Source organism: Kitasatospora sp. NPDC059973, from assembly GCF_042737525.1.
Lineage (GTDB): Bacteria > Actinomycetota > Actinomycetes > Streptomycetales > Streptomycetaceae > Kitasatospora.
In genome coordinates, this window is the sequence record NZ_JBHWUI010000014.1 from 1 (window position 1) to 57,671 (window position 57,671).

The 57,671-nt window shown below is 72.8% G+C and carries 43 protein-coding genes and 4 pseudogenes (1 of these 47 running past the window's edge); 30 read left to right on the forward strand and 17 right to left on the reverse strand.

Annotated elements, in window-relative coordinates:
* From ACFWA9_RS06360 to ACFWA9_RS06375, 4 genes are all read left to right on the forward strand, one after another.
* Nucleotides 1-759 (forward strand): IS701 family transposase (locus ACFWA9_RS06360; protein ID WP_380383645.1); only part of this gene is annotated, 759 nt, incomplete at its 5' end.
* 295 nt (nt 760-1,054) lie between these two features.
* Nucleotides 1,055-1,606 (forward strand): SMI1/KNR4 family protein, encoded by a 552-nt coding sequence (locus ACFWA9_RS06365; RefSeq protein ID WP_380383648.1) that lies wholly within the window; start codon nt 1,055-1,057, stop codon nt 1,604-1,606.
* Between the two features lie 464 nt (nt 1,607-2,070).
* Nucleotides 2,071-2,385, forward strand: a complete 315-nt coding sequence (locus ACFWA9_RS06370) for a transposase (RefSeq protein ID WP_380383651.1) — start codon at nt 2,071-2,073, stop codon at nt 2,383-2,385.
* A gap of 104 nt (nt 2,386-2,489) precedes the next feature.
* Complete coding sequence (locus tag ACFWA9_RS06375) at nt 2,490-2,687, forward strand: DUF6191 domain-containing protein (protein WP_380383654.1); 198 nt, start codon at nt 2,490-2,492, stop codon at nt 2,685-2,687.
* 888 nt (nt 2,688-3,575) lie between these two features.
* On the opposite strand, the pseudogene ACFWA9_RS06380 reads toward ACFWA9_RS06375, so the two are convergent.
* Nucleotides 3,576-3,818, reverse strand: a pseudogene (locus ACFWA9_RS06380) (DNA mismatch repair protein MutT); the annotation flags it as partial.
* Between the two features lie 654 nt (nt 3,819-4,472).
* Between ACFWA9_RS06380 and ACFWA9_RS06385 the strand changes: the two are divergent.
* From ACFWA9_RS06385 to ACFWA9_RS06405, 5 genes are all read left to right on the forward strand, one after another.
* Nucleotides 4,473-4,670, forward strand: coding sequence for a DUF5988 family protein (locus ACFWA9_RS06385; RefSeq protein WP_352292072.1), 198 nt, complete (start codon nt 4,473-4,475; stop codon nt 4,668-4,670).
* A 28-nt stretch (nt 4,671-4,698) separates the two neighbouring features.
* The gene (locus ACFWA9_RS06390; RefSeq protein ID WP_380383657.1) at nt 4,699-10,011 is read left to right on the forward strand and encodes a type I polyketide synthase; all 5,313 of its coding nucleotides are present in this window, start codon (nt 4,699-4,701) and stop codon (nt 10,009-10,011) included.
* A gap of 105 nt (nt 10,012-10,116) precedes the next feature.
* Nucleotides 10,117-11,139 carry an SAM-dependent methyltransferase gene (locus ACFWA9_RS06395; RefSeq protein WP_380383660.1) on the forward strand — a complete coding sequence of 341 codons (1,023 nt, stop codon included), beginning with the start codon at nt 10,117-10,119 and terminating at the stop codon, nt 11,137-11,139.
* A 149-nt stretch (nt 11,140-11,288) separates the two neighbouring features.
* A complete protein-coding gene (locus ACFWA9_RS06400) occupies nt 11,289-12,167 on the forward strand; it encodes a spirocyclase AveC family protein (RefSeq protein WP_352292066.1) in 879 nt (292 codons plus the stop codon).
* A 47-nt stretch (nt 12,168-12,214) separates the two neighbouring features.
* A complete protein-coding gene (locus ACFWA9_RS06405) occupies nt 12,215-13,495 on the forward strand; it encodes an FAD-dependent oxidoreductase (protein WP_380383663.1) in 1,281 nt (426 codons plus the stop codon).
* Between the two features lie 162 nt (nt 13,496-13,657).
* On the opposite strand, the gene ACFWA9_RS06410 is transcribed toward ACFWA9_RS06405, so the two are convergent.
* A complete protein-coding gene (locus ACFWA9_RS06410; protein ID WP_380383666.1) occupies nt 13,658-15,247 on the reverse strand; it encodes an FAD-binding oxidoreductase in 1,590 nt (529 codons plus the stop codon).
* A gap of 913 nt (nt 15,248-16,160) precedes the next feature.
* On the opposite strand from ACFWA9_RS06410, the gene ACFWA9_RS06415 reads away from it, so the two are divergent.
* Entirely contained in the window at nt 16,161-20,042 is a 3,882-nt protein-coding gene (locus ACFWA9_RS06415) for a Pls/PosA family non-ribosomal peptide synthetase (protein WP_380383669.1), read from the forward strand.
* A gap of 80 nt (nt 20,043-20,122) precedes the next feature.
* Nucleotides 20,123-21,487 carry a M1 family metallopeptidase gene (locus ACFWA9_RS06420; RefSeq protein WP_380383672.1) on the forward strand — a complete coding sequence of 455 codons (1,365 nt, stop codon included), beginning with the start codon at nt 20,123-20,125 and terminating at the stop codon, nt 21,485-21,487.
* 56 nt (nt 21,488-21,543) lie between these two features.
* Here ACFWA9_RS06420 and ACFWA9_RS06425 read toward each other — a convergent pair whose 3' ends face one another.
* Nucleotides 21,544-23,217: a carbohydrate binding domain-containing protein gene (locus ACFWA9_RS06425; protein ID WP_380383675.1), complete on the reverse strand. Its 1,674-nt coding sequence runs from the start codon at nt 23,215-23,217 to the stop codon at nt 21,544-21,546.
* 583 nt (nt 23,218-23,800) lie between these two features.
* Here ACFWA9_RS06425 and ACFWA9_RS06430 point away from each other — a divergent pair.
* Nucleotides 23,801-25,180, forward strand: a complete 1,380-nt coding sequence (locus tag ACFWA9_RS06430) for a serine hydrolase domain-containing protein (protein WP_380383678.1) — start codon at nt 23,801-23,803, stop codon at nt 25,178-25,180.
* Here ACFWA9_RS06430 and ACFWA9_RS06435 read toward each other — a convergent pair.
* Nucleotides 25,107-25,676, reverse strand: coding sequence for a hypothetical protein (locus ACFWA9_RS06435; RefSeq protein WP_380383681.1), 570 nt, complete (start codon nt 25,674-25,676; stop codon nt 25,107-25,109). The two genes, ACFWA9_RS06430 and ACFWA9_RS06435, sit on opposite strands and share 74 nt — an antisense overlap.
* Before the next feature lie 226 nt (nt 25,677-25,902).
* On the opposite strand from ACFWA9_RS06435, the gene ACFWA9_RS06440 reads away from it, so the two are divergent.
* From ACFWA9_RS06440 to ACFWA9_RS06455, 4 genes are all read left to right on the forward strand, one after another.
* Nucleotides 25,903-26,931: a GNAT family N-acetyltransferase gene (locus ACFWA9_RS06440; RefSeq protein WP_380383683.1), complete on the forward strand. Its 1,029-nt coding sequence runs from the start codon at nt 25,903-25,905 to the stop codon at nt 26,929-26,931.
* Nucleotides 26,932-26,990: 59 nt separating this feature from the next.
* The gene (locus ACFWA9_RS06445) at nt 26,991-27,752 is read left to right on the forward strand and encodes a lysophospholipid acyltransferase family protein (RefSeq protein ID WP_380383685.1); all 762 of its coding nucleotides are present in this window, start codon (nt 26,991-26,993) and stop codon (nt 27,750-27,752) included.
* 329 nt (nt 27,753-28,081) lie between these two features.
* Nucleotides 28,082-29,050, forward strand: coding sequence for a prolyl aminopeptidase (gene pip / locus ACFWA9_RS06450; RefSeq protein WP_380383687.1), 969 nt, complete (start codon nt 28,082-28,084; stop codon nt 29,048-29,050).
* A gap of 195 nt (nt 29,051-29,245) precedes the next feature.
* Nucleotides 29,246-30,247 (forward strand): YdcF family protein, encoded by a 1,002-nt coding sequence (locus ACFWA9_RS06455; RefSeq protein ID WP_380383690.1) that lies wholly within the window; start codon nt 29,246-29,248, stop codon nt 30,245-30,247.
* A gap of 70 nt (nt 30,248-30,317) precedes the next feature.
* On the opposite strand, the gene ACFWA9_RS06460 is transcribed toward ACFWA9_RS06455, so the two are convergent.
* On the reverse strand, nt 30,318-30,860 hold the full coding sequence (locus ACFWA9_RS06460; protein WP_380383693.1) for a PaaI family thioesterase: 543 nt from the start codon (nt 30,858-30,860) through the stop codon (nt 30,318-30,320).
* A gap of 330 nt (nt 30,861-31,190) precedes the next feature.
* Here ACFWA9_RS06460 and ACFWA9_RS06465 point away from each other — a divergent pair, with 330 nt between their 5' ends.
* A complete protein-coding gene (locus tag ACFWA9_RS06465; RefSeq protein WP_380383696.1) occupies nt 31,191-32,750 on the forward strand; it encodes a PHB depolymerase family esterase in 1,560 nt (519 codons plus the stop codon).
* Nucleotides 32,751-32,887: 137 nt separating this feature from the next.
* On the opposite strand, the gene mca is transcribed toward ACFWA9_RS06465, so the two are convergent.
* Nucleotides 32,888-33,769 carry a mycothiol conjugate amidase Mca gene (gene mca / locus ACFWA9_RS06470; protein ID WP_352292035.1) on the reverse strand — a complete coding sequence of 294 codons (882 nt, stop codon included), beginning with the start codon at nt 33,767-33,769 and terminating at the stop codon, nt 32,888-32,890.
* Nucleotides 33,770-33,904: 135 nt separating this feature from the next.
* On the opposite strand from mca, the gene ACFWA9_RS06475 reads away from it, so the two are divergent.
* From ACFWA9_RS06475 to murQ, 3 genes are all read left to right on the forward strand, one after another.
* Nucleotides 33,905-34,549 (forward strand): TetR/AcrR family transcriptional regulator, encoded by a 645-nt coding sequence (locus ACFWA9_RS06475; protein WP_380383699.1) that lies wholly within the window; start codon nt 33,905-33,907, stop codon nt 34,547-34,549.
* A gap of 163 nt (nt 34,550-34,712) precedes the next feature.
* Nucleotides 34,713-35,393 carry a DUF6445 family protein gene (locus ACFWA9_RS06480; RefSeq protein WP_380383702.1) on the forward strand — a complete coding sequence of 227 codons (681 nt, stop codon included), beginning with the start codon at nt 34,713-34,715 and terminating at the stop codon, nt 35,391-35,393.
* Between the two features lie 141 nt (nt 35,394-35,534).
* A complete protein-coding gene (gene murQ, locus ACFWA9_RS06485; protein ID WP_380383705.1) occupies nt 35,535-36,584 on the forward strand; it encodes an N-acetylmuramic acid 6-phosphate etherase in 1,050 nt (349 codons plus the stop codon).
* A 151-nt stretch (nt 36,585-36,735) separates the two neighbouring features.
* Here murQ and ACFWA9_RS06490 read toward each other — a convergent pair.
* Nucleotides 36,736-37,030: pseudogene (locus ACFWA9_RS06490) on the reverse strand (helix-turn-helix domain-containing protein); the annotation flags it as partial.
* 54 nt (nt 37,031-37,084) lie between these two features.
* A complete protein-coding gene (locus ACFWA9_RS06495; RefSeq protein WP_329485930.1) occupies nt 37,085-37,501 on the reverse strand; it encodes a GNAT family N-acetyltransferase in 417 nt (138 codons plus the stop codon).
* Nucleotides 37,502-37,899: 398 nt separating this feature from the next.
* On the opposite strand from ACFWA9_RS06495, the gene ACFWA9_RS06500 reads away from it, so the two are divergent.
* Complete coding sequence (locus tag ACFWA9_RS06500; RefSeq protein WP_380383709.1) at nt 37,900-38,091, forward strand: hypothetical protein; 192 nt, start codon at nt 37,900-37,902, stop codon at nt 38,089-38,091.
* Between the two features lie 88 nt (nt 38,092-38,179).
* Here ACFWA9_RS06500 and ACFWA9_RS06505 read toward each other — a convergent pair whose 3' ends face one another.
* On the reverse strand, nt 38,180-39,133 hold the full coding sequence (locus ACFWA9_RS06505) for an SDR family NAD(P)-dependent oxidoreductase (protein ID WP_380383712.1): 954 nt from the start codon (nt 39,131-39,133) through the stop codon (nt 38,180-38,182).
* A gap of 52 nt (nt 39,134-39,185) precedes the next feature.
* Between ACFWA9_RS06505 and ACFWA9_RS06510 the strand changes: the two genes are divergently transcribed.
* Complete coding sequence (locus tag ACFWA9_RS06510) at nt 39,186-39,605, forward strand: MerR family transcriptional regulator (RefSeq protein WP_380383715.1); 420 nt, start codon at nt 39,186-39,188, stop codon at nt 39,603-39,605.
* 66 nt (nt 39,606-39,671) lie between these two features.
* Here ACFWA9_RS06510 and ACFWA9_RS06515 read toward each other — a convergent pair.
* Nucleotides 39,672-39,927 (reverse strand): annotated as a pseudogene (locus ACFWA9_RS06515) (hypothetical protein); the annotation flags it as partial.
* Nucleotides 39,928-40,158: 231 nt separating this feature from the next.
* Here ACFWA9_RS06515 and ACFWA9_RS06520 point away from each other — a divergent pair.
* Nucleotides 40,159-40,491, forward strand: a pseudogene (locus ACFWA9_RS06520) (transposase); the annotation flags it as partial.
* A 70-nt stretch (nt 40,492-40,561) separates the two neighbouring features.
* Here ACFWA9_RS06520 and ACFWA9_RS06525 read toward each other — a convergent pair.
* On the reverse strand, nt 40,562-40,993 hold the full coding sequence (locus ACFWA9_RS06525; protein ID WP_380383718.1) for a VOC family protein: 432 nt from the start codon (nt 40,991-40,993) through the stop codon (nt 40,562-40,564).
* Nucleotides 40,994-41,062: 69 nt separating this feature from the next.
* Between ACFWA9_RS06525 and ACFWA9_RS06530 the strand changes: the two genes are divergently transcribed.
* Entirely contained in the window at nt 41,063-41,815 is a 753-nt protein-coding gene (locus ACFWA9_RS06530; RefSeq protein WP_380383721.1) for a class I SAM-dependent methyltransferase, read from the forward strand.
* 188 nt (nt 41,816-42,003) lie between these two features.
* Here ACFWA9_RS06530 and ACFWA9_RS06535 read toward each other — a convergent pair whose 3' ends face one another.
* Complete coding sequence (locus ACFWA9_RS06535) at nt 42,004-42,516, reverse strand: isochorismatase family protein (RefSeq protein ID WP_352292018.1); 513 nt, start codon at nt 42,514-42,516, stop codon at nt 42,004-42,006.
* 653 nt (nt 42,517-43,169) lie between these two features.
* Here ACFWA9_RS06535 and ACFWA9_RS06540 point away from each other — a divergent pair.
* Nucleotides 43,170-45,008 carry a cellulase family glycosylhydrolase gene (locus ACFWA9_RS06540; RefSeq protein ID WP_380383724.1) on the forward strand — a complete coding sequence of 613 codons (1,839 nt, stop codon included), beginning with the start codon at nt 43,170-43,172 and terminating at the stop codon, nt 45,006-45,008.
* Nucleotides 45,009-45,458: 450 nt separating this feature from the next.
* Entirely contained in the window at nt 45,459-47,495 is a 2,037-nt protein-coding gene (locus ACFWA9_RS06545) for a glycoside hydrolase family 6 protein (RefSeq protein ID WP_380383727.1), read from the forward strand.
* 164 nt (nt 47,496-47,659) lie between these two features.
* Here ACFWA9_RS06545 and ACFWA9_RS06550 read toward each other — a convergent pair whose 3' ends face one another.
* A complete protein-coding gene (locus ACFWA9_RS06550; protein ID WP_359804485.1) occupies nt 47,660-48,721 on the reverse strand; it encodes a LacI family DNA-binding transcriptional regulator in 1,062 nt (353 codons plus the stop codon).
* A gap of 562 nt (nt 48,722-49,283) precedes the next feature.
* On the opposite strand from ACFWA9_RS06550, the gene ACFWA9_RS06555 reads away from it, so the two are divergent.
* The 4 genes from ACFWA9_RS06555 (at nt 49,284) to ACFWA9_RS06570 (ending at nt 54,238) form a co-directional block, all read left to right on the forward strand.
* Nucleotides 49,284-50,612, forward strand: a complete 1,329-nt coding sequence (locus tag ACFWA9_RS06555) for an ABC transporter substrate-binding protein (RefSeq protein WP_380383730.1) — start codon at nt 49,284-49,286, stop codon at nt 50,610-50,612.
* Between the two features lie 83 nt (nt 50,613-50,695).
* On the forward strand, nt 50,696-51,700 hold the full coding sequence (locus tag ACFWA9_RS06560) for a carbohydrate ABC transporter permease (RefSeq protein ID WP_380383733.1): 1,005 nt from the start codon (nt 50,696-50,698) through the stop codon (nt 51,698-51,700).
* Nucleotide 51,701: 1 nt separating this feature from the next.
* Nucleotides 51,702-52,646: a carbohydrate ABC transporter permease gene (locus ACFWA9_RS06565; protein WP_380383735.1), complete on the forward strand. Its 945-nt coding sequence runs from the start codon at nt 51,702-51,704 to the stop codon at nt 52,644-52,646.
* A gap of 86 nt (nt 52,647-52,732) precedes the next feature.
* Nucleotides 52,733-54,238 (forward strand): GH1 family beta-glucosidase, encoded by a 1,506-nt coding sequence (locus tag ACFWA9_RS06570; RefSeq protein WP_380383738.1) that lies wholly within the window; start codon nt 52,733-52,735, stop codon nt 54,236-54,238.
* Between the two features lie 24 nt (nt 54,239-54,262).
* Here ACFWA9_RS06570 and ACFWA9_RS06575 read toward each other — a convergent pair whose 3' ends face one another.
* From ACFWA9_RS06575 to ACFWA9_RS06590, 4 genes are all read right to left on the reverse strand, one after another.
* Nucleotides 54,263-55,660 carry a pyridoxal-phosphate dependent enzyme gene (locus ACFWA9_RS06575; RefSeq protein ID WP_380383740.1) on the reverse strand — a complete coding sequence of 466 codons (1,398 nt, stop codon included), beginning with the start codon at nt 55,658-55,660 and terminating at the stop codon, nt 54,263-54,265.
* 184 nt (nt 55,661-55,844) lie between these two features.
* On the reverse strand, nt 55,845-56,081 hold the full coding sequence (locus ACFWA9_RS06580) for a hypothetical protein (RefSeq protein ID WP_380383743.1): 237 nt from the start codon (nt 56,079-56,081) through the stop codon (nt 55,845-55,847).
* Nucleotides 56,082-56,280: 199 nt separating this feature from the next.
* Complete coding sequence (locus tag ACFWA9_RS06585; RefSeq protein WP_329485941.1) at nt 56,281-57,543, reverse strand: sugar ABC transporter permease; 1,263 nt, start codon at nt 57,541-57,543, stop codon at nt 56,281-56,283.
* A protein-coding gene (locus ACFWA9_RS06590) for an ATP-binding cassette domain-containing protein (protein WP_329485943.1) crosses the window boundary here: on the reverse strand, nt 57,540-57,671 show its 3' portion. The gene runs 657 nt beyond the window's last position; 132 of the gene's 789 nt are visible here — the last part of the coding sequence; its start codon lies off the right edge, out of view — the gene reads right to left on this strand; the stop codon is at nt 57,540-57,542. The genes ACFWA9_RS06585 and ACFWA9_RS06590 overlap by 4 nt, the downstream gene beginning before the upstream one ends.

Sequence of the window (57,671 nt, forward strand, 5' to 3'; positions counted from 1 at the left end):
GTCGGGGTCTTCCTCGCCTACTCGAGCAGGCTGGGCCGGACGTTGATCGACCGGGCTCTCTACCTGCCGAAGTCCTGGACGGACGACCGAGAGCGCTGTCGGGCGGCGGGGATCGGTGACGAGGTCGAGTTCGCCACCAAGGTCCAGCTCGCGAGGGCGATGGTCCGCCGTGCGATCGACGACCGGATCCCGTTCCGGTGGGTGACCGCGGATGCCGGCTACGGCTACAGCAAGGGCTGGCGCTACGAGTTGGAGCAGGCCGACGTCTTCCACGTCGTCGCCACCACCCGCCACGACACCGTCGTCACCTGGCGGGCCATGGACCACCGGCTGCACGACCTGATGGCCGACCTGCCCCGGCAGAAGTGGAAGCGCCGCTCCTGCGGCGACGGCGCGCACGGCCCCAGGGTCTACGACTGGGCGCGTGTCGAGGTCCGGCCCTGGCATCGTCCGGACCGGCGGCACTGGGTCCTGGCCCGCCGTAGCATCACCGACCCCGCAAAGATCGCCTACTACATCGCCTACGCGCCCGCCGAGGCCACACTGGGCGAGTTGATCGCCGTCGCGGGTGCCCGCTGGGCGATCGAGGAGTGCTTCCAGAGCGCGAAGGGCCAGTGCGGCTTGGACGACTACCAGGTCCGTCGCCACCAGGGCTGGTACCGGCACATCACCCTCGCCATGGCCGCCCACGCCTACCTCACTGTCATGCGGGCCCAGCAGCTCGAAAGGGGGCCGGACCTAATCGAACGCCAGACCTGATACCCCTCACTGTCCCCGAGATCCGCCGACTGATCACCCATCTCACCCGGCCTGTCCGCTGCAGCATCGACCACGTCCTGCACTGGTCCCGCTGGCGCCGCCGACGCCAACACCAGGCCCGGACCAGCCACTACAAGAGACGAGGCCACAGCCCAAGAGCTGAAGTCTCATCACGGTAAGCACCGTTGCAGTACTAATACGCCTGCCCACACGCTCATCAAAGTGATCAACCCATAGACCCTGGTCAGGCGCCCCCTTGCGAGCCGCGTCAGCGTCGTGCGGTTTACTCCCTGGCATGGAATCCGCTGAGCCCTCGTGGGCCGATGAAGTGGTGGCGCTGACCGGTTGGCGCAAGGAGCGGCGGCTGCTCGACTGGGAGTCTGTGGAGCGAGAGCTCGGCCTCCGCCTGCCTCTCGACTACAAGCAGTTGGCCGAGACCTTCGGCGCGGGCACCTTCGACGACGACCTCGACATCTGCGCGCCGGGGGCACGGCATCTGGCCCTTAATCTGATCATTGCGGACCGAGCCCAGTTCGCCAGCTCCACTCCCGTCGGTGGGCCCACGATCCGGTTCCTCCAGTGGGCCATGACCTCGGCCGGGCACTCGTTCTGCTGGCATGTCGAGGATCCGGATCCTGAGAAGTGGCCGATCTTCGCCCGCAGCGACAAGTGGGAGCCCTGGGAACGCTTCGACTCCTCCGCAGCGGAGTTCATCCACCGGATGCTGACCGACCCGAAGCACCCCTATTCCCTCGCGGAGCACTTCGAGTCCCACTGGTTCACCTCAGCCGAGCAGGTCGAGGAAGCCGAGGACGCCTTCTGGGACGAGTACCACCCATACCCGTGAAACGCCTGGCCGATGGTCAGGCCAGCACCGGCGTTCCGTTCGATCACGGCGAGACGGTTCTTCGGCCGCCGACAGCACGAAGGGCTGGACCCACGGGTCCAGCCCTTCGGCACATCCAGGGGCGAGCCCCTGGCCGCAACTTGTCAGGGAGGCGACCCGGGCCCGCGCCAACAAGCTACCGACACTCCACTCCTCAGTCCTCACGGACACTCCGCCCAGGCGCACCAGGTCACCCGATCCATACCGTTCGTCGTGGGCCGTTCCGGTCATTCGTAGGATCGGGGCACCCAGGGGTGCTGGGTATGGCTGTCACCCGACCGCCGATGATGTGGCTTCCACTGATTGGCCGCCCGGCACCCCGCGACGACTCGGCCGCTAATTGGGATACGCGAACTGAATCGCTCGTATGGATGCGTCGGCGAGGTCGTCTGCTGGGACTCAACACCACGTCGGAGGAGGATCAGGTGCCCGAATTGTGGGCCGGGACGGACGCGGGGAAGGCCGAGCACCACTGCACGGTCATCGACGCCAACGGGACGACACTGCTCCAGCGGCGCGTGCCGAACAGCGAGGCTGAACTGCTCGACCTCCTCGGTGACGTAATGGGGATAGCCGAGGGCGATCCGGTCACCTGGGCCGTCGACCTGAACGCCGGCGGGGCCTCCCTGTGGATCGCGCTGCTGGGGAGCGTCGTGCAACTGGGGGTCACGGGTCGATGGTCATGGCGTTCGCTCTCACGTTGCCCGGTTTGGCGCTGGCGGTGGTGCTGTTCGCGCTAGCCTCGACGGCGTTTCGACAGCTGGCCAGTTCGAGGCTGGTTCCGGCTCGGCTCCGACGACGGCTGAGCCGAGCCGGCGGCGCGCCTTCGGTGTTCACCGTGGCCATGGACGTCTTCACCGGCTCGGTGAACACCGGCAAGGCGACTGAGCTGGAGGAACGCTCTGCCGAGGCAATGCGCCGCGATGAGGAGGGCGACGCCGCACCGCCCCGCTCGACCATCGATCTACACTCGGGCCGCGCCGTCATCGTGCTCCCGAAGCAGCCGACTGGCACCGGCCGAAAGCCCGGCGGACGGAATTGACCGCCTCGACCCTCACGCCTTCACTCCAATGAGAGTCGTGCGAGTCGATGGTCTCCCGTGCCCGACCGGCGGCGGCCGACCGGCCAACTGCTCCCCGCGCCCGTCACAGTCCCCGCTCGCAGGTCTCGGCCGCCCAGATCGTGACCCGTCTACGGCGGCGGCTGACCCCCGCGGACGCGGGGAGGACGGCCGCATCGCGATCATCAGGCTGTGGTCGGGTTGGTTCCGGCGGTCGCGCCAGCGTTGTTCGGCGGTTCGGTCTCGAAGTGGGGCGAACAGCCATGGGGCGAGGCGGGGGACGGCAAAGCCAATGCTGCGCAGCGGGTCGGAAGGGGTCCTCCCCGCGGACATCGCCGCGGAGGCCCCGGCGCCGCCGTCCGAATGAATGGGCGCGGACCGAACGGTCCTCCCCGCGTCCGCGGGGGTCAGCCCTTCAGTAAGGAACGGACGCGGCACACGGGCGCGGCAGTGCGCGAGCTGCGTGGTCCGAACATCTTGCAGGACGAACGCGCCGCGCCGCTGCGGTCGGCAGGCCCGTACAGTCGCCCTGGGCCGGATCGAGGTCCGGGGCGGCCCGCACCCGATCCGCATACGAGCAAATCCTCGGGCTGTGAGCCACTGACCCGCTGGAAGCGTCGGTCGCCGTTCTGCCAGCTTCAGGGCTTCCGACAGCGGCGACCGACCTCCTCCACGGCCGCCGCCATTCTTCAGGCATTGCCCTCAGCCCCTTCGGGCCGCCCGCACCCCCCGGTCGAACTGGCGGGTCGGAGGTCACCGGCCGGGCGGGCCTTCACCGGAGTGCCGAGACTGAAGGTCCTGCACCGAACCGGCGGGAGCAGCCGAACTGGCAGAAGGCCTCCCCGTGTGAACCACGAACCGCTGATCCGGTCAGGCTCCGGTGCGCCAGGAATCGAGTGGGACGCTCGGGCCGCCCTGGAGGTAGCTGAGCAGGGCCGTCTGAGTGGTGGACACGAACTCACGCGGGATGAAGTCGGCGGACACCCAGGCTACCTCGGAGTGCTTTTCGGGCTCCCCGTTGCGGAGGTTGCCTGACCAGGAGTGCGCGGCAAGGACAACGGTCAGGAAGCCGTTGGGGGCCTGGACGCCTCGGGCTCCGTGGATGACGTGCACCAAACGCAGATCATCGGCCGCCCCGACCAGTCCGACGTCAAGGACCGTTGCAGTACGCCGCGGCCGAAGTCACCGCTGGTACCTCCGGCTGCTTACAGGGTTGCGGCAGCGGGTGGGATTGGTCGATCACGTCCGGGCGGCAACTGTATGCACGTTCGACTCTAGGAGACAAGGGCGCATAGGAGTGTTAGAGGGGCGGCTAGCCGCGTGGTGGGGCGCGCGGAGGGGGCACGCCCGACCGGCCTTGCGCCGGGCCTCTTGCACAATCCCTGTCCGTGCGGCTGGATGGTCCCCAATCACGCTCCTCGGTGGTGTCTCCATCGGGTCGCCGTTCCGGCCTTCGCGAAACCCCCTCTACGTCGCGCTTGTTGACTGCAGGGAGTCTCGCCGCTGGTTCTCCGTAGCGGGTTTGGCGCCGCCGTTGCCGGCGGCCTCTGCCCCGGCCTTCCGGCCGTCTCCCGTACGGACCGCTGCCCGATCAGCGTGACCGGTTGCGTCGCGGCTCGCGACGCGGTGGTCGTCCGCGCGGTTCGCGGACGCGCAATTCGAGTGTCGAGTGGTGGTGTCATGTCTGCCCACACCATGTCCGATCCGCCGGAACCGTCCGATCCCTCGGTCCTGTCTGAACCGCCGCCCCTGCCGAATCCGGCGGGGATGGTGGTCCTCCGCGGCGGCCCTCCCGGATCTCCGCCGCTGCACCGGATCCCGGAAGCCCAGCCAGCCCCCTCCCGGGTCGTCATCACCTTCTACGGGCGGCACCAGCACTTCGAGCGCACCCGCAGCACCGAGTCCGTGCACGGCGTGCAGCTACCGGTCTTCCAGTGGACCTACAGCACAGCGGTCGCGGAGTAGCGCGGCCGCGGAACGGAGGGACTGAATCATGTCGGCATCGAACGCGGAACCGATCGCGGTGATCGGAATGGGCTGCCGGTTTCCCGGCGGAGTCGAGACCCCCGGCGGGCTGTGGCGGCTCGCAGCCGAGGGCCGGGGGACGGCGGGGCCGGTCCCGCCGTCCCGGTGGGACGCCGGACGCCTGGCGGCCCAGCACGATCCGGGGCTCCGGGACCAGGCGGCCCTGGGCTGCTTCCTGGAAGGCGACGTCTGGGCGTGGGAGCCGGAGGCGCTCGCGGTGGCCCCGGCGGAACGCGCCTGGGTGGACCCGCAGTCGCGGGTGATGATGGAGGTCGCCCGGGAGTCGGTGGAGCACGCCGGCATCTCCTTGGACCGGGTACGCGGCTCGCGCACCGGTGTGTACATAGGCACCTATGCGCCGGACAATCTGTTCCGGGCGGCCCGCCCGGTGGAGGACGCGCCCAACAGCCCGTTCCTGTTCGGGAACTTCCCCGCTGGAACGGCCGGTCGGGTCGCCTTCTCGATGGACCTGCGTGGTCCGGTGATGGTGGTCAGCACTCACTGCTCGTCGGGCATGGTCGCGCTGGACACCGCCTGCGGCGCGCTGTCGTTGCGCGAGTGCGACCTCGCCCTGGCCGGTGGGGTGCTGCTCATGCTGTCACCGCTGACCCACTTGATGGAGGCACCGCTGCTGCTGTCTCCGAGCGGAGCCTGTCGGGCCTTCGACGGACGGGCGGACGGGTACGTGCGCGGCGAGGGAGCGGCAGCCGTCGTGTTGAAGCGCCTGGCGGACGCCCGCCGGGAGGGCGACCGGGTGCTCGCGGTGATCCGCGGAAGCGCGGTCAACAACGACGGACAGGCCACCCGCCTGACCGCGCCGTCCAGCGAGATGCAGCAGGAGCTGTTCCGGACGGCCGTCGGGCTGGCGGGCGTCGACCCCGGGGAGGTTGGGCTGGTGGAGGCCCATGGGCCCGGGACCGCCGTCGGCGACCCGGTTGAGTACTCCTCGATCCAGGCCGTGTACGGCCGCGACGGCCGGGGCCGGTGCGCGTTGGGCTCGGTGAAGACGAACATCGGGCACACCGAGCCGGTGTCCGGACTCGCCGGACTCATCAAGGCGGTGGAGTGCCTGCGGCGCGGCACGATCCCGCCGAACCGGGACTTCACCGGCTGGAATCCCAGCATCGACCGGGAGCAGCGATCCCGGCTCTTCGTGCCGACCGAGCTGACCCGCTGGCCCGTCCCCGGCAGGGGCCGGCTCGCCGCGGTGTGCTCCTATGGGGTCAGCGGCACCAACGGGCACGTCCTGCTGGAGGCCCCGCCCGCTCCCCGCCGGAGACCGGTCGCCACAGCGGCGGCCGAACCCGCCCCGGGCAAACGCCTGTTCCTCCTCTCCGCCGCCTCGCGGCCCGCGCTGCTGGGCTCGGCCCGACGCCTGGCCGACTGGGCCGAGGCGGAGGGCGCGTCGGTGCCGGCCGGTCACATCGCGCACACCTTGGCGCTGCGTCGCCGCCACGCGGAGTTCCGGCTGGGCATCGTCGCCGACGGAGTACGCCAAATGGCGGAGCATGCAAGGCAGTTCGCTGACGGGTTGGATGCGGCGGGAGTGGTGAGCGGCTCGCCGGTCCTGCCGCCCGGCCACCCCGGACCGGTGTTCGTGTTCACCGGCCAGGGCTCGCAGTACCCGGGCATGTGCCGGGGCCTGCTCACCGGCGAGCCGGCGTTCGCCGCCGCGATCGACGGGCTCGAACCGCTGGTGCGCGCCGAGTCCGGCCTCTCTCTGCGTGAACTCATCCTCCAACCGGAGCAGTTGAAAGGCGTGGACCGGATCCAGCCGGTGCTGTTCGGCGTGCAGGTGGCACTGGCCGCACTCTGGCGCTCCTGGGGCGTGGAACCCGCCGCGGTTATCGGGCAGTCGCTGGGTGAGGTGGCCGCCGCGGTGGTGGCCGGGGCGCTCAGCCCGCGGGACGGCGTCAAGGTGATCTGCCGCCGCTCCCGGATCCTGGCCGGCATCGCCCACGGCGCGATGGCCTCGGTCATGCTCGGCACCGCCGACACCCGCGCCGCCATCGAGGCCGCCGGTGCCGACCGGGTCGACATCGGGGTCGTCACCGCTCCGCGCACCACGGTCGTCTCCGGCGACGCCGAGCAGGTCCTCGCCCTGGTGGCCGGGTGGAACGCGTCGGGCATCCTGGCCCGCCTGGTCGACGTGGACGTTGCCTCACACTCCTACCAGGTGGACCCGGTCGTGGACGAGCTGCGAAACGCCCTGGCCGATGTGGCGGGAACCGTGCCCACGGCAGTGCGCCTCTACTCCACCGTCAGCGACGAGCCGCGCGACCCCGGTCCGCTGGACGCCTCGTACTGGGTGCGCAACCAGCGCGACACCGTCCAGTTCCTGCGCGCGGTGCGCGCCGCGCTCGCCGACGGCTACCGCCTGTTCGTCGAGTGCACCGCCCACCCGCTCGCCACCCGGCCGATCATCGAGGCGTCCACCGAGGCCGGGATCAGCGACGTGGTCGCGGTCGGCTCGCTGCGCCGCCACGCTTCCGACGACGGCGAGGAGTTCCTGACCCACCTGGCCACCGCTCATGCCGCCGGCTACGACGGCATCGACTACGCCACCCGCTACGGCGACGGCCGGCTGGCCGATGTCCCCACCACCTGCTGGAACCGCTCCCGCCACGGCGACACCACCACGCCCTACACCCTGGTCGCCCCCGGGCTCCCTGCGGCCGCACAGCACCCACTGCTCGGCACCCACGTCCACGACCCGGACCAGCCCGGCAGACATCTCTGGCAGGCGCCGATCAGCCCGGCCCGGCTGCCCTGGCTCGGCGACCACCGGGTGGCCGGGACACCGGTCCTGCCCGGGACCGGCTTCGCCGAGATGCTGCTCGCCGCCGGCTGCGAAGTCCTGCGCAGCGACCGGATCGTGATGAAAGGCCTACGGATCGAGACACCACTGGTCCTCGACCCCGAGCCCGAGGTCGTCACCCGGCTCACCGAGCAGGACGGCGTCCTGTCCGGCCAGGTGCTCACCCGTTCTGCCGACGGCGTGGTGGTCCACGCCCGCGCCACCCTCCACCCGACACCCAGCTCCGGAGCCGAGTCCGGAGCCGGACGCGAAGGCGGCCACCCGCACGCACCCGAGGCCGAGGACCGCTCCCCGTCGCTGTCGGCCGGCGGACCCACCGACGAGTGGACGGACCTAACGCCGGACGAGTTGCACCGCCACTTTCGTGAACGTCACCAGGTCTTCCACGGCCCCGCCTTCACGGCCATCGACCGCATCCGGCTGCATCCTGATCACACCCGCGCCGTCGCCGCCCTGCGCACCGCCGACAGCGCCCGGGTCTCCGCCGCCGCGCTGCGGCTCCACCCGGCCCTCGCCGACGAGTTCGTCCAGACCGCGGTCGCCACCTGGCTGGCCTACTGCGCCACCAGTCCGGGCCCCGTGGTGGTCGCCGGTTTCGAGGCCGTCCACCTGCACGGCCCCACCGGCCACGCCCGGTTCGCCGACGTCACGCTGGCGCACGCGGACGACCTCGGCTGTACCGCCTCCGGCACGCTCACCGACGCCGACGGCACGGTGGTCGCCACGATCACCGGCCTGCGGCTGGCCAACATCACCCCACGCGAACAGCGCTACGCCGACCGCCTCGCCCATCTCGCCTGGCAGCCCGAGCCCGCGCCACCGCTACCCGCCGCGACCGACCAGCAGTGGCTCGTCCTCTCCCCCGAGCGTGCCCTCTGGGGATCCCGCCTGGCCGCCATGCTCGACGAACGCGCGGGCGGCTGCCGACTACTCCGGCAGCCCGCAGCCGCGCCGGACCCCGGCGTGCTGGCACACGCCCTGGACGGGGCCCGTGAGCCGGTCACTGACGTCCTCCTCGTGCTGGATGCGCCGGACACCGACTCCACGCCGGAGGCCGCCCTCCGTGCCGTCCGGCAGGCCCTCGCCGTCCTTCGGTCGCTCGCCGCCCGCACCGCACCGCCACACCTGTGGGTGGCCTGGCGCGGCGACGAACCGCTTGCCTGCGCGGGCCTGCGCGGCCTGCTGCGCGTGGCCGCCTTCGAGCACCCCGAACTGCGCCCCAGCAGTCTGCTGCTCTCGAACGACACCCCGCTGGACCACGTCCTCGCCGACCTGCTGGCCGACGCTCCCGTGGTCGAGGTCCTCTGGCGCCGGCACCACCGCTCCGTCGCGCGGATCCGCACCGGCCCCGACCCCGTCGCAACCACCTGCGCCGAGCGGCAGGTCATCCGCACCGACGGCAGCTACCTGGTCACCGGCGGGCTGGGCGGCCTCGGCCTGCTCACCGCGCGCCGCTTCGCCGAACGCGGTGCCCGCGGGCTGGTCCTGGTCGGACGCTCCGCGCCCAGCGCTGCCACCCGGCGCGCGCTCGACGCCCTACGCGCGGCTGGTGACACCGTGATCGAGACGCTCAGGGGCGATGCCGCCGATCCGGGAACGATCCACCGGGCAGTTGAACTCGCTCACACGGCAGGCAAGTTGCGTGGGGTGGTGCACGCTGCCGGGGTGGTCGAGGACGCCGTCCTCGCCCGGATCGACGCCGCCCTCCTGGACCGCGTGTGGCGCGGCAAGGCCGAGGGCGCCTGGGCGCTGCACCGCCACCTGCGCGAGGTGGACCTGGACTTCTTCGCCGTCTACTCTTCTGTCGCCGCGCTGCTCGGATCCCCCGGCCAGGGCGCCTACGCGGCCGCCAACGCCTATGTGGACGCCCTCGTCGCCCACCGCCGAGCCCAGGGCCTGCCCGCCACGGGCATCCACTGGGGCGCCTGGTCAGAGGTCGGACGCGGACAGCACCTCGCGCGGCGCGGGTTCGTGATGATCAGTCCCCAGGACGGGATGGACGCGCTCGAACGCATCCTGGCCGAGGGCCACCACCAGGTCGCGTACTCCCCGATCGACCTGGCCCGGTGGACGGCCTCCTACCCCGCCGTACGCTCCTCCGCCCTCCTGGCCGACCTCCTCACCGGGGCGAGTGCCAATGAACCGGACGCCTCGCCCGTCCTCGACGAGCTCCGCTCGGCGGCCACCTCCTCCGGCCGCCACCGCATCCTCACCGACCTCGTCGTCCGCCAGGTCCACGAACTACTCGGCGCCACCGGCCGCCACATCGGCCCGCACACCAGTCTGGTGCTCCTCGGCCTCGACTCGCTGGGCGCAGTCCAGCTTCAACAGCGCCTCACCCGCACCCTGCACACCACGATCGCCCCCGGCGTCATCTGGACCAAGCCCACGGCGGCGTCCCTCGCCGATTGGCTGCTGGACGCCATGGCCCTCGACGACGCCCCGTCGGGCTCGACCACCTGACAGGGCCGACATCGGGGCGCACGGACGAACGCGCCCGGGCGCCCCTGAGGCCCACCCCCGTCAGCCCGCCCGAATGCCCCACCGAACGACACAGGAAGAGTTCCCATGGCCTCGCATCCCGAACGTCCACTGCCGGAGGGCTTCCTGACCCTCGAAGGGCAACAGCGCTTCCTCGACGTCTTCCTACCGGTCCGCAACCAGGTGCTCCGCGAGTTCTACCACCGGCCCCGTACCGGCAACCGATCCCCTCGGACAGCAGCCCCCGCGTGGCGGGCGGCGATCCGCCTGCTGGGAACACGCACCGACGAGACCGTCCCCGAGCTGTACCGGCTGTACTACAACCGGCTCTTCGCCGCGATCTGGCTGGCGCTGAACTGGGGACCCTACACCCCCGCGATCCGTGAGCTCCCGGACCCGCTCCAGCGCATCCACCTCTCCCAGGTCAACTCCGTGGACACCTGCTGGCGGCCCGCCGTGGTGAGCGTTCCCCCCGGCGGCCTCCTGGTCGAGGTCGGCACCGGACTCAGCGACGGCTGGGCCCGGCTCGCCCTCCTGATGCCGCAGGTCCGGATCCTGTCGATCACCATCGAACGGGACCAGGCGGAGATCGGGCGCCGCATCGCCCGCGAACTCGGTCTCGACGACCGGGTCCGGTTCAGGGTGGGCGACATCTTCTCCCCCGGGACCACTGGGGACCTGGCCGGCGAGGCCGACGCCGTCACCGCCATGGGCGTCATCCCGCACTTCCCCCCGCCCCGCAAGGCGGAAGGCCTCCATGCGATGGCTGCCATGCTCAAGCCCGGCAGCCCGCTCCTGATCTTCGACGCCTACCGGACCCGGCCGTTCTCCCCCTTCATGCGGCGAGCGCTCATCAGCTCCCTCAGCTGGTACCCGAGCGGCGCGGACTTCCGCACCGCCCTCGACGAGGCCGGCCTCCGCCCGCTGCGCTTCGACGTCCACCCGCCGGCGCACTGCCTCCCCTTCGCGGACGACACCCGCGCGACGGCCGCCCTGCGCGAGGAGTTCGGCCCCCTCATCGCCTGGCTCTTCCCGAGGATCGTCAGCGGCTTCATGAAGGGCCTGCTCAAACCGCAGGAGTCGGTCTACCTCTCGGCCGTCCGGAAGTGAGCCGCCGCAGCGTCCCCACCGTCGTGCGCAACCACAGGAGGTGTCCGACCATGGACGGATCCCGATCGGCGAGTGCGGCCGACGGACGCACCCGGGAGCATGCCTCCGCCACCGGGCGGCGGCGGTGTGCCCCGGTCACGGCGTGGGCCGTGACCGGGGCAGTGCTCCTGACCGCGGAAGCATGGGTGATGGGCCGTTGGGCCATCGGCAGTGCCCGGTGGATTCCTGCGGGCGCGTACGGGCTCGGCCCCGCCCGCGCCCGGATCCTGGACGCCTATCAGCTCCTCAGCATCGCGGGGGTGGTCGGCAGCACGGCCTGGTCCGCCTGGTACAGCCTGCGGCAACGGGCCCTCGCCGTCGAGACCATGGTGCTCATCGGATTCCTGTCGGCCTTCTGGCTGATGCCGGTCGTCAACTACCACGGCCAGGTGGCCGCCTACAGCAAGCACCTGATCGCGACCGACGACTGGGGCGCCTACCTCCCCGGGTGGCACGGGCCCTCACCCGCCAACCACCCCCAGCCGCTCTTCGTCGGATGGTTCGCCCTCGCCGAGGCCGTGATGTGGGCCCTCCCCACCCTCTGGGTCCTCGGTCGCGCCGAACGCCGCCGACCCGGGCTGTCCACAGCCCGGCTGACCCTGATCGCTTTCACCACGGCCATGGCCGTCGAAGTGGTGCTGGAACCCGTCATGGTCTTCAGCGGTGCGTATGTCTACGCCCAGGCCGTCCCTCAGCTGACCGTCTTCGGTGGGCACTGGTACCAGGTCCCCGTCTACGCGATGGTCATCGCGGCGACGGTGTACGGCGTCCTGCCCGCGCTGCTCTGCCACCACCACCGGCACCGACCCCGCGGAGCGTCCGTCCTCCGCGGGCTGGCAGCTCTGCCACCGCGGGCCCGCACCTGGACGGCGCTGCTGGCGGTGGTCGGCGTCACGCAGACCGCCTTCCTGGTACTGGCCGCCGGCTACGCCCTGATACCGGCACTCGCCGGTGCGGACGCGGTCGAGCTCCCCCCGCACCTCCGGTAGCCCCGGACGCCGAGGGTGAGGAGCCGAGGGTGAGGAGAGAAACGCCCATGAGAACCGCCTCAAGACACGCCGTCGTCATCGGGGGAGGCTTCGCCGGCCTCCTCGCCGCCCGGGCGCTCAGCGACACCTTCGCCCGGGTCACGGTGATCGAACGCGACCCGCAGCCACGCCCGGACGGGCACCGGCGGGGCGCACCCCAGACACCCCATCCCCACGGGCTGCTCCAGCGCGGGGCCACCACGATCGAGGCGCTCCTGCCCGGCATCGGCGACGAGCTCCGCGCCCGGGGAGCCGCGCTCTTCGACTTCGGGGAGGGCGCCCGCATCCTCTTCCCCGCCGGCTGGGCCCCCGTCGGGCCCACCGGTGTCGGGCATCTGGCCTGCAGCCGTGCCCTACTCGAAGGCACGATCCGAGAGCGGGTGACCGGCCTGCCCGCCGTCGACCTGGTCGCCGCGACCGCCAGCGCCGTGGTGTGGACCGGGCACCGGGCCACCGGGGTGAGGGACAGCTCAGGACGAACCTTCCCGGCGGACCTGGTGGTCGACGCGTCCGGGCGCACCACGCGCCTGGCCGGATGGCTCGACCAGGGAGGCTTTCCCTCACCACCCGTCACCCGTGTCCTGGCCGGCCTCTCCTACGTCACCCGCCGGTTCCAGGGCACCCCCGCCGCCGAGTGGCACATGTCCGCGGAAGCTACCTACGCACCGACGATCCGGCGGGGCGGCCTCGTCCAGGTCATCGAAGGGCAGCAGACCCTGGTCACCCTCATCGGCGCGAACGGTACCCGCCCGCCGCATGACCAGGACGGCTTCCGCGCTCACGCCGCCGCCCTGCGCAATCCCCACTTGCTGGAATCTATCGACCGTGGAACACCAGTCGGCAAGCCGCACCGCTACGGCGGACTGGACAACCGCTGGAACGGCTACCACCGCGCGCCCCGGTGGCCGGACAACGTCATCGCCCTGGGCGACTCCGTCGCCGCCCTCAACCCGATCTACGGACACGGCCTGACCGTCTGCGCCCTCCAAGCCCTCGCCCTGCGCGACCTGCTGTGGCACGGCCCGCTACCGGGCTTCGCCCGGAACTTCCAGCGCGAGGCCGCCGGCATCGTCCGCGTGCCCTGGCTGCTGGCCGCCCTATCGGACACCGCCTGGCACACAGAGCGGCGGCCCCTCGGCATGCACACCGCCACCCTGGCGCTCCGCCGGGTCCTCGACCTCGTCCCGAGCCACCCTGAGATCTATCGGGACCTCGTCGCCGTCCAGAACCTGCTGGCCCACCCCGTCATCCTGGCCCCCGCCGCCCTCACCCGTCGGCCCCGAACGTGACACGACATCCGACCGAAGCTAGCTTGCTCCCGGGAATACCTCTCCGCCGACGGCAGGACGCCCGTCGGTCATGGCCCGGGGCTTGCGTCTCCTCTGTACTCGCACCTTTTCACTCCGAGATTATCCAATTACCGGATGGTCGGTATTGCTCTGCGTGTGCGGTCAGGACGGCAAGGTGATCGACTGGGCGTGGTGGAAGACGTTCCCGGCATCCCAGGTCTTCTTGGCCCTCTGCAGTCGGGCGTAGTTCTGCTTGTAGTAGAGCCGCTGGTAGGCCGGGTGTTTCTGGTCGGCCGTTCCGAGGTCGACGTCGGGGTAGTTCACATAGGCGCCGTCGGTGTCCGTGTCGATCTCCGGGATGCCGTTGGTGGCCTTGTAGACCGCTTGGTAGAGCCCGCCGAGGTAGGCCAGGTGCGCGGCGTCCTGCGCGGGGTCGGTCCAGTAGGTCTGGTACTGGAGCTTCATCACGGAGTCGCGCTGGGGGATCGCGGCTTCGGCGGGCTGGTGCTCGTTGATCCGGCAGCCGTAGGAATCGATCTGGACCAGTGTCTGGGTGAGATCCACGCCGGGGACGGTTTTGGTCAGCCACTCCCAGAAGGCGTCGATGTGCGTGGGGGTGAAGCGCCGCCGGTGGTAGGCGGACTTGTACTTGCCGCGCTGATTGGCCCCGGAGGGGTTCAGCGTCATGGTGGCCTGGAACCACGGCATCTGTCGGCGCTTGTCCGGATACGGCAGGAGCACGCCCCCGGCGGCGTAGCTCTGGACCACGGCCCTGCTCGTCAGCCCGGCCTCCATCGCGGCCAGGAACTCCTCCAGCGGCGCCGGATCGTCCTCGTCCCACTGGCTGAGCAGGACGACGTTCCCGTTCGTCCGGTGGGTGAGCTTGAGGATCGCGAAGAGGCCCCGGTAGACCGTCTCCTTCGGACCGCTGTGCTCGGCGAAGAAGGATCCGAAGTTCTCCACGAGGCGGCGGAAGTCCTCCGGGTGCTTGAGCAGGTCCGCCCAGGACCAGGCCACGCTGCTCAGCCAGACCCGTGGCGGCGGCTTGGGGAGGCGGGCGAAGTGGTAGCGCAGGACGACGCCGAAGTTTCCGCCGCCCCCACCGGTGTGCGCCCAGAAGAGGTCGCTCTCCGGCGAGGTCGCGGGGTCGTCCCGGTGGGCCGTGGTCAGCTCCACCGTGCCGCCGCGGACCGTGACCACGTCCACCTGGACGAGGTGGTCGACGGTCAGCCCGTCTCTTCGGGAGAGCAGCCCGTACCCGCCGCCGCTGACGTGACCGCCCGCCCCGACCGAGTAGCACGACCCCGCGGGCAGCGTGACGCCGTACGTCCGGAACAGGCTGGTGTAGACGTCCCAGTTGGTCGCGCCGCCCTCGACGCAGTAGGTGGGGGCGCCGAACTTGTCCCGCGCCGCGCGGACACCGCGCAGGGTGCTGAGGTCGAGGATGGCGCCCCCGTCGTTGTCGACGAACCCCTCGTAGCAGTGCCCGCCGCCCCGGATCGTCGGCCGCAGCCCCTGGTCGAGCGCGGTCTTCAGCCCCGCCACCGCGTCCGCGTCGCTCCCCACCAGCCGGATGTAGGCCGGTCTGCTGGACCAGCGCTGGTTGAAGCCCTGACTGAGCGTCTGGAACCGCGGATCACCCGGGAGCACCGACTGCCCGCCGAGGACGCCGGGGGCGCCGGCCGACTCGGCCGCGGCCGGGCCGGCCGCGCCGACCCCCAACGAAACGGCGGAAACCCCGGCGGCAGCCATTCCGGCACTGCCCAGGAACCCGCGGCGAGAGAATTCTTGACTCATGTCAGGACCCACTTTCTCGATTCTGAGAAGCTGGCGTCCGCACGCTAGCACGGGCATTCGCTCATGTGAATACCTGTACGAATTAGTGTGACTGTACGTCCTTTCTCGACCCTCCCGCGAACCCTCCCGATTCGGTGCCATTGTCAGTGGCGCCGGTTAATGTCCCCTCGTCGACCCTGGGCCTCGGGGCGACAGCTCGATCCCGGGCCTCGCGCCCCGGGCCGCACGACCCTCGGAGAATGTGATGCGAAATAAGAACGTCAATATGATGAATGCGCCTCGCGCGGGCGAATTCCGTGCGCTCGGAAACTCGACGACCCTGCCGGCCGTCATCGGCGGTCGGCCCGGTCCCCCGTCGGTGTCGTCCGGCCCGCGCAGGGCGGCCACGACCCGGGCCCGGCACAGCCCCGACCCGGCCACGGCTCGCGCGCCTCCGGGAGCCCGCCCCGAGTGCGCTCCGAACGGGGCCGGAAGGCGTCCTGGGCCCGCCGAGAACCGGCCACCGGCCCCTGCGGGAGGCGCCCGCGACGCCCGCGGAACAGGCCCCGCCACCCGAAGGGAGCACGATCCGGTGTGGCGTGGCTCACCATCGGGATTTCGATCTGACGATCCGTCAAATCTACTGACAGGGCGTCACATCGATGGCGAGCGGGCCCAGTTAGGAGCTGATTCGACGTCAGATTCATTCAGTTCAAGGCCAGTTGAGCAGAGTGTCGGGCAGTACGCCGTTCATCACACGGGGCTACCATCGGTGAGGTTGTCCGCTCCGGCCCCGGAGTGGGGTCACCCGATAGACTGAGTGGTCCCACCGCCCCACGGGCCGGACACGGTCGGAACCAGGGGCGAGGACTAGGAGCGCACGGCAGCCATGACCGCTGAACCGAGCCACACAGAACAGACCGCGCGGGCCCCGCAGGCCCTCTTCCCCGGTCGCCCGGCTCCGGCCCCGCGCACCCTGGTCGACATCCTGGACGCCGCCGTCCGCACCCACCCCAACGAGCCGGCCCTGGACGACGGGCACACCGTCCTCGGCTACCGGGCACTCGCCGCCGAGGTCGAGCAGCTGCGCCACCGGCTGAACGGCGCCGGGATCGGCCCCGGTGACCGGGTCGGCGTCCGCGTCCCCTCCGGCACCAACGACCTCTACATCGCCATCCTCGCCGTACTGGCCGCGGGCGCCGCCTACGTCCCGGTGGACGCCGAGGACCCGGACGAGCGCGCCCAGCTCGTCTTCGAGGAGGCCGCCGTGGCCGGCGTGCTCGGGGCGGAGCGCGTCCTGACCCTCACCGGCGACCCGCGGCCCGCCGTCCCCACGGACACCCGGCCGACCCCCGCCGACGACGCCTGGATCATCTTCACCTCCGGCTCGACCGGCCGGCCGAAGGGCGTCGCCGTCACCCACCGCAACGCCGCCGCGTTCGTCGACGCCGAGGCCGCCCTCTTCCTCCAGGAGGAGCCGATCGGCCCGGGCGACCGCGTGATGGCCGGCCTCTCCGTCGCCTTCGACGCCTCCTGCGAGGAGATGTGGCTGGCCTGGCGCTACGGCGCCTGCCTGGTGCCCGTCCCCCGCTCGCAGGTGCGCAGCGGCGCCGATCTCGGCCCGTGGCTCGCCGAGCAGGAGATCACCGTCGTCTCCACCGTCCCGACGCTGGCCGCGCTCTGGCCCGCCGAGGCGCTGAACGAGGTCCGGCTGCTGATCTTCGGCGGCGAGGCCTGCCCGCCCGAGCTGGTGCAGCGCCTGGTCACCGAGGGCCGCGAGGTGTGGAACACCTACGGCCCGACCGAGGCGACCGTGGTGGCCTGCGCCGCGCTGCTCACCGGCGACGGTCCGGTCCGGATCGGCCTGCCGCTGGACGGCTGGGACCTCGCCGTGGTCGACGAGGCCGGCGAGCCGGTCGCCGCGGGCGGCACCGGCCAGCTGGTGATCGGCGGCGTCGGTCTGGCCCGTTACCTGGACCCGGTCAAGGACGCCGAGAAGTACGCGCCACTGCCCTCGCTCGGCTGGGACCGCGCCTACCGCAGCGGCGACCTCGTCGAGGCCGACCCCGAGGGCCTGCTCTTCCTCGGCCGCAGCGACGAGCAGATCAAGCTCGGCGGCCGCCGGATCGAGCTCGGCGAGGTCGACGCCGCGCTGCAGGCCCTGCCGGGCGTCGCCGGTGCGGCCGCCGCCGTGCGGACCGCCCGCGGCGGCAACCAGCTGCTGGTCGGCTACCTGGTCACCAAGGACGGCTGGGACCGGGAGGCCTCGGTCGAGCGGCTGCGCGCCGAGCTGCCCGCGGCCCTGGTGCCCCTGCTGGCCTCCGTGGAGTCCCTGCCCACCCGCACGTCGGGCAAGGTCGACCGCAACGCCCTGCCCTGGCCGCTGCCCGACCTGGAGACCGCCGGGCCCACCGAGCAGCTCTACGGCACCGAGGCCTGGCTGGCCGAGCAGTGGACCGAGATCCTCGGCGTGCCGGTCGGCGGCCCGCGCGAGGACTTCTTCGCCATCGGCGGCGGCAGCCTGGCCGCCGCCCGGCTCACCACTCTGCTGCGCGCCCGCTACCCGAGCGTCGCCGTGCTGGACATCTACCAGCAGCCGACGCTGCGCAAGCTCGCCCGCCATCTGGAGCGGTCGGTGGCGGACAGCGGCGAGACCCGCACCGTCGCCCTGGTACCGACCAGGGCCAAGCTGCTCCAGTTGCTCCTGCTGATCCCGCTCTTCACCGTGGTCGGCCTGCGCTGGACGGTCGCCCTGCTCACCCTCGGCAATGTGCTCGCCTGGTTCGGCGACTACCCCTGGGCACCGACCGCCTCGTGGTGGGTGGTCGGCGCGGGCGCGCTGGCGCTGTTCTCCCCGGCCGGCCGGCTCGCCATCGCGGCCGGCGGCGCCCGGCTGCTGCTGCGCGGCCTGCGGCCCGGCAGCTACCCGCGCGGCGGCAGCGCCCATCTACGGCTCTGGACCGCCGAGCGGCTGGCCGAGGTCAGTGGCGCGACCTCGCTCTCCGGAGCCTGGCTGACCCGCTACGCGCGGGCGCTCGGCGCCAAGGTCGGCCCGGAGGTGGACCTGCACTCGATGCCGCCGGTCACCGGGATGCTCAAGCTGGGCCGGGGCTGCGCCGTCGAGGCCGAGGTCGACCTCTGCGGCTACTGGCTGGACGGCGACCGGCTGGAGGTCGGCCAGGTCAAGGTCGGTTCGGGGGCCGTGGTCGGCACCCGCTCGACCCTGCTGCCCGGCGCCCGGGTCGGCAAGCGGTCGCACGTGGTGGCCGGTTCCAGCGTCACCGGGCACGTGCCGACCGGCCAGCGCTGGGGCGGCGCGCCCGCCGCCAAGCTGGGCCGGGCCGAGCGGACCTGGCCGAAGGACCGGCCGGCCCGCCAGGCGCGCTGGGCGGCGCTCTTCGGCGCGAGCGGCACGGCGCTCAGCCTGTTGCCGGTGCTACCCGCCCTCGCCGGGCTCGTGGTGCTCTCCCGCTTCGTCCAGCCCGGCCAGGACCTCGGTGCCGCACTCGGGGGCGCCCTGCTCGGCCTCCTCCCGGCCACCCTGGCCTACGGCCTGGTGTACGCGGCGCAGCTGGTCGCGGCCGTGCGGCTGCTGAGCATCGGGCTGGCCCCGGGCGTGCACCCGCTGCACGGCCGGATCGGCTGGCAGGCCTGGACGGTCACCCAGCTGATGGACCAGGCCCGCGAGATCCTGTTCCCGCTGTACGCGGGTCTGGTCACGCCGCTGTGGCTGCGGGCGCTGGGGATGAAGGTCGGCCGGGGCGCCGAGGTGTCCACCGTGCTGGCGCTGCCGAGCCTGACCACGGTCGGGGACGGCGCGTTCCTGGCGGACGACACCCTGATCGCCCCGTACGAGCTGGGCGGCGGGTGGCTGCGGCTCGGTGAGGCGAAGGTCGGTGAGCGGGCGTTCCTCGGCAACTCGGGGATGACCGCTCCCGGGCGGGCCGTCCCGGCGCGCGGGCTGGTGGGTGTGCTGTCGGCGACGCCGAAGAAGGCCAAGAAGGGAAGCTCCTACCTGGGCATGCCGCCTATGCGGCTGCCGCGCTCGGCCGACCAGGCCGACCAGAGCCTCACCTACGAGCCGCCGGCCCGGCTGCTCTGGGCCCGCGGGCTGGTGGAGGTGGCCCGGCTGCTGCCGGTGCTGGCCTCCGGCGCGCTCGGTGCGCTGACCCTCGCGTCGCTCTCCTGGCTGTCGGCGAACTGGTCCCCGGTGGCGGCGGCGCTGCTCTCCGGGCTGGTGCTGCTCGCGGCGGGCGGGGCGGCCTGCGTGGTCGCGGTGGCCGCGAAGTGGCTGCTGGTCGGGCGGTTCCGGGCGGTCGAGCACCCGCTCTGGAGCGGCTTCGTCTGGCGCAACGAGCTCGCGGACACCTTCGTCGAGGTCCTGGCGGTGCCGTGGCTGGTGGGCGCGGTCCCGGGCACGCCGGTCCTGAACGTCTGGCTGCGGGCGCTCGGCGCGCGGGTCGGGCGGGGTGTCTGGTGCGAGAGCTACTGGCTGCCGGAGGCGGACCTGGTCACCCTCGGTGACGGGGTGACCATCAACCGGGGCTGCGTGGTGCAGACCCACCTCTTCCACGACCGGATCATGCGGATGGATACTGTCATCCTCCGCGAGGGCGCCACCCTGGGCCCGGGCGGCATCGTGCTGCCCGGCAGTACGGTGGGCGCACGCAGCACCCTGGGCCCGGCCTCGCTGGTGATGCGCGCCGAGTCCGTCCCCGCCGACACGCGGTGGCTGGGCAACCCGATCGAGGTGTGGCAGGCCACCTCGTGACCGCCGCCCCCTCCGACCCGCCCGCCACCTCCACGTCCCCCAGTTCGCAGGGAGCGCACGACCCGGTGAAACCCCGCCCGGTGAACCACCAGCACGCCTCGGCGGCCCGCGCCGCCGCCCCGGACCCGTACTTCCCGAACAGCGGGGACACCCGCTACCGGGTGCACCGCTACGAGCTCGCCCTGGACTACCGCCCCGGGCCCAACCGGCTGGGCGGCACCGCGCGGCTCAGCGCGGTCGCCGGGACGGCGCTGCCCGAGTTCGCGCTCGACCTCGCCGAGTTCCGGATCGGCCGGGTCCTGGTGGACGGCAAGGCCGCCCGGTACACCCACCGGGCCGGCAAGCTGCGGGTGCGGCCGGTCAAGGCGCTCGCGGCCGGCGCCGCGTTCACGGTCGAGGTGCACTACACCGGGAACCCGCGGCCGGTGCGCAGCCCGTGGGGCGGCCTCGGCTGGGAGGAGCTGACCGACGGCGCGCTGGTCGCCAGCCAGCCCGTCGGCGCGCCGTCCTGGTTCCCGTGCAACGACCGGCCCGCCGACAAGGCGACCTACCAGATAGCGGTGACCACGCCGTCCGCGTACACCGTGGTGGTCGGCGGCCGGCTGCTCACCCGTACCACGCACGCCTCCAGCACGACCTGGGTGTACGAGCAGAGCGCACCGACCTCGACGTACCTGGTGACGGTCTCGATCGGCCAGTACCGGCCGGTCGTGCTCGCCGAGCGCCCGGCCGTCCGGCAGACCGGGTACGTGCCCGAGCGGGTGGCCGGCGACTTCGCGGTGGACTTCGGGCGGCAGCCGCGGATGACCGCGTACTTCGAGGAGATCTTCGGCCCGTACCCGTTCGGCGAGTACACGGTGGTCGTCGCCGACGAGGAGCTGGACGTCCCGGTGGAGGCGCAGGGCGTCGCCACCTTCGGCACCAACCACCTCGGCGGGGGCTGGGAGCGGGAGCGGCTGATCGCCCACGAGCTGGCCCACCAGTGGTTCGGCAACAGCGTGTCGATCGCCGACTGGAGCCACATCTGGCTCAACGAGGGCTTCGCCAAGTACGCGGAGTGGCTCTGGTCCGAGCGGGCCGGCGGCCCGTCGGCCACCACGCACGCGGCGGCCGCGCACGCCGTGCTGGCCGGCCTCCCCCAGGACCTCAGGCTGGCCGACCCGGGCCGGAAGCTGATGTTCGACGACCGGCTCTACCAGCGCGGCGGCCTGACCGTCCACGCGCTCCGGCTCACCCTCGGCGACGCCGCGTTCTTCCCGATGCTCCGGGAGTGGGCCACCGCTCACCGGCACGGCGTGGTCGGCACCGCCGACCTGCGCGCCCACGCGGGGCGCTACGCCGATCACTCGCTGGAGCCCCTGTTCACCGCATGGCTGGACCGCCCGGAGCTCCCGCCGCTACGGGGGCTGAGCGGGCCGACCGGCCCGCCGCGACCGGGCTACTGACGGTCCGGCCCGGACCCCTCGCGGTGAGGGGCCCGGGCCGGACCGCCGGCCGGGTGTCAGCCCGTGAAGCCGGCCGTGATGGAGGTGAACTGCCAGTCGTTCTGGGCGATGCCGGAGCAGGTCTCCTGCAGGCCGCCGCCCGCGCAGCCGCGGTCGCGGTTCACCGACCAGAAGGCCAGCCGGGCGATGTGGTGGCTGTTGGCCCAGTCGCGGATCGCGGTCCAGTTCTGGACGGTGGTGACCTCGTTGTTGTCGCTGAGGCCGTTCATGCCGGAGATGCCGACGTGCGCGTAGGCGGTGGCGTCGTCCCAGCCGAAGGTGGACCTGAGCTTGGCCTTCAGGCCCTCCGCCGCACTCACGGTGGCGGCGTACATGTCGGTGGAGGCGTTGCCGAAGTCGAACGGCATGATGGTGAAGACGTCGATGTCCGCGCCGAGCGCCTTGGCCTGCTCGATCAGCCGGTTCCCGTAGGAGGTCGGGCCGGTGGTGCCGGTACCGAAGGTCAGGATGGTGCGCAGGCCGGGGTTGTTCTGCTTGACGATCTTGAGCGCGCCGAGGATGCGGTCCTGGACGACGGTGTTCTCGAACTCGTCGGTGTTCTCGATGTCGACGTCGATCGCCTTCAGACCGTAGGCGTCGATCACCTTCTGGTAGGCGCCGGCGAGATCGGCGGTGGTGGCGCAGTTGGGACCGAGCTTGTTGCCGCTCCACCCGCCGATGGACGGGACGACGTCGCCGCCGGCCGCGCGGACGGCCTTGATGGTGGCCTGGTCGACCCCGTTCAGCAGCGGCCGCTGGCTGTCCCAGGTGGGGTTGCAGCCGTTCTGGGCGAGGACGAAGGCCAGGGTGAACCACTTCACGCCGGTGGCGTTCATGACGGTCGTGGGGGCCGGCGGGTTGCCCCAGCCGTTGTAGAGGTAGGGCGCGGCCTGCTTGAACCCGGTCGGGGTGCCGCCGCCTCCCGGGTCGGTGGTGACCACGAGGGCGGCGGAGGAGCCGGAGGTGTTGCCGGCCGCGTCGCGGGCCTTGACGGTGAAGCTGTACGCGGTGGCGGGGGTCAGCCCGTCGACGGTCGCGCCGGTGCCGGCCGCGGTGGCGACCTTGGTGGCGCCCTGGTAGACGTCGTAGCCGGTCACGCCGACGTTGTCGGTGGCGGCGTCCCACGCGAGGGTGACGCCGGTGGCGGACTTGCCGGTGCTGCGCAGGTTGCCTGGGGACGTGGGTGCCTGGGTGTCGCCCGGGGTGCCGCCGCCCGGGCCGTCCAGGCTCAGGTCGTCGGCGTAGTAGGTGCCCTGGCCGTACCAGCCGTTGACATAGACCTCCGCGCTGGTCTGCGTGGCGCCGGTGGTGAAGGAGACGCTCAGCCGGGTGTAGTCGGCGGCCGAGGTCCAGGCGGAGCCGGCGCCGGTGACACCGAGGTAGACATAGCTGCCGCGGACCCAGCCGGACAGCGAGTACGTGGTGTTGGGCTGGACGGCGACGGTCTGCGTGCACTTGGCGTTGTCGCTCGCGGAGGCGGCGCCCGCCAGCGCCTTGCCGCCGCCGTGCACGGGGGTGGAGACCACGGAGCCGAGTCCGCCGGTGCAGGACCAGCCGGACAGGGTGCCGGTCTCGAAGCCGGGGTTGCCGAGTTGGTTCGCCGCGTGGGCGGCGGTGGGGGCGGTGAACGCGGCGGCGGCCGCGAGCAGGGCTGCCGCGCCGACGGCGGGCAGTCGGGTGCGCTTGAGCACCGGGGACCTCCAGTGGGGGTGTGGGGGTGGAGGTGCGGGGAGGAGCCCAAAATGGACTGGACCAATTCATGCTGTCAAGTACCGTCCGGCGAGCGGACGGTGAGCGACGGGTGAACGGGGCCGAGAGCGGTCCCGAGCGCGGGAAGGGCCAGGAGGGCGAGGGCCACGAGGGCAACCGCAGTGACTGCCCGTAGCCAGGCTCTCCTCAGGCTTCCCATCGCCGGAGGTCGGCTGTCCCAGGCCGGCTGTCCTCGGCCGGCTGTCCTCGGCCGGCCCCGCAGGCGGTCGTGCCGTGCGAGCCGGCTTGTCATGGTCGAGCCGAGGCTACTCCGCGTCGACCGGTAACCGACTGATCGTCACCACCGCCGCGTGTTGGCGGCTACGGCCCGGGGCGGGCCGCCGCGAGCGGCGCGGCGGGCCCTCGGCGGGACTCCGCCGGCCGGCCCGGAAAGGAGGTGGAGGACCGTGGACGACCGACGTAGGTTGAAGGAGCCGTCCGGCCCCGCCGACGGCATCCGGCGACGGTCGACCCCCGGCCCCGGTCCGCGTTCCAACCGCTGCACCGAATGATTCAGAGGATCAGATGACCGACCAGTACGACGAGCTTCTCCCGACGACCCGCCGCGCGCTGCTGCACCGGATCGCGGTCGCCCAGGCCGAGGGCCGCACGCCCTCACTGGTCGCCGCGGTGGTCCGGGACGGCAGACTGGTCTGGAGCGGAGCGCGCAGCATGATCGACGGTCATGCGCCCACCGTCGACGTGCAGTACCGGATCGGCTCGCTCACCAAGACCTTCGTCGCCGTCCTGGTGCTCCGGCTGCGCGACGAGGGCCTGCTCGACCTGGCCGACCCGCTGGAGCGCCACCTGCCCGGCACCCCGGGCGACGGCGCCACCGTCGCCCAACTGCTCGCCCACTCGGCCGGCCTCGCCTCCGAGACCCCGGCGCCCTGGTGGGAGCGGACCGACGGCACGCTGCGCCCCGAGCTCGCCGACCTCCTGGAGGGCGACAACCCGCGCAAGCACCCGGCTGGGCGGCTCCACCACTACTCCAACCCCGGCTACGCCCTGCTCGGCGCGCTGGTCGAGCGCCTGCGCGGCGAGCCGTGGCACGAGGTGCTGCACCGCGAGGTCCTGGCGCCGCTCGGGATGGACCGCACCACCCGGCTGCCCGAGCACCCGCACGCCGGCGGCTTCGCCGTCCACCCCTGGGCCGACGTCATGCTGCCCGAACCGCTGACCGAGACCGGGCTGATGGCACCGGCCGGGCAGCTCTGGTCGACCGTCGCCGACCTGGCCCGCTGGGCCGCCTTCCTGACCGCCGGCGACCCGAAGGTGCTGACCGCCGAGAGCCTCGCCGAGATGCGCGTACCCGCCGTCGGCCCGGGCGGCGAGAACTGGTCCGGCGGGTACGGGCTCGGGCTGCAACTGCTGCGCCACCAGGACCGCGTGCTCTACGGCCACACCGGTTCGATGCCGGGCTTCACCGCCGGCCTCTGGATCAGCGAGGCGGACGGTCTGGCGGCGATCGCGGTCGCCAACGCGACCAGCGGCGGCGACACCCCGCGGGTCGCGGCGGAGCTGATCTCCCTCACCGCCCAGCACGAACCCCGGCTGCCCGAGCCCTGGCGCCCGCTGTCCTCCCTCGACGAGGACCTGCTCGCGCTCACCGGCCCCTGGTACTGGGGCGCCGCCGGGCACACCCTGCGGCTGAAGGCCGACCGCGTCCTGGAACTGGCCCCGCTCACCGGCGGCACCCGCAGCTCCCGGTTCCGCGCCGAGCCGGACGGCACCTGGACGGGGCTGGACCACTACTACGCGGGCGAGACGCTGCGGGTCGTCCGCGCCGCCGACGGCTCGGTCAGCCACCTGGACGTCGGCTCCTTCGTCTTCACCCGCCGGCCCTACGGTCCGGCCGAGGCCGTGCCCGGCGGGGTCGACCCGGCCGGCTGGCAGGCCTTCTGAGGCGTCGGGCCTCCCCCGGCCCGGGTGTGTCGCCGCCGCGGGGCTCCGACGCTTCGGCGTCGGGGGCCCGCGCTCCGGCCGGGGAACCAGGCGGACGGGCCAGGCGCAGGAGGTGGGTCGTGCGCAGCGCGTGCGACGCGAGCAGCGTGCCGACGACCGTGCACGGCGCCAGCGCGGCGTCCGTCGCACCGCTCTCCCACCCGAGGAAGGCGCCGACCGCCAGGAACGGGACGACCCCCGTCACGGGGGCGACCACCATCGCGAAGGCGAGGGTGCTCCGCCTGCGGTCCTCCTCCCAGCACCGGTCGGCGGTGATCTGCAGGGCGCCGGCCATCGCCACCACCAGCATCCACCAGGGCGAGGTGGCCAGTCCGACCAGCCTGGCGAGCAGGTGGAGGAGGAGCAGTACGACCGCGAGCTGGGCCTGCACCCGCAGGATGTCCCGCAGCTCCGCGGCGATCTCCCGCCGCCGCGCCGAGCCCGGTTTCCACCCCATGGAGCGGAGCATACGGTGGCGCCCGCACACCGAACAGGTGTCCGGCAGACAGTGAGTGGCCCCATTCAGCAGGTGCACATCCAAGCTCTGCCGAACGGCAACGTGGACGCCAGCCGACACGGAGAAACATACGGATACCGGTTCGCACGCCCCACGACCGAGAGTGCGGGCCGGTGCCACGGCGATCCGTGGCCGCCGTCGTCCGTGCCGCCCTGGAGGGTCTGCCATGACCACCGTCCCCGCGTACGCTCCGCCCACCGTCACCCCCGGCCACACCTCGGTACTCCCCATCCCGCTGCCGGTGCAGCAGACCGTCGGCCAGCCGGTCACCGTCCGTCCGGTCCCCGCCCCGGCCGTACCCGCCCCGGCCGCTCCCCTGCCCGCCCTCGCGGCCCCGGCGCTCTCCGCACCGGCGCTCTCCGCACCGGCCCTGTCCGCACCGGCCCTCCTCGGCAAGGTGCCGGCGCCCGCCTACACCGTCGCGCTCGCCCGTGACGAGGCCGACGTGCGCGCCGCCCAGCTGTTGCGCCACCAGGTCTTCGCCGCCGAACTCGGTGCCCGGCTGCACAGCCCGGTGGCGGGGCTGGACGTCGACCCGTTCGACGCGTTCTGCGACCACCTGCTGGTGCGCGAGGGCGAGGACGGCCCCGTGGTGGGGACCTACCGGCTGCTGCGCCCGGCGGCCGCCCGACGGGCCGGACGGCTCTACTCCGACGGCGAGTTCGACCTGCGCAACCTGGCCCCGCTCCGCGACGGCCTGGTGGAGCTGGGCCGCTCCTGCATCCACCCGGACCACCGGGGCAACGGCGCGGTCATCAACCTGATGTGGGGCGGCATCGCCCGCTACCTCGCCGACACCGGCAACACCTGGGTCGGCGGCTGCTGCTCGATCCCGCTGGACGACGGCGGCGCGACGGCGGCGCGGGTCTGGGACACCGTCAGCGCCAAATACCTCGCCCCCGAGGAGTACCGGGTCGCCCCGCACCGGCCGTGGGACCCCACCGGCCTGCCCCGCGCCGAGCGGGCCGCGCTGCCGGCACTGCTCCGCGGGTACCTGCGGCTGGGCGCCTGGGTCTGCGGCGCGCCCGCCCACGACCCGGACTTCGCCACCGCCGACCTCTACGTGCTGCTGTCCCTGGAGCGCACCGATCCGCGCTACCTGCGGCACTTCCTCTCCGGGCTCGCTCCGGCGGCCCCGGCCACCGGACCGGCCGCGCCCGGCGGTACGGAACCCGCGCCCGGGCCGCTCTCGTGAGCGTCTGGCTGCCGACCGCCCCCTGCACGCCGGAGACCTGCCTGACCGAGGCTGCCCCCGTGGTGGCACTCCCCCGGCGGATCCTGCGCCTCGGCGCGTTCCTGGTCGTGCTGGTGGCGGGCCTCGCGCTCACCCCGTCGGTGCGGGCCCTGCCCGGGGGGCCTCGCGACGCGCTGGTCCGGTCCTGGGCACGCACCCTGCTCGGCGCGCTCGGGGTCACCGTCCGGATCGCGCCGCCCCCGGCCTGCGGCGGCGGGGTGCTGGTGGTGGCCAACCACGTCTCGTGGCTGGACATCCCGCTGATCGCGGCCGGCCGGCCCGGCCGCTCGCTGGCCAAGACCGAAGTCCGGCACTGGCCGGTGCTCGGCCCGCTGGTGGCCTGGGGCGGCACCGTCTTCCTCGACCGCGACCGGCTGCGCACCCTCCCCGGCACGGTCGCCGCGGTCACCGAACTGCTGCGCGCGGGACGGCCCGTGGTCGTCTTCCCCGAGGGGTCGACCTGGTGCGGGCGGGAGAGCGGCCGGTTCCGCCCGGCGCTCTTCGAGGCCGCCGTCCAGTCCGGTGCTCCCGTGCAGCCGGTGACGGTCCGCTACCGGCTCGCGGACGGGCGGGCGACCAGCGCGCCGGCCTTCGTCGGCGAGGACGGCCTGCTCGCCTCGATCGCCCGGGTGGTGTCGGTCCGTGGACTGGTGGCCGAGGTGACCTTCCTGCCCGCGATCCCGGCACCCGCGGTCCGGACCGGTCAGCCGGCGGACCGGTGGCAGCCGCGCCGGGAGCTGGCCCGTGCCGCCCAGGCGGCCGTGGAGGCGACCGGCCGGTGAGTGCCGGGTGGTGACTGCCCGTTGGTGACTGCCCGTTGTGAGCACCCGTTGTGAGTGCCCGCTGTGAGTGCCCGCTGGTGAGTCAGACCGGTGGAGTCGGTGCGGCCGGGTGCCCACGGCGGGTGCCCGTCGTGCCCGGCGCCGGCCGGTGATCGACGGGCGGTGGGCCGGGCGGGTAGCCTCACGGCATCCGCCCGTCCACCACGGCTCGCCGCCGTCGACCGCCGTGCCACACCGTCCGACTCCCCTGCGACCGGCAGCCGTTCCACGGGACCGGCCCCCGCCCGCCGCCGAGGTCTGCCGCCGCCACGCCCAGGAGGACTCCCGCCGTGCCCGAGCTGTACCCGATCGGCAAGCCCTACGCGCAAGGACTCCTGGAGGTCGGCGACGGCCAGCGAATCTACTGGGAGGCCTCGGGCAACCCCGCCGGCAAGCCGGCCGTCGTGGTGCACGGCGGGCCGGGCTCCGGCCACAGTCCGAAGAACCGGCGCTCCTTCGACCCCGAGCGCTACCACCTGGTGCTGTTCGACCAGCGCGGGTGCGGACGGAGCCTGCCGCACGCCGCCGACCCGACGACCGGTCTGGAACACAACACCACCGCCCATCTGATCGCCGACATGGAACGGCTCCGCGAACACCTGGGCATCGAGAAGTGGCTGCTGTACGGCGGCTCCTGGGGCTCGACCCTGATCCTCGCCTACGCGCAGACCCACCCCGAGCGGGTCTCGGAGATCGTGATCTGCGGGGTCACCATGACCCGCCCCGAGGAGACCGACTGGCTGTACCGCGGCGTGGGCCGGCTGCTGCCGGGCCCCTGGGAGGCGTTCCGCGAGGGGCTGCCGCCCGCCGAACGGGACGGCGACCTGGTGGCCGCCTACAGCCGGCTGCTGAACAGCCCCGACGAGGCCGTCCGCCGCAAGGCCGCACGGGACTGGGCGACCTGGGAGGACGCGGTGATCGCGCACGAGTCGCTGGGGAAACCGAACGCCTACTCCGACCGCCCGGACGACGCCCTGATGGCGTTCACCCGGATCACCGCGCACTACTTCGCGCACGACGCCTTCCTGGAGGACGGCCGGCTCCTGCGCGACGCGGGACGGCTGGCCGGGATCCCGGGCGTCCTGATCCACGGCCGGCTGGACCTCGGATCGCCGCTGAAGACCGCCTGGGAACTGGCGAAGGCCTGGCCGGACGCCGAGTTGACGGTCATCCAGGACTCCGGCCACACCGGGAGCCCCGCCATGGGCGAGGCGGTGTTCGCAGCCATCGAACGGTTCGCCGGACCCGCCCGGAACTGACCACGACGGCTCGCTCCGGCCGTCTCGTGCCGGCGGCGAGACGGTCCGCCGGCCCGGCCGGGAGTCGGACCTGCGGCGAGACCGAGACGGCCGGGAGTTGCCCGGCCGTTGCCCGGCCGGGGGCCGCCCGGGCCCGGTCGGCCGTGTGCCCAAGGGCCGCTCCCGGCCGCCCGATCGGGCCCCTACGATACGAGCATGATCGCCTATGCCCCCGCGGCCCTGTTCTTCGTCCTGTGCGGGATCGGGGTGCTCCGTGACCGACGCCGATTCAGCAACGCCGTCCTGCTCGGCATAGCCGTCTCCTTTCTCGCCCTGGCGCTGCTCGCCGAGTTGCGCAAGGCCCCGACACTGGTCGCCGAGGTGGCAGCCGTCGCCATCATCCTGCTGCCGGCGGTCGGAACGCTGGCGCTGGTCGGCTTCCTGATCGCCAACGGCCTGACCATGGTCCGCAAGGAGGGCAGACGGCCGGCCAATCTGCTGTCCCTGCTCGCGGGCCTCGGCATCCTCTCCGTGATCAGCCTGCTCGTCGCCGCCGTGGTGACCCGCTCGTACCGGCTGGGGGTCCTCGCCGGCACCGCCGTGCTGGTGGTCGGTTACATCTCCTTCCTGTTCGTCTGCTTCGTGGGCTACGCCTTCCTGTACGGCCGCCACCGCCCCCGCCGGGACGTCGACTTCGTCGTGGTGCTCGGCTCGGGCCTGATCGGCGGCGACCGGGTGCCGCCGCTGCTGGCGAGCCGGCTGAACCGGGGCCGCGAGGTGTACGAGAAGCAGGCCGCTCGCGGCAACCCACCGGTGCTGATCACCTCGGGCGGCCAGGGACCGGACGAGAAGCTGCCCGAGTCCCACGCGATGGCCGACTACCTCGTGCAGCGCGGCTTCCCCGAGGCACACCTCGTGCGTGAGGAGCGCTCGCGCACGACGGAGGAGAACCTGCTCTTCTCCAAGGCGATCATGGAGCAGGCCAAGCCCGGGTACCGCTGCGTGATCGTCACCAACAACTTCCACGCGTTCCGTGCCGCGCTGACGGCCCGTAAGGCGGGTGTGGCCGGGCAGGTCTTCGGCTCCCCCACCGCGGCGTACTACTGGCCGAGCGCGACGATCCGGGAGTTCGCCGCCGTCTTCCTCTCCCACAAACTGATCAACTTCGGCATCTGCGGCTTCCTCGCGCTGTGCGGAGTGCTCGCCGCCGCGCTCTGACGCACCGGACACGCCGTCCTTCCGGGCCCCGGCCGCCAGAACCCGGGGAAACGGCCCGGTGCCCGCCGTGTCATGCCGTCGGACGCGGCGCCAGGACCGCGCAGGTGGTCGTCCCGTGCGCGTACAGCTTGCCGTCCTCCACGCCGACCACCCGTGCCTCCGCCGTCGCGAGGGTACGGCCGACGTGTAGCGCCATGGCCTCGCACCGCAGCTTCCCCGAGTCGGCGAACACCGGGCGCACCATGTGCACGTTCAACTGGGTCGTGGTGTAGGCCGTGCCGGCGGGCAGTCGGCTCATCACGGCGCAGCCGAGCGCCGAGTCGAGCAGGGTGGCGAGGTAGCCGCCGTGAACGGTGTTCATCGGGTTGAAGAGATGCTCGCCGACCTCGCCCTCGAAGACCGCCGTGCCCGGCCCGGCCTCGACCAGTCCGAAGCCCAGGGTGCTGGCGATCGGCGGAGCCTGGATCCGTCCCGCGATCATCTCCCGCAGGATCTCCTCCCCGGTGAGGTGCGGGAACGCGGAGACCGGCGGTCCGGCCTGCCAGTGGTGGGTACGGCTGTGCGACGCCTCGTCCGGCACGGTCTGCTCTCCCTGGAATCCATACGTGGTCATGGGACCAACCTGCCCGCTCCGCCCGTCCGGCTCAACTGCGATTCGCACGACGGAGCGGCTCCGCCCATGGCGGCACCGGCCATGACGGGCGCGCCGACAACGGGTGACCGTCACATGTCACCCGACGGCCGGACGCGCCACGCTGCACGGCAGTCCACCGAACTCCGCCCCCACCCAGGAGTCCCCATGGTTCTGCTGCCCGTGCGCGTGTCAACAGCGCCCGCCGTGACCGCCCCGTCCACCGCGCTCGTCCCACCGACCGGGTCCGACGTGCCCGGATCCAGGTGCGCTGGATCCGACGTGCCCGGATCCAGGGCCCCCGGTACCACTGTGACCGGGACCGCCCGCGCCGTGCCCGTCGCCGGACCGGCCCGCCCGGGCCGGCGGCTCGCGCGCCGCGCCGCGGCTGCGCTGCTCGCGGCGCTGGCACTCGCCTCCACGGCACCGGCCTCCGCCGTCGCGGCCGCCACCCCGGGCCCCGGCCGTACCGCGGCCTCCGCGACTTCTGCCGCGCATGTGGCCGCCCCTGCCGCCTCCACGGCGGGCGGGACCTTCCAACAGGTCACCGGGTTCGGTGGCAACCCCGGGAACCTGGCGATGTTCTCCTACACCCCGGCAGGCCTGCCGACCGGCGCACCGCTGGTGGTCGCGCTGCACGGCTGCACCCAGACAGCCACCGACTACTACCGCAACTCCGGCTGGACCACCCTGGCCGACCGGTACGGCTTCGCGGTCGTCTTCCCGCAGACCGGCAGCGCCAACAACGCCCTCTCCTGCTTCAGCTGGTTCGACGCCGCCAAGGACAGCCGGGGCACGGGTGAGGCCGAATCGGTGTCCGAGATGGTCACCGAAGCCCGGGCCCTGTACGGCTCCGACGGGCGCCGGGTGTTCGTCACGGGCCTCTCGGCCGGCGGCGGTATGGCGGCCGACCTGCTGGCCGACTACCCGGACGTGTTCGCGGGCGGAGCGATCGACTCCGGCCTGCCCGCGCACTGCGCCACCACCCAGGCCGCCGCCTCGGGGTGCCAGAACAACGACCAGCGGCTCACCCCGGCCCAGTGGGGCGACCGAGTCCGCCGGGCGTACCCGGGCCACAGCGGGCCGTGGCCCCGGGTGGCGATCTGGCAGGGCACCGCGGACACCACCGTCAGGCCCGTGAACGGCACCGAGCTGCGGGACCAGTGGACGGATGTGTGGGGCATCGGCCAGAGCGCCTCCGCCACCCGGAACCTGCCGGCTGGGACCACCGAGTCCGTCTACAACGACGCGAGCGGCCGGCCCGCCGTGGCGCTCTACTCCGTCGCGGGGATGGGTCACGGACTCGCGGTCGACCCGGGCCCGGGGGCGGACCAGTGCGGAGCCGGCGGCGCCTACTTCCTCGACACGATCTGCTCCAGCTACTACACCGCGCGGTTCTGGGGCTTGGACGGCGGCGGCCCGGCCACGCCCTCGCTGCCCGCACCGGCGGGCCTGACCGCGACCGCCACCGGCCAGGACTCGATCGCGCTCGGCTGGCAGGCCGTCACCGGCGCCGCGTCGTACGTGCTGTACCGGAACGGAACGCGGGTGGCCGCCCCGGCCGGCACCTCGTACACCGACGGCGGCCTGAACCCCGGGGCCTCGTACACCTACACCGTGGCCGCCGTCGACGCGGCGGGCGCCGTGGGAGCCCGGTCGGCGGCGGTGACGGCGAGCACTCCCGGCGGCCCGCAGCAGTGCTTCACGGACAGCAACTACGACCAGGTGAAGGCGGGCCGTGCGACCCAGGCCGGCGGCCTCACCTACGCCCTCGGCTCGGGGCAGGCCATGGGCCTCTGGAACACCTTCACGATCCACACGCTGAAGGAGACCGGGGCGGGCTACTTCGTTCTCGCCGACGGGCAGTGCTGACCCGCAACCGGCCGCGAGTCGGCCCCGGTACGGGCCCCGATGCGGCCCCCGACTCCGGGCCGGGCCCGCGTGTCCGCGGTGTCCGGCCACCGTGCCACCGCCGGTGTGCCGGCCTCCGCCGAACCTTCTGAGCTTCCTCATCCGTGCTCCTCTCCGGGGCGCAGACCGGCGAACAGGTCGGATTCGGGGAGGACGGTCTCCACCAGGCTCCGGGCCAGGTGGTAGTCCTCCGTCGGCCAGACCTCGCGCTCGATCTCACGCGGGTGTGCCATGAACCCGGTGCCGGGCTGTATCTGGGTGGCGTGCGCGAGCAGGGCGGCGTCGCGTACGGCGAACTGCTCGGCGCAGCGGATCCGGGTGGTGGTGGCGAGGGCGGGCGGGGCGTCGGGCCAGCCGGCCAGCACCTCGCCCATGGCCGAGTCGACGCCGCGCGCCGTCATCGCGTCGTGCATGGTCTGGAACCAGGCCCGGGACAGCGCCAGGTGGTAGTAGAGCTTGGCCACCTGCCAGGGCTCGCCCGCCTCCGGAGAGCGGTCGGGGTCGGCCGCGCCCTCGACCGCCTCGACGGTGACCCGATGGGTCATCACATGGTCGGGGTGCGGGTAACCGCCCGTCTCGTCGTAGGTGACGACGACGTGGGGGCGGAACTCGCGGATCAGCGTGATCAGCGGCTCGGCGGCGACGGCGGGCGGCAGGAGCGCGAAGCAGCCGTCGGGCAGTGGCTCGCCGGGGCCCGGTAGCCCGGAGTCGGTGAAGCCCAGGAAGCGCTGGCCGACACCGAGGATCTCGCGTGCGGCGGCCATCTCCTCGCGCCGGATCCGGGCCAGCTCGGCCCTGGTCCCGGGCCGGTCGAGTGCCGGGTTGAGCACCGAGCCGCGCTCGCCGCCGGTGCACGTCGCGACCATGACGTCCACCCCCTGGGCGGCGTAGCGGGCGAGGGTGGCCGCTCCCTTGCTGGACTCGTCGTCGGGGTGGGCGTGCACGGTCAGCAGCCGGAGTGCGGAGGGGTGAGTGAACATGCGCGGTTCCTTCGGTCGGAGTGACGTCGAGCAGCGGTCCGGTGGCCCGCCGGGAGCCAACTTAGGTCGGACCCATCAATTGGGTCAAGCCTAATTCATGTACCCGACCCAGTGAATCTGCGCTACGCTCACGCCATGACCGAGGGCACCCCCAACCTGCGCGAGCTCAACAAGCGCCGCACCCGCGAGGCGATCTCGAACGCCGCCACGCGGCTCTTCATCGAGCACGGCTTCGACCGGACGACGATCGCCGAGGTCGCGGTGGCCGCCGGGGTCGCCAAGATGACCGTCACCAACCACTTCCCGCGCAAGGAGGACCTCGTCCTCGACCTGCACCGGGAGATGGTCGCCGCCCAGGCCGAGGCGGTCGCCGGGCGCGCGCCCGGCGAGTCCGCGCTGGCGGCGCTGCGCCGCACCTGCCTCGCCTCGATCGACCGGCACGACCCGGCCCTCGGGTTCGCCGATCCGCCGTTCGTCCGCACCGTCACGGAGAGCCCCGCCCTGCTCGCCCGGCTGCGCGAGATCCACGAGCAGAGCGAGAACGCGCTCACCGCGGCCCTCGCCGAGGCCACCGACTCCCCACCGGGCGACCTCACCGCCAGACTCGCGGCCGGCCTGCTGGCGGCGATCCGCCGCGCGCTCTTCACCGAGGTCTTCCACCGCGTCCTGGCCGGCGAGGAGCACGAGGCGATATCGGCGGCCATCCGACCGTCCGCCGTCCGGGCCTTCGACCACCTGCGGAGCGCGCTCGACGGGTACGCCGTCCGGCCGACCGACTGACGCGCCGCCACACACCGGGCGCGCCAACGACGGGCATCCCCCGACCGGGCCGCTCGTCGTACAGGCACACCGGCACAGCGGAAAAGCGCAGGTCCCGACACTTGACGAAAGGTTGACTTGTTCACGGCAGAACGTTGGCGGGCCCCGACCCTATGGTCGGCGCATGCCCCCACAGCCCATCGGGCGGACAGCCCTGCCCGTCCTGCCCTACCGCAAACCCACCCCCGGCCGGGACTACTGGGTGCTGGATGACGTGCTACCCGATCCGGACGCGGTCCGCGAACGGTGCCTCGCCCGGGGCGACTGGACGGAGGGGTACCCCTACCGGCCCGAGACATGGCCCGGACTGCGCACCATGCCCGGCCTGGAGCCGGCCGAGCTCGCCCGGGTGGAGGCACTGGTCCGCAGGGCGACCGGTGCCGCCAAGCTCTGGGTCCAGAGCACGCCCGGCGGCGGAACCCTCAACCACAACTGCGTCCAACTGGTCGGCGCCGGCGAGTCGGAATCCCGCCCCCACACCGACTCCCGCGCGCTCTGCCGCTACGCGGCCGTCCTCTACCTCAGCCCCGGCGCCCCCAAGGAGGCCGGCACCAGCTTCTACCGCCAGCAGTTCCCCGGCGGGCGCCTCGGCGGCAACCTCGTCGACGCACCGCACAACAACCTCGTCGAGGCGCTCGGCACGCGCCGCGTCCCGGGTGACGCCTTCACCGAGGACGTCCGCGTCCCCAACCGCTACAACCGGCTCCTGCTGTACCGCGCCAACCTGATCCACAGTGCCACCGGCTACTACGGCATCCCGCTGGAGGAGCGGCGCATGACGGCCGTCTTCTTCTGGATGGCCTGACCCCGGAGCGCCCTGGCACCGGGCCCCCGGAGCACCCGGCCCCGGATCCCTGACGTGAGCCGTCCGTGCAGCAGAACCCCGAAGCGCCGTCTCCGCCGCCCTCCCTGGTTCACGGCACGCCCACCCGGGGAAACAGCGCTCATGGACAGCGACCTCCCGCCGCACCCGGAGCCCGGCACGGCGACCGGTGCGACCGACGACCCCGGCAACGGCACCCGCAGCGACACCCTCAGCGACAGCGGCGACGACACCGACAGCACCAGCGGGACCGACAGCGGCGACGGCGCCATCGGCGGTTCGGTGACCGAGGCCGCACGCCCCGAATGGTCCGGCATCGACCGGATGACGACCCTCGACCTCCTCCGCCTGATGAACGACGAGGACCGCACCGTGGCCGAGGCCGTGGCCACGCAGCTGGAACCGATCGCCGCCGCGGCCGAGGCGATCGCCGCCCGGATGGCCCGGGGCGGCCGACTGGTGTACGTGGGGGCGGGAACGGCCGGGCGGCTCGGAGTGCTGGACGCGAGCGAGTGCCCGCCGACCTTCAACACCGCCCCCGGTCAGGTCGTTGCCCTGATCGCGGGCGGGTCCGCAGCGCTGGTCCGCGCCGCCGAGGGCGCGGAGGACCGGCCGGACCTCGCCGTCGCCGACCTCGAAGCACTCACTCCGACGGCCGCCGACTGCGTGGTGGGCGTCTCCGCCTCGGGCCGTACGCCGTACACGGTGGCCGCGATCCGACAGGCCCGCGCCGCCGGGGCGCTGACCGTGGGCGTGGCCTGCAACCGGGGGTCCGCCCTGGTGTCGGCGGCCGCGCTGGGCATCGAGGTGGTGACGGGGCCGGAGGTGCTGGCCGGATCCACCCGGCTCAAGGCGGGCACCGCACAGAAGCTCGTCCTGAACCTGCTCTCGACGGCCGTCATGGTCCGCCTCGGCAAGACCTACGGAAATCTGATGGTCGACGTGCGGGCGGGCAATGCCAAGCTTCGCGACCGGGCCCACCGGATCGTGGCCACGGCCACCGGCGCGGACGAGGAGACCGTCCGGAGCGCGCTGGCCGCGACGGGCGGCGAGGCCAAGGACGCCGTCCTGGTCGTGCTCGCCGGAGTGGACGCGCCGACCGCCCGCCGACTGCTCGCCGCCTCGGGCGGCCGACTGCGCGAAGCCCTGGAATCGGCCCGGACGGTGGACTGACGGACGGTGGACTGACGGACGGTGGACTGACGGACGGCCTCGGCGGCACGCACTCGTGGCGGCCGCAGAGACGCCGCCGGAGCACAGTGAACCGGCTCGCCCTTCGTCGACGGCGTGCTTGTTCCGCCAGACGGTATAGCGGCGGATCATGCTTGAACTTGGCGATCTTCTTGATCTCCCGGCGCTCGGGCAGGGTGAACGCCCGTGGCCGCCCGCCCTGTGCTTCGGGGAGGGTGAGTCGAAGCCGTCGGCGTTGAAGTGGTGGATCACGTCGCGAACCCGGTCCGTACCGGTGAACGTGACCTCGGCGAGCTTCGCCACAGGCATACGCGGGGCAGACAGCAGCACCGTCTGTGCCCGCCGCCAGGGCACCACTACCCGGCGCCCCGGTGGACGATCCGCAGCAGCCGGCTGCCCTCGTCATCATCGATCTCGCGGACCTGCACGCGGACGCCGGGTCGCCAACCATGCGGTGCGGGAGGGGGATCCGTGGCGTCGGTCTACAGCTGATCGAAGGTCCAGGTGAGGACCACCTGCCCCGTTTCCGGGACGCCGCCGGCACGGCGGTACGTGGCCAGTGCTGCCGCGTTCTCCTCGTCCGTGATGGTCCACACGCCATAGCAGCCCCGTTCACGGGACAGGTCGGCGAGCGCCGACACCAGAGCCCGGCCGACGCCACGCCCGCGGAACGACTCGTCGACGCCCAGCTCGTACAGGAACATCTCGGTTCCCTTGTCCGGATGGGTCATCTCGACACCAGTGACGATCCCCGCCGGGACGTCGTCCACATAGGCGATGAGGAGGTGATGGCGCTCGTCCGTCAGGAACCGTTCAGTGGCCTCCCGCCCTGGGACGGTGTCGAAGAGATGTCCAGCGGCGTCGACCGCCTCGACCTGAGTGACACGACGGATCTCCATTCGAGGATCCTGACACGTTCTGGCATCGGGGGGGCGGCCATTTTGCCGCAGAGCGGTCCCGACGCCGAACCCGTCTCTACGGCCCCTCGGAACCCCGCCGCTCCGACCTCTGTCGGTACCTCGGGCGATGCGCGCGTTGGAGCGTCCTCGGGCCGCGTGCAGCACGATCTGTGCGCGGGAGCGCAGTTGATGGGGTGTCTTGTGGCCCCAGGCGGCCTTCCTCAGCCGCCGGCGCTCGGTGGCGGTCGGGGGCTACCGGGTACGCAGCGGCAACCGGCGTGAAGGACGGGCCGATCGGTAGAAACGGTCAAGGCGGGCCGCGGCCTGCCTTGACCCGCCGCGGCATGGAGCGGATGACGCCGCCCGAAAGGCAAGTGCGTTCGGGCAGGATGGCCGCCATGGCGAACCCGCCCGACTCCACCAAGACCTCCCTCGCCCAACGGCGCTCCGCCCGCGCCCGCACCGCCTGGCCCCAGCTCACAGCCGTGCACGTCCGTTGCCGCGGCACGTTCGTCTACGTGGACGGCGAGCTGCTCGGCGGCGAGAGGTTCTCTCTCGCTCTCGGGCCGGACCGTGCCTGCCTTTGCTGACGGGCGGACCAGTGCCCGCTGCCGAGTCTGTGCGGAGCTCCTCTTGAGGCTTCAGCACCGAGACCTCATGAGAGGCGGTTCGCTTTTATCAGAATGCGTTCAGCCCGGTGAGTCTGCTGGAGAGTTCCCAGAGCCGGGATGCCGCGGCGGGGTCGGTGGCCCAGGGTTTGACTCCGCCGATGAGCATGTCGTCGGTGGCAGCCGGTTCCGCGATATCGCAGTCCTGGCAGTAGGCCCCTCCGTGGCCGTCGAGCAGAGGTGACGTTGCCGCCCATACGGCTGTCGCCGCGCCTTGCTCCGGGGTTTTGAAACCGTCGGCCGGCTCGCCGTCCGGGGTCACCCACCCCTGCGTGAGCCACTCCTCGCGAGGGATGTGACGCTGCAATGGCGTGAGGATGCTTCCGGGGTGCACCGCGAAGGCGTGCACGCCCCCATCCGTACCGAGGCGGTCGAGGTGCAGGGCGAACAGCGCGTTGGCGGTCTTGGACTGGGCGTAGGCCAGCCAGCGGTCGTAGCCGGTGCGGAAGTGCAGGTCGTCCCAGCGGATGTCGGACAGGAAGTGCCCGGACGAGGCGACGGACACCACCCGGGCCCCTCCGGCGACCAGGGCCGGGCGAAGACGCTGGGCCAGCGCGAAGTGGCCGAGGTGGTTGACCGCGAAGTGTGCCTCCCACCCCGGGCCGACCCGTGTCTCCGGGCAGGCCATCACGCCCGCGCCGTTGATGAGGACGCCGAGCGGACGGCCGGTCTCCAGGAAGCCGTCGCAGAAGACCCGGACGCTCTCCAGGTCGGCCAGATCGAGTGCGTGCACCTCCGTCCCGGGGACGTCGCGCAGAGCGCGTTCTGCGGTGGTGGGGCGGCGGGCGGGGACGACGACGTGTGCTCCGGCCCGGGCGAGCGCCCGCGTGGCCTCCAGACCGAGGCCCGAGTAGCCACCCGTGACCAGCGCGGTCGTGCCGGTCAGGTCGATCCCGGCGAGAACATCGCCGGCCGTGCTGTGGGCACCGAATCCGGTACCGGTCCCGAGCTGCTTTGTGATCATGCTCAAGACGCTAAGACCTAGACCGCGCGCTAGGTCAAGGTACGGTGCAGCGATGAGTGAAGACGCGGGTGGCCTGCCCATCGGAAGAGTCGCCGAGCTGACCGGAATGAGCGTGCACGCGCTGCGGTTCTTCGAGCGCGAGGGCCTGTTCCTGCGCGAGATCCCGCGCACCGGCGGAGGGCAGCGGATCTACGAACAAGCGGACGTGGACTGGCTCGTACTGTGCCGTCGGCTCCGCGACTCGGACATGCCCATCGCCACGATCAAGAGGTTCGCGGAACTGGTCCGGTCGGGCCCCGGCAACGAGCCGGACCGCCTCGCCCTGCTGCGCGAACACGAGCGCGCCGTACGCGCCAGGATCGACGCCCTGATCGCGAGCCTCGACGTCATCCACGGCAAGGTCGTGACGTACGAGCAGCACCTTCGCGGCGGGACAGCCGTCGGGCTCTGGTCGCCGACACCGTCTCGGTAGACTTTCCCGCTGTTCAGGGAGCGAGGCGCACTTCTATCGCAAAGGCGCCTTTCGCGGAATCCCGGATCACGCCAGGGTGACGTGCATGCCGCCCTCCGCCAGGACGTCGAGGGCCTCGGCGAACGGGTTGTACGGCTATGCCACCCGTCGTCAGGGCGCGGGATAGCGGATTGATACTCGCGCGCGGTCGCGGCGTCTCGCCTGAGCAGGGTTGCGGGGGCTGCGGAGCCGAAGGTGCCACGCAGGCAGTCGTCAAGGTGTCCAGGCAGCCACCGAAGTAGCCGCCCGGCCCGTTCACCGCCCCAGCGCCAAGTAGGAGCCTCCACCCCACTGGCCCGGACCTGTGACCCAGCCTCCGCACAGGACCTGACCTTGCGTCAACCCCCGAAGGACTTCTGCCGCAGACCACTATGAGTCGTCCGTAAGTGGTCTTTCCCTTGGGATGACCTTGGCCGTGGCTGGTGTTATCACGGCGTCCGAGCCGTCCTGGACTGCCCCGTTCGCCGGACTGAGCCCGCATGCCTTCGGCGAGTTGGTGAGGCAGCTGCGCCGCGTCGGTCGGCCCCTGCCCGGCAACCGCAACGAGTGCAGGGCATGGGAGGAATTCGGGGTCAAGGCCGCCGTCGGCCGGACAACCACGATCGCCGACGGCGGCTACCCCGGAACCGGCCTCGTCATCCCGCACCGCCGGCCCCGAGGCAGCGAACTGACCGACTGGCGGGCCGAACACGACCACGGTCACAAACGGGTCCGCGCCCGCGTCGAGCACGCCTTCGCCCGGATGAAGACCTGGACGATCCTGCGCGACCGCCGCCTGAGAGGCGACGGTGTGCACCACGCGATGCACGGCGTTGCCCGCCTGCACAACCTCGCGCCCACGGGATGACTCCCGCCGCATGCGCGACCGTAAAGGTTCCCGGGAGAGGGCTCCCCACCTCGCAGTCTCGGAGCAGAAATCAGGTGAGGCAGAACTCGTTGCCCTCGATGTCCTGCATCGTGATGCACGACTCGTTGACGCCATCGGCGCGCTGCGTCAGCACGTGCTTCGCGCCGAGCGCCATCAGCCGTGCGCATTCGGCCTCGAGTGTGGCCAGGCGCTCGTCGCCCACGAGCCCGGTGCCGGCCCGCACATCGAGATGCACCCGGTTCTTGACGACCTTGCCTTCGGGGACTCGCTGGAAGAGCAGGCGCGGAGCACCACCCGCGGGATCAGTGCACGCGAAGTAGATCGCGTCCTCGGGCGGCAGTGAGCGGAAGCACTCCTCCCACGTGGCGAAGCCTTCCGGGACCGCCGGCATGACGTACCCCAGCACCTCGCACCAGAAGGCGGCGAGACGCACAGGCTCCGCGCAGTCGAAGGCCACTTGGAACTGCTTGATCGTTGACATGGGCGCACAGTAACAGGAGCTCCGCTTATCTCCGCAGGTCAGGGGATCCACAGGTGGTCAGGCGGCGGGGTGGACGGCAGCGCCGGGGGTGCGGGCTACGGCACGGTAGGCGGCGGGTACGCCACCTACCGGCGGCCGGATGCCGAGGATCGAGCAGGCGATCTCCGCCACCCTGGGTGGGGCGCGCCGTGGTCAATGTCGGGTCCGGCGCGGGTTTCGTACGAGTCGGCGACGCTGGAGGTGACGGCGGTCGGGCCGTCGGCGTCGATGCGTGCCCAGCGCCCCACGCACCTGTCGGCCGCCGTCGATGCCGTCGATGCCGTGGCCGAGAAGCTGCCGTTCGGCGACGACGCTTTCGACGCGGCGATGACCGCCTTCAGCGTGCACCAGTGGAGCGACCTCACGACGGGCCTGCGCGAGGTGCGGCGGGTTGCGCGTGGCCCCCTCGTCGTGTTGACCTGCGACCCCGCTCTCGTCCGGGACCTCTGGCTGTACGAGTACGCGCCGGAGGTGCTGGACACCGAGGCGCGCCGCTACCCGGCGATCGCGGATCTGACCGAGGCTCTCGGCGGACCCGCGTCGGTGCCCGGGTGCCGATACCCGTCGACTGCACCGACGGCTGCAACGAGGCGACCTACGCGCGCCCCGAGATGCTGCTCGACCCCGGTGCTCGACAGGCGTGCTCGGCGTGGAGCCTCCTCGACGAGCAGTCGCGCGAACGGTTCGCCGCGGATCTGCGGGCCGACCTGGACAGCGGAGCAAGGGACACCCGGTTCGGCGCTCCGCGGCAACAGCCCTTCCACGAAGGCTCGCTGGTCGTGATCCGGTCCGGTCCGGTCCGGCCTGATACCGGCGGCGCAGCACTGAGACGCGCCGCGGCCACTCCCCGCCACGGATCCGGGTACAGCACAAAGCTCGGCACGGGCAGTGGCGGGCCCCTCCCGCGGTACGCCGAACGGTGGGAGGCCGCCCGCCACGCGACCGGACCCCGCCCGGGGCTCACCCGGCGGTCACGAGAGACGGACGGCTTCCCGCGCCACCACCTCGCCGAAGCGGGGCAGGTCGAGGTCGACCGCCGACCGGTGCTCCGCCTCCGTCAGGGCCGCCATCGCATCCTCGACGAACACCAGCTCGTAGCCGTGGTCGGCGGCTGCCCGAGCGGTCGACTCCACGCCCAGGTTGGTCGCGATGCCGGCGAACACCAGCGTGTCCACGCCGCGCCCCTGGAGCAGGTCGTGCAGCCCGGTGTCCTGGAACCCGCCGATGGTGCGCTTCACCAATACGGCATCGGCCGTCGCCGCCACCTCCGCGACCAGCCCACTGCCGGGCGGCTGCTCGGCGACGTTCGGGCGCTCGACGCGCAGGGCGACGACGGGGGCACCCGCTGCCCGGAAGGCCGCCGCCAGTTCCAGCGACGCCCTGAGCACCTCGGTCCCCGCGTGCGGTGCCAGCGGCAGGGCGACGATCCGGTCCATCAGGTCGACCAGGACGAGCGCCGTCCGGCCGCGGTCAAGGGTTCGCATGGCGGATCACGGTAGCGGATCACCGTGGCCGGATGCCTGCTCCTGGGCGGTCGCGCTCCGGAATCCTCGATCAGCACCCACCGCCCGTACTCGACGTCTGCGTCGTGGTCGGTCATCCGCAGGATGTCGGCGGCCTCGCTCAACAGCGGCAGGCCGCGCGACGCCACGACACGAGCCCTGACGAGCGACGGCCGAACAAGGCCGGACAAGATGCCTTCCGACCAGGCAACCGGGCAACTGATCGGACCGTCGCAACGCCGTCCGGCCGCGCCGTCGGACGGCATCCGCCAGGCCGCCGACAAGAGTTGAACGCCAACGCCGTCCTTGACGCCCTCGACGGGTTGTCGATTTCATGGTGTGAACGTCGCCCGGTCCCGAGCATCGACGGCGATGTGGGTGCCTCATGCCCCAGGGGGGTGATGTCCCCACCTCCGTCCGCGACGCACCACCCAGCGACGACACCGCACCGGCCGCCCCACCCCGAGAACACCGGAGCTTCCCCGTACCTGAAGGTGGGAGCGCTCCCGCACTCCTCATCCCGCCCCACCCCGCCCCGCAGGAACCACCCACAGGAACCCGCTCCGCCCCGGCCGGTGCCCACCGGCGGAGGCCCGCCCGGACCGCCGCCGCACTCCTCGGAGAGGAAGACCGACGTGTCCCACCCCCTACGCCGCCTGCGCAGGATCGTGACAGCGCTCGCTCTCACGGCGGCCGTGCTCCTGTCGGCCCCACCCGCGCACGCCGCCCCCACCACCCCGACCAGCGCCCCCGCCCCCGCAGCGACGGGAGCGACGGGAGCACCCGGCGCCACCGCCCCGGGCTCCGGCTACTGGCACACCAGCGGGCGCCAACTGCTCGACGAGGCCGGCCGACCCGTCCGGATCGCCGGAGTCAACTGGTTCGGCTTCGAAACAGCCGACCACGTTCCGCACGGCCTCTGGGCCCGCGACTACGGCAGCATGATCGACCAGATGCGCGCCCTCGGCTTCAACACCATCCGCCTGCCCTACAGCGACGACCTCTTCCGGGGCTCCGTACCGACCGGCGTCAACCACTCCGGCGGCATGAACGCCGACCTCGAGGGCCTGACCTCGCTCCAGGTGATGGACCGGATCGTCGACCGGGCCGGATCCGCCGGGCTCAAGGTGATCCTCGACCGCCACCGCCCGGACGCCGGTGGGCAGTCGGCGCTCTGGTACACGAGCGCCGTCCCGGAGAGCACCTGGCTCGCCGACCTCCGGGCGATCGCCGCGCGCTACGCCGGCAACCCCACCGTCATCGGCATCGACCTGCACAACGAGCCGCACGATCCGGCCTGTTGGGGCTGCGGCGACCCGGCGCTCGACTGGCGCCTGGCGGCCGAGCGCGGCGGCGAGGCCGTCCTGGGGGCCAACTCCTCGCTGCTCGTCCTCGTCGAGGGCGTGCAGAGCTTCCAGGGCAGTTCGACCTGGTGGGGCGGGAACCTCCGCGGTGCGGCGGCGTACCCGGTCCGGCTGGGCGTGCCGAACCGCCTCGTCTACTCCGCGCACGAGTACGCCACGAGCGTGGCGCGCCAACCGTGGTTCGACGACCCGGCGTTCCCCGCCAACCTGCCCGCGGTGTGGGACTCCAACTGGGGCTACCTGTTCCGACAGAACATCGCGCCGGTGTGGGTCGGCGAGTTCGGCTCCACTCTGCAAGCAGCCGCCGACCGGACCTGGCTGACCGCGCTCACCCAGTACCTGCGGCCCACCGCGCAGGCGGGCGCGGACGCCTTCTCCTGGACGTTCTGGTCCTGGAACCCGAACTCGGGCGACACCGGCGGGATCCTCAAGGACGACTGGACCACCGTGGACACGGTGAAGGACGGCTACCTCACGGCCGTCAAGGCCCCGGGGTTCGCCGCCGGCGGCGGTGTCGGCGACACGCGGTCGCCGACGGCCCCCACCGGTCTCACGGCGACCGCTGTCACCGCCACCTCCGCCACCCTCGGCTGGGCCGCCTCCCAGGACGACACGGGCGTCACCGGCTACGACGTCCACCGGGGCGCCACGCTGGTGGGCACAGTCACGGGCACCACGTACACGGACACCGGCCTCGCCCCGGCGACCGCCTACACCTACACCGTCACCGCCCGGGACGCCGCCGGGAACGTCTCGGCCGCCTCCGGGGCGACGACCGTGACCACCGCGGGGCCTGCCGGCACCACCGGCTGCACGGCCAGTTGGCACACGGACAGCCAGTGGGACACCGGGTTCACCGCGACCGTGACGGTCACCAACACCGGGAGCCGGGCCGGTAGCACCTGGACGGCCGCCTGGGACCGGCCCGCCGGGTGGCAGCCGACCGGTACCTGGAACGCCGCCGTCACCCAGTCGGCGAGCACGGTCACCGCGACCGGCCTGGCGTACAACAGCGCCTTGGCGCCCGGCGCTTCGACGACCTTCGGCCTTCAGGGCAGCGGCCGGCTCGGCGCCTCCCCGCCGGTGCCGACGTGCACCGTCACGCCCTGACGGCAGCAGGGCCTCCGCCCACCCGGCACCACCAGCCACCGGGCACCGGGCACCGGGCACCGGGCACCGGGCACCGGGCACCGGGCACCGGGCACCAGCCACCGGGCACCAGCCACCAGACACCAGGCCGTACCGCAGACAGCCCACCCAGACCCACCCGACGCTCGCCGAGGCCCACCACGGACTCACTACGGGAGCGCTCCCACGCATTTGCGTCGAACGCCTTGACGCCTCCAACCGTTCATGGGTTGATAGCGGGGAGCCGGAGTCTGACTCCATCTCACGCGCACAGCAGCCGAATTGATGGTCTTCCCGCAATTCGGCAACTATCCCGGCCCACCCGCCGGAGACCTGCACCGGGATCGCTCTCACCTCTGATGGGAGCGATCCCACTCCGGCGCCCCGGACCGGCGCCCTTACCCCTGGGTCCCCCACCCGAAAGGACTCCCCATGCCTTCCGGCCACCACAACGGCGGACGCACCCGCCGCAGGCCCGTGCTCCACCGGCTGCGCACCCTCGCCGCCGTCGCGGCGCTCGGCGCCACCAGCCTCCTGCCCGTCGCCACCGCCTCCGCCACCCCCGCCTCAGCCGCTGCGGCGGAGGCCTCAACGTCGGCCGCCCGGGTCGACAACCCCTATGCCGGCGCGGGCGTCTACGTGAACCCCGAGTGGGCCGCGAACGCCGCCGCCGAACCCGGCGGCAGCGCCGTCGCGGGCCAGCCGACCGCCGTCTGGCTCGACCGCATCGCCGCCATCAACGGCACCGCCGGCCACCTGGGCCTGCGCGGACACCTCGACAACGCCGTCCGGCAGGCGGCGGGCAAGCCCTTCGTCGTCCAGCTCGTCATCTACGACCTCCCCGGCCGCGACTGCTCCGCCCTCGCCTCCAACGGCGAACTCGGCCCGACCGAGATCGGCCGCTACCGGACCGAGTTCATCGACCCGATCGCCGCCGTGCTGGCCGATCCCGCCTACGCCGGGCTTCGGATCGTCACCACGGTCGAGATCGACTCGCTGCCGAACCTGGTCACCAACGCGGGCGGCACCGCCACCGCCACCCCGCAGTGCGACACCATGAAGGCCAACGGCAACTACGTGAACGGCGTCGGCTACGCACTGGCCAAGCTGGGCGCCGTCCCGAACGTCTACAACTACGTCGATGCCGGCCACCACGGCTGGCTCGGCTGGGACTCCAACCTCGGCCCGGCCGTCGACGTCCTCCGCCAGGCCGCGACGGCCGCCGGCTCCACCACCGCCAACGTGCACGGCTTCATCGTCAACACCGCCAACTACTCGGCCCTGAAGGAGCCCTACTACACGATCGACGACTCGGTGAACGGCACCTCGGTGCGCCAGAGCGCCTGGGTGGACTGGAACCGCTACGTCGACGAGCTCTCCTACGCCCAGGCCTTCCGGCAGAAGGCCGTCAGCGCCGGCTTCGACCCGGCCATCGGCATGCTGATCGACACCTCGCGCAACGGCTGGGGTGGGGCGGCCCGCCCGACCGGGCCGGGCGCCCGAACCAGCGTGGACAGCTACGTGGACGGCGGCCGGACCGACCGGCGGTTCCAGACCGGCAACTGGTGCAACCAGTCCGGGGCCGGCCTCGGCGAGCGTCCGCGGACCGCACCCGAGCCGGGCATCGACGCCTACGTGTGGGTGAAGCCCCCGGGTGAGTCGGACGGCGCCAGCCAGTACGTCCCCAACGACGAGGGGAAGGGCTTCGACCGGATGTGCGACCCGACGTACACGGGCAACGCACGCAACAACTTCCACCTCTCCGGCGCCCTGCCGGGCGCGCCGCTGGCCGGGGCCTGGTTCTCCGCCCAGTTCCAGGAGTTGCTGAAGAACGCCTACCCCCCGGTGACCGGCGGCGGCACCGGCGACACCACGCCGCCGAGCACCCCGGCCGGGCTCCGCTCCACCGCCACCACGGCCGCCACCGTCTCGCTGGCCTGGACGGCCTCGACCGACAACGTCGGGGTCACGGGGTACGACGTCTACCGCAACGGCACGGCGGTCGGGTCCACCACGGGCGCCGGCGGCACCACCTACACCGACGGCGGGCTGACCGCCTCGACCGCCTACCGCTACACCGTGGTCGCACGTGACGCGGCGGGCAACGCCTCGACGGCCTCGGCGGCCCTCACCGTCACCACCGCCGCGGGCAGCGGCGGCGGGAGCTCCGGCTGCACCGCGACCTACCGGGTCGGCAGCGACTGGGGCAGCGGCTTCAACGCCGACGTCACCGTCACCAACACCGGTACGGCCGCCGCCACGCACTGGAAGGTGACCTGGACCTGGGGCGGTACCCAGCAGGTGAGCAACCTCTGGAACGGCGTCCTCGCGCAGTCCGGCCCGAGCGTGACCGTCACCAACGCCCCGTACAACGGCGCGCTGGCGGCGGGCGCGAGCACCGCCTTCGGGTTCGGCGCCGGTTACTCCGGCGGCAACACCGCGCCCACGCTGAGCTGCACGACGAGCTGACGCCCGACCGGCCCGGTGTCGGCTCCGCCACGACGGCGGGGCCGGCACCGGTGCTGTCCCCAGCGTTCCGGCCGGTCAGCGGTTCCCGCCACACAGGGGGCTCCCGCCGCACAGGAGGCTCCCGCCAAGCCGGTACTCCCGCCAGGGACGCGGGCAGGCCCCCGTCAGGCGGAGTCGCGGACCACCAGCTCGGTCGCCAGCACCACCTGCCGGCTGCCCCGGTGCCGCCCGGCGATCTCCTCCAGGAGCAGCCGGGCCATGGTCCGCCCCATCTCCTCGATCGGCTGGCGGACGCTGGTCATCGCCGGTTCGGTGTGCCGGGCCACGATCGAGTCGTCGAACCCGATCACCGCGACCTGGTCCGGAATCCGCCGGCCGGCCGCCCGGAGCACCTGCATGGCCCCGGCCGCCATCACGTCCGAGGCGCAGAACACCGCGTCGAGGTCGGGCCGCCGCTCCAGCAGCGCCCGCATCGCCTGCCGCCCGCCCTCCTCGGTGAAGTCGGCCAGACCGACGAGGTCCTCCTCGTACGTCTGCCCGGCCTCCTCCAGGGCCCGGCGGTAGCCGTCCAGGCGGGCCAGCGCCACCTCCATGTCCAGCGGGCCGGTGATGGTGGCCACCCGGCCGCAGCCGCGCCGCAGCAGGTGCCGGACGGCCATCCGCGCACCGCCGGCGTTGTCGGCGTGGACATAGCTGAGGACCTCGTGGTCGTTGCGCCGGCCGGCCAGCACCGACGGGATCTCCAGGCTCTCCAGCAGGCCGGGCAGCGGGTCGTCCCGGTGCACCGCGACGAGCAGCACGCCGTCCACCCGCTGGGCCGACAGGTACGCGGCCAGCCGGTCGCGCTCGCGCTGGTTGCGGACCAGGATCAGCAGCAACTGCATGTCGGTCTCGCTGAGTTCGGCCGCGACGCCGCTGATGATGTCGGAGAAGTAGGGCTCGGAGAAGAGCCTGGTCTCCGCCTCCGGAACGACCAGGGCGACGGCGTCCGTCCGGGAGGTGACCAGGGCCCGCGCCGCCCGGTTCGGCACGTAGCCGAGTTCGGCGATCGCGGCCTGGACCGCCTCCCGGGCCTTGTCGCTCACCCGGGGCGAGCCGTTGACCACCCGGGAGACCGTGCCGCGGCCCACGCCGGCGAGGGCGGCCACCTCCTCCAGGGTCGGCCGTGCCGAGCCCCGTGACCCACTGCCCGACGCGCCGGCCGTCCCACTCGCCGCCTGTGCCATCGTCCACCTCTCCAAGACCTCGCCACGGGGGCCGCCGCGCCGGGCGGGCGCCCCGGAGACCATCCTCCTCCACCGGGACGCGGCGCGGGCGCGAGGGGGCGGGTGCCGGCCCGGTGGGCCGCCCGCCGCAGGACACGTTCCCGCAACGGATGGCGCGATCCGCCTTGACACCCGACCCGATCACCCAGCAACCTTCCCCTAGTGCTTGGGAGCGCTCCCACGACGGTGCGCCCACCCTAGCGGCCCGCCGCCACCGGGGCCAGCCTCCGACGCCCGACCGGAGCCGGAGGCGCTGTCCGACACTCGATCAACAAGCTCGCCAGTGAGCCGGGTCGGCCGTCGGATCACTGACTGATCAACCCCGGCCGGGCACCACGCACGCGTCCGCCGAGTACTGCCGGAACCAGAGCCCGAGCCGGAACCAGAGAGCCCGAGCCGAAGCCCGAGCAAACCCGCACCCGGCCCCCGGGAGCACCGGCCACCCGGCCACCCCGGGAGCACCGGACACCGGCCGCCAGACACCCGCCACACCCACCACGCACAGGCACCGAGGAGAACCCCCATGCGTCCCACCACCCGCGCACGCCGCCGGGCCGTCCCCGTCACCACCGCACTGACCCTCTCGGCCCTCCTGCTCACCGGCTGCGCCGGCGGCTCCGACGCCGATCCCGCCACCGGCGCAGCCGCCGACGGCGGTGGCAAAGTCACGCTCTCCGTCGGCGACTTCGGCACCTTCGGCTACCGCGAGGCCGGCCTGTACGACGAGTACATGGCCGCCCACCCCTCGATCACCATCCGGTACGAGACCGTCCAGGACGGTCAGAAGTACTGGGACGCCCTGGCCACCCACCTGGCCTCCGGCAGCGGCCTCAACGACATCCAGGCCGTCGAGGTCGGCTACATCGCGCAGGCCACCGGCACGCTCGGCGACAAGTTCACCGACCTCTCCAAGGCGGAGGGCGTCCGGGCCGACGCGTGGCTGCCGTGGAAGGCCAAGCAGGCCACCACCGCCAAGGGCGCCCTGATCGGCCTGGGCACCGACATCGGCCCGATGGCCGTCTGCTACCGCAAGGACCTCTTCGAGCAGGCCGGACTGCCGACCGACCGCGAGGCCGTCGGCAAGCTGTGGAGCGGGGACTGGGCGAAGTTCGTCGACGCCGGTAAGCAGTACCAGGCCAAGGCCCCGGCGGGCACCTTCTTCACCGACTCGGCGAGCGGCCTCTTCAACGCGGCCCTCTCCGCGGAGTCCCAGCAGTACTCGGACGCCTCCGGCAAGCTCGTCTACCGGGACAGCCCCGGGGTGAAGAAGGCCTGGACGACCGCCGTGGACGCGTCCCGCGCCGGTATCAGCGCCGGTCTGCGGCAGTTCCAGGACGACTGGAACACCGCCTTCAGCAACGCCCGGTTCGCCACCGTGGTCTGCCCGTCCTGGATGACCGGCATCATCAGCAAGTACTCCGGCGACCCGGGCAAGGGCAAGTGGGACATCGCGCAGGCGCCGGTGGCCTCCAACTGGGGCGGCGCCTTCCTCACGGTGCCCAAGGCCGGCAAGCACCAGAAGGAAGCCGCCGCGCTGGCCGCCTGGCTGACCGCGCCCGAGCAGCAGGCCAAGGTCTTCGCCAAGGTCGGCAACCTGCCGTCGACCACCGCAGCACTGGCTCAACCCGCCGTCCAGAACGCCACCTTGGACTACTTCGGCACCACCCCGACCGGGAAGATCTTCGCCGCCACCGCACAGAACATCGCGCCGGCACCGATCGGTGAGCAGGACGGCACGGTCAAGACCGTCATCACGGACAACGGGATCCTCGACATCGAGCAGCACGGCACCGACCCGGCCAAGGCCTGGACCAACGTCACCAAGCTGATCGACGACAAGGTCAACGGCTGAGCGCCACCCCTCCGGCCGTTCCGGTGCCGGGCCCGTCCGCGGCCCGGACCGGCCCGGCCCGCCACCCCTGGAAGGACTCCCCCGTGGCCACCACCCACCGGCCCGCGACGGACAGCGGCCCGCCCCGGCCCGCGCCCGCAGGGCGCCGCTCCGGCCCCGCCGCGCCGCCCCCCAGCTGGCGCTCGCGCCTGCACCGACTCGACCTCAAGGCCTCGCCCTACGCGTACATCGCGCCCTTCTTCCTCTGCTTCGCGGCCTTCGGCCTGTTCCCCCTGCTGTGGACCGGCTGGCTCTCGCTGCACCGGGTCGACCTGCTCGACCCGGGGGTGATGGAGTGGCGCGGGCTGGGCAACTACACCCGGCTCTGGGGCACGGAGCAGTTCCGCACCGCGCTGCTCAACACCTTCACCATCGGGGTGCTGTCCACCGTGCCGCAGCTGCTGATGGCGCTCGGGCTGGCGCACCTGCTCAACTACCGGCTGCGCGGCCGCGGCTTCCTGCGGGTGGCGGTCCTGGCGCCCTACGCCACCTCGATCGCGGCGGCGACCCTGGTCTTCGTCCAACTGTTCAACCCCGACTACGGCTTGGTCAACTGGCTGCTCTCACTGGTGGGGGTCGGCCGGACGGACTGGTACGCCGACACCTGGCCCGCCCAGATCGCCGTCGCCACCATCGTCACCTGGCGCTGGACGGGCTACAACGCGCTGATCTACCTGGCCGCGATGCAGGCCGTCCCGAAGGACCTCTACGAGGCCGCGAGCCTGGACGGCGCCTCCCGCTGGCAGCAGTTCACCCGGATCACCGTGCCGTCCATCCGGCCCACCATCCTGTTCACGGTGATCGTCTCGACCATCGGGGCCACCCAGCTGTTCGGCGAGCCGCTGCTCTTCGGCGGCGGTGTCGGGGTCAGCGGCGGATCGGCCCACCAGTTCCAGACCTTGAGCCTCTACATGTACGAACTCGGATGGCCGAGCCGTCAGTTGGGCCGTGCGTCGGCCGTCGCCTGGACGATGCTGCTGATCCTGTTGCTGATCGGCGCCGTCCAACTGCTGCTCGCCCGCCGGGGCCGTGCCGGACAGGGGCGCTGAGATGACCACCACCCTCGAACCCACCCCGACGGCGCGGCCGTCCACCGGCGCCGGCCGTGCCCCCGGCCGTCTCGCGGGCGCGCTGCGCGCCGTCCGGCGCCGGCTGCGGCCCGGTGCCGGAGAGCAGGACAAGGCCGGGCCGCTGACCTACGCCGTCCTGGTGGCCGCCGCCGTGCTCTCGCTGTTCCCCCTGTACTGGACCTTCGTCGCCGCCTCCTCCACCGGGGAGCGGGTGGCCCAGGCACCGCCGCCGCTGCTGCCCGGCGGATCGCTGTGGACCAACATCACCACCGCCTGGGAGCAGGCCGACCTCGGCCGGGCGCTGCTCAACTCCACGGTCGTGGCGGGCTGCGTCGCACTGAGCACGGTCGCGTTCTCCACCCTGGCCGGGTTCGCCTTCGCCAAGCTGGCGTTCCGCGGCCGGGGCGCCCTGCTGACCGTCGTCGTCGCCACCATGACCATCCCCCCGCAGCTCAGCGTGATCCCGCTCTACCGGATCATCACCGACCTGGGCTGGGGCAACCAGCTGAAGGCCGTCGTACTCCCCTCCCTGGTGGCCGCCTTCGGGGTGTTCTTCATGCGGCAGTACCTCGCCGAGGCGCTGCCGGTGGAGCTGATCGAGGCGGCCCGGGTGGACGGCGCGCACAGTCTGCGGATCGTCTGGCACGTCGTGCTGCCGGTGGCCCGGCCGGCGATGGCCGTGCTGGGGATGCTGGTCTTCGTGCAGTCCTGGAACGACTTCTTCTGGCCCTTCGTCGTCCTGACCCAGCAGAACCCGACCGTCCAGGTCGCGTTGTCCGCCATCGGCGGCGGCAGCGCCTACGAAGTCAACCAGGCGGTCATCATGACCGGCGCCCTGGTCGGCACGCTGCCGCTGCTGCTGCTCTTCGCCGTCCTGGGACGGCACATCGTCGGGGGCATCACCGCCGGCGCCGTCAAGAGCTGAATCCGCCCCACGCCGCCGTCAAGAGCTGAACCGCCGTCGAGCGCTGACCCCCGCCCCGCCCACCACCTCCCGGGAGCATCCCCGCCATGACCTCCACCGTGCCGCCCGCCCGCACCGATGCCGTCCCCGCGGCCCGCACCTCCGCCCGCACCCCCGCCTCCACCCCGGCCGCCCGCACCGCGGCCGAACCCCCCGCCCGGGCCTTCCCGCCCGGCTTCCGCTGGGGCGCCGCCACCGCCGCCTACCAGATCGAGGGCGCCGCCGCCGAGGGCGGCCGGACGCCGTCGATCTGGGACACCTTCAGCCACACCCCCGGCCGGACCGCCGGCGGGCAGACCGGCGACGTGGCGGTCGACCACTACCACCGGTTCCGCGAGGACGTCCGGCTGATGGCCCGGCTCGGCCTCACCTCCTACCGGTTCTCGCTCTCCTGGCCACGGATCCAGCCCACCGGCCGCGGCCCCGCCCTGGAGAGCGGCCTGGACTTCTACCGGGCCCTGGCCGACGAGCTCGCGGAGCACGGCATCCGGCCGGTCGCCACCCTCTACCACTGGGACCTCCCGCAGCACCTGGAGGACGCCGGCGGCTGGCCGGTGCGCGAGAGCGCCGAGCGCTTCGCCGAGTACGCGGCCCTCACGGCGCAGGCCCTGGGCGACCGGATCGACACCTGGGTGACCCTCAACGAACCCTGGTGCAGCGCCTTCCTCGGCTACGGCTCCGGCGTCCACGCCCCCGGCCGCACCAGCCCGGCCGACGCGCTCCGCGCCGCCCACCACCTCAACCTCGGGCACGGCCTCGCCGTCGGCGCCCTGCGCGCCGCCCTGCCCTCGACCGCCGAGATCGCCGTCTCGCTCAACCTGCACGCCGTCCGCCCGCTCACCGGCCACCCCGACGACCTCGCCGCGGCCCGGCGCATCGACGCGGTGGGCAACCGGATCTTCACCGGTCCGATGTTCGCCGGCGCCTACCCGGACGACCTGCTGGCCGACACCGCCCACCTGGTCGACTGGGCGGACCTGGTGCGCGACGGCGACCTCGCCGAGATCTCCCGGCCCATCGACCTGCTCGGGCTGAACTACTACACGCCGACGGTGGTCTCCGCCGCCCGCGACGGCGAGGCCGCGACGGCCCGCCACGACGGCCACGGCGCGAGCCCGCACTCCCCCTGGCCGGGCGCCGACGACGTCACCTTCCACCGCGCGCCCGGCGAACTCACCGCCATGGGGTGGCCGATCGACCCGACCGGCCTCACCGAGCTGCTGACCTCGCTGCACCGGGAGCACGGGCTGCCGCTCCTCGTCACCGAGAACGGCGCGGCCTTCGAGGACGTGGTCGGCCCCGACGGCAGCGTCGACGACCCCCGGCGGATCGCCTACATCCGCGCCCACCTCGCCGCCGTCCACCACGCCCTCGAAGCCGGCGCCGACGTGCGCGGCTACTACCTCTGGTCGCTGCTCGACAACTTCGAGTGGGCCTACGGCTACGCCAAGCGCTTCGGCGCCGTCCACGTCGACTACGACACGCTCGCCCGCACCCCGAAGGCCAGCGCCCACTGGTACGCGGAGGTGATCCGCCGGGGCGGGATCGACTGAGCGAGGGGCCGGGTGCCCCGGGCCTCAGCCGGCCAGCTCGGCGCGCCGCACCAGCGCGACGGCCCGGCCGTCGACCAGGACGAGTGCGGCGTCCTGGCCGGGCCCGAGCGACTCCCGGGCCTCGGCGAGCGACTGGCCGACGCCGACCGTCGGCAGGGCGGGGCCCAGCAGGGCGGTGACCGGGCCGTCGGGCGCGGCGCGGCCCTCGGTGACCGCTCGCTCGACGGCCGCCGAGGAGAGGGAGCCGAGCACCTCGGTGGCGCTGACCCCGTACGGGCGCTCCGGCCGGGCCAGCACCACCGGCGCGACGCCGCCGGGCACCTCGCGCAGCACGGCCAGGGCTTCGGCCACCGAGGCGTCCGAGGCGACCGTGACCGGCCCGCCGGTCCGACCGTCCAGCACGGACCGGACGGTCGGCCCGGTGTGGTCGGCGCCCCGCGGCTCCTCCAGGAACCCCCACCGGCGCAGCCAGTCGTCGCTGTACAGCTTGGAGAGGTAGGACCGGCCGGAGTCGGGCAGCAGCACCACGACGAGGTCGTCGGGGCCGAGTCCGCGCGCGACCCGGAGCGCGGCGGCCACCGCCGTGCCCGAGGAGGGGCCGGCCAGCAGTCCCTCCTCACGGGCCAGCCGCCGTGCGGTCAGCAGGGACTCGCGGTCAGGGATCCGCTCGACGTGGTCGACGACCTCGCGGTGGTAGGACTCCGGCCAGCGGTCCTCCGCCGTGCCGGGGTGCAGGAAGTGGCCGATGCTGTCGACGAAGTAGGGGCTGCCGTCGCCACCGCCGTAGCGGGAGGACTCCGGGTCCGCGCCGACCACCGTGACGCCGCCGCCGGAGGCCTTCTTGAGGAAGGCGCCGGTGCCGCTGATCGTTCCGCCGGTGCCGACCCCCGCGACGAAGTGGGTCACCCGGCCCCCGGTCTGCTCCCAGAGCTCCGGGCCGGTGGTCCGCACGTGCGCGTCGGGGTTGGCGGGGTTGTCGTACTGGTTGGCCAGCCAGGCGCCGGGGATCTCCTCGGCGAGCCGGCGCACCACGTTGAACAGGTGGTCCGGGTGCTCGGCCGGCAGCGTGGTCGGGGCGAGCACCACCTCGGCGCCGTACGCCCGCAGGATGTCCGACTTCTCGACGGCGGACCGGTCGGCCACGCAGGCGATCACCCGGTAGCCGCGCCGGCGGCCGACGATGGTGAGGCCGATCCCGGTGTTGCCGGAGGTCGCCTCGATGATCGTCCCACCGGGCCGGAGCAGGCCGTCCCGCTCGGCCGCCAGGACCATCGACAGCGCGGCGCGGTCCTTCACGCTCCCGCCGATGCTGAGGAACTCGGCCTTGGCGTAGACGGGGGTCGCGAGGCCGGCGCCGAGCCGGGCCAGCCGGAACAGCGGCGTCCCGCCGATCGCGTCGACCACCGATTCGTGAACCGTCATGCGACTCCTTGCCCCGGTACCCCGCCGCGCGCGGCCGCTGCCGCGAACGCCACGGCCCCGGGCGAACGCCTGCGACCGCTGGGACGAAAGGCTTTCACCGCACGATCGCCCGACGCAAGAGGACCCGGCGCGAGAGGACCCGGCGCGAGGACCGGCGCGCGAGGGTCCGGCCCGGCTGGGCGGGTCACGCCTCCTGGGTGTCGAGCCAGTTCAGCAGCACGGCGCGGTCGGCGACGGTGCCGGTGGGGTTCGCCGGGTCCAGCAGCCAGTGCCGGATCCGCCCGACGGTCTCCGGATCGAGGTCCAGGTACAGGCGCCAGTGCGCCCGGGTGTGGCAGTTCGGGTCGCGCGGCTCGTGACAGTCGTGGCAGTGGGTGAAGAAGGCGTCCACCATGCGGTGCACGATCAGCTCGTCGGACATGAAGGCCGCGTTTCCCTCTCTCGGTGCGTGCGGCCGGCCTCCACGGGCCGGCGCTCCACTTCCAGGGTGCGGGGCGGCCGACCCGGACGGGAGGGACGAACGTCCCGCGCCCCGGCCCGTCCGGCACCCGCCCGGGCCCGGGAACGCCGGAGGCCCGGTACCCGTGGGGGTGGGTACCGGGCCGTTCGAGGGGCGGTGGTCAGCCGCGGCCCGAGGACTTCTGCGTGCGACGGGAGACCGAGTCCAGGACGACGGCGGCCAGCAGCACGGCGCCGGTGATCATGTACTGGATCGCCTGGGCGGCGTGCACCATGTCCAGGCCCGTGGTGATGGACTGGATGACCAGGATGCCGAGCAGCGCCGACCAGGTCTTGCCGCGCCCGCCGAAGAGGCTGGTGCCACCGATGACGGCGGCCGCGATGGCGCTCATCAGCACGTTGCCGCTGCCCAGCGTCTTGTCCGCCGAGCCCTGCTGGGAGGCGATGAACAGGCCGCCGAGACCGGCCAGGCCGGCCGAGATCATGAAGACCGAGATGCGGACCCAGGCGACGTTGATGCCCGCGCGGCGGGCGGCCTCGATGCCACCGCCGACGGCGAAGATCTGCCGGCCGTAGGAGGTGCGGCGCAGCACGAAGTCGGTCAGCACGACGACGCCGAGCAGGATGACCAGCGGCAGCGGCAGGCCGCTGTCCTGGTTGAGGGTGTAGGCGCCGGCCAGGGCGAGCACCGCGAGGGCGCCGGTGCGCAGCGCTATCTCGCCGGTGGTGCGGGCGGGCAGTCCGGCGGTGGTGCGGCGGCGGGCGTCCAGGAGCTGGCCGCCGAGGAACAGCACGATCGCGAGGACGGCCGCCAGCCAGGCGAAGGCGATGTCGCCGTCGCCCAGGAAGTAGGTGTCCAGGTTGGCGACGACGCCGTCGTTGATGTTGTTGACGGTGCCGAGCTTGCCGAGGACGTAGTCCTGCAGACCGCTCCAGGCGAGCATGCCGGCCAGGGTGACGACGAAGGCGGGGACGCCGATCCTGGCGAAGAAGAAGCCGTGCAGGGCGCCCATGGCCACCGCCGCGACGAGGGCGAGCAGGATCGCCAGGCCCTCGTTGAGGCCCTGACGGACCGCCAGGACGGAGGTGATGGCCGAGGTGACGCCCGCGATGGAGCCCAGCGAGAGGTCGATCTCGCCGAGCAGCAGGACGAAGACGACACCGACGGCGATCAGGCCGGGACCGGCGATCCACTTGGTGATGTTGGTCAGGTTGTCGGCCTGGAGGAAGTGGCCGGTGACGCTCTGGAAGATGACCGCGATCAGGACCAGGCCGATGACGACGGGCAGCGAGCCGAGGTCCCCGCTCTTGATCTTGCGGCGGAACTCCTCCACGTAGCCCGCGACGCCGCCCTGGCGGACCAGCAGACGCGGGTCGGCCACCGGTGCCGGGGCGTTGGTGGGGGTGGTCTGGCTGGTGCTCACTTCGCTTCCTCCGCGATACGTGCCTGACGCCGGGTGACGGCGTTGTCGGTGGCGCCGGTGATGGCGGAGATGATCTCCTCGGGCGAGGTGCCGGCGACCGGGAAGACCCCGTTGTTGCGGCCCAGGCG

Excerpts from the sequence above, each read along its gene's own strand:
- ACFWA9_RS06500 (WP_380383709.1), top strand. The coding sequence starts at position 37,900 with ATGGCGAACCCGCCCGACTCCACCAAGACCTCCCTCGCCCAACGGCGC.
- ACFWA9_RS06415 (WP_380383669.1), top strand. The coding sequence starts at position 16,161 with ATGACCGCTGAACCGAGCCACACAGAACAGACCGCGCGGGCCCCGCAG.
- ACFWA9_RS06390 (WP_380383657.1), top strand. The coding sequence starts at position 4,699 with ATGTCGGCATCGAACGCGGAACCGATCGCGGTGATCGGAATGGGCTGC.
- ACFWA9_RS06570 (WP_380383738.1), top strand. The coding sequence starts at position 52,733 with ATGACCTCCACCGTGCCGCCCGCCCGCACCGATGCCGTCCCCGCGGCC.
- ACFWA9_RS06435 (WP_380383681.1), bottom strand. The coding sequence starts at position 25,676 with ATGGGGTGGAAACCGGGCTCGGCGCGGCGGCGGGAGATCGCCGCGGAG.
- ACFWA9_RS06460 (WP_380383693.1), bottom strand. The coding sequence starts at position 30,860 with ATGACCACGTATGGATTCCAGGGAGAGCAGACCGTGCCGGACGAGGCG.
- ACFWA9_RS06545 (WP_380383727.1), top strand. The coding sequence starts at position 45,459 with ATGCCTTCCGGCCACCACAACGGCGGACGCACCCGCCGCAGGCCCGTG.
- murQ (WP_380383705.1), top strand. The coding sequence starts at position 35,535 with ATGGACAGCGACCTCCCGCCGCACCCGGAGCCCGGCACGGCGACCGGT.
- ACFWA9_RS06440 (WP_380383683.1), top strand. The coding sequence starts at position 25,903 with ATGACCACCGTCCCCGCGTACGCTCCGCCCACCGTCACCCCCGGCCAC.
- ACFWA9_RS06375 (WP_380383654.1), top strand. The coding sequence starts at position 2,490 with ATGGACGTCTTCACCGGCTCGGTGAACACCGGCAAGGCGACTGAGCTG.
- ACFWA9_RS06510 (WP_380383715.1), top strand. The coding sequence starts at position 39,186 with ATGAGTGAAGACGCGGGTGGCCTGCCCATCGGAAGAGTCGCCGAGCTG.
- ACFWA9_RS06565 (WP_380383735.1), top strand. The coding sequence starts at position 51,702 with ATGACCACCACCCTCGAACCCACCCCGACGGCGCGGCCGTCCACCGGC.
- ACFWA9_RS06580 (WP_380383743.1), bottom strand. The coding sequence starts at position 56,081 with ATGTCCGACGAGCTGATCGTGCACCGCATGGTGGACGCCTTCTTCACC.
- ACFWA9_RS06365 (WP_380383648.1), top strand. The coding sequence starts at position 1,055 with ATGGAATCCGCTGAGCCCTCGTGGGCCGATGAAGTGGTGGCGCTGACC.
- ACFWA9_RS06410 (WP_380383666.1), bottom strand. The coding sequence starts at position 15,247 with ATGGCTGCCGCCGGGGTTTCCGCCGTTTCGTTGGGGGTCGGCGCGGCC.
- ACFWA9_RS06550 (WP_359804485.1), bottom strand. The coding sequence starts at position 48,721 with ATGGCACAGGCGGCGAGTGGGACGGCCGGCGCGTCGGGCAGTGGGTCA.
- ACFWA9_RS06495 (WP_329485930.1), bottom strand. The coding sequence starts at position 37,501 with ATGGAGATCCGTCGTGTCACTCAGGTCGAGGCGGTCGACGCCGCTGGA.
- ACFWA9_RS06535 (WP_352292018.1), bottom strand. The coding sequence starts at position 42,516 with ATGCGAACCCTTGACCGCGGCCGGACGGCGCTCGTCCTGGTCGACCTG.
- ACFWA9_RS06405 (WP_380383663.1), top strand. The coding sequence starts at position 12,215 with ATGAGAACCGCCTCAAGACACGCCGTCGTCATCGGGGGAGGCTTCGCC.
- ACFWA9_RS06475 (WP_380383699.1), top strand. The coding sequence starts at position 33,905 with ATGACCGAGGGCACCCCCAACCTGCGCGAGCTCAACAAGCGCCGCACC.
- ACFWA9_RS06505 (WP_380383712.1), bottom strand. The coding sequence starts at position 39,133 with ATGATCACAAAGCAGCTCGGGACCGGTACCGGATTCGGTGCCCACAGC.
- ACFWA9_RS06385 (WP_352292072.1), top strand. The coding sequence starts at position 4,473 with ATGGTGGTCCTCCGCGGCGGCCCTCCCGGATCTCCGCCGCTGCACCGG.
- mca (WP_352292035.1), bottom strand. The coding sequence starts at position 33,769 with ATGTTCACTCACCCCTCCGCACTCCGGCTGCTGACCGTGCACGCCCAC.
- ACFWA9_RS06455 (WP_380383690.1), top strand. The coding sequence starts at position 29,246 with ATGATCGCCTATGCCCCCGCGGCCCTGTTCTTCGTCCTGTGCGGGATC.
- ACFWA9_RS06430 (WP_380383678.1), top strand. The coding sequence starts at position 23,801 with ATGACCGACCAGTACGACGAGCTTCTCCCGACGACCCGCCGCGCGCTG.
- ACFWA9_RS06575 (WP_380383740.1), bottom strand. The coding sequence starts at position 55,660 with ATGACGGTTCACGAATCGGTGGTCGACGCGATCGGCGGGACGCCGCTG.
- ACFWA9_RS06395 (WP_380383660.1), top strand. The coding sequence starts at position 10,117 with ATGGCCTCGCATCCCGAACGTCCACTGCCGGAGGGCTTCCTGACCCTC.
- ACFWA9_RS06555 (WP_380383730.1), top strand. The coding sequence starts at position 49,284 with ATGCGTCCCACCACCCGCGCACGCCGCCGGGCCGTCCCCGTCACCACC.
- ACFWA9_RS06525 (WP_380383718.1), bottom strand. The coding sequence starts at position 40,993 with ATGTCAACGATCAAGCAGTTCCAAGTGGCCTTCGACTGCGCGGAGCCT.
- ACFWA9_RS06480 (WP_380383702.1), top strand. The coding sequence starts at position 34,713 with ATGCCCCCACAGCCCATCGGGCGGACAGCCCTGCCCGTCCTGCCCTAC.